Below are 57,005 nucleotides of genomic sequence, written 5' to 3' on the forward strand. Positions count from 1 at the left end.
GCCTTCTTCCTTTATTTACATTTTAACTTGTCGCCATCTGGACACTCGTTTGTCGGTAAGCTGGAAAATAATCAGAATCGGCTCCTGATCCGAATCGTACACATAACTGATCGTATATGGCTGGCTGAAGAATGGATTTTCCTTGATGATACTCAAATAGGCGATATCCAGTATAACGACATTTACTCTCAAAGAGACTATCCTGTTCTTGATATCCACCTCCGAGATGTTGTTCGACAAGACCACGCGCTTTTGCGTGAAGAATCGCTTCATACTCAAGCCGCTGATTTGGAAATATCTTTGCTTCGTCTCGCTTACAGCCAATCAAATGACCATGGGCATATTCGTTTCCAAGCAATACGAAATATCCACCAATCGGTTCGCCATCGAGTTCTGCAATCAATAGTAATGGCTCACAGAGTGGGTTCACCTCAAACAATTGTTCAAAATAACTTGCAGTAAAATAGTAATGAGCTGAAGCGTTCTTCCGGTCCATCGTTTCATGATACAACGCTAAAAAAGTAGGTAAATCTTCTTTTGTTCCTGTTCTAATTGTTAACGGTGAAGCGAGTGACTTCCGAATCATGCTTCTCGTTTTCTTATGGAACGTCTGCATGATTTCTTCTAGCGAGGGGCGTAAATCAATGCTCGTCGTATGACGGATGAAGGAAACTTTTGTCCAGTCCTGCATCAGTCTCTCATTGCCCGTCAACGGATTAAAGCGAATCATTTCCGAAACGATTGCCTCTTTTTCCGTCCACTTTTCAAACAATAAACGTGCTTGCTGAATCTCAGATGTAGTCAAGTGACCGACGACTTCAGGTCCACCGTAGCCATAAGGCGTAATGAGATCTGAATAGGCTGTATCAAAAATACGACGTTTTAAAAAGGGATAAAACAGTGTTCCTGCATAACCCTTATAAAGGAATAACACCGCTTGTTCAGACGGTCTAGCGTTGAGCGTGACGTATTGGTGACTGTAGAAGATATCAAGCGGCTGTTGCTGTACCTGTGTCGTCCAAGTTGCGGCATCTGTGATGAATTGACACCTTTCCATTCGTGCACCTCCAGTCAAAAAGAAGCAACGTTCACATGACCTTTCTTTTTCAGATCCTTGATTAAAAAGTACCCGTTTCCCTACCGAAATATTCCATATTAATAAATGTTTGTTTTATAATTTGCGAATGAATGATGTAACAAAATAGACAGCGGATATTGATCCGCTGTCTATTAAATGACCCTTATGATGTAATTTTAGGAATGGCACGAAGGAAGACCACACCTGCTAAGAGAATCAATCCAATCAACGTCAAGAAGACCGCTGACATACCGGATAAATCGTAGATTAATCCTCCAACGGTCGGACTGATCATCCGCCCCGCTGAAGCAGCGATATTGACGTATCCTTGGAACTCTCCTTCTTTTCCGATTGGTGCAAGTCGCGCAGCCATGGCTGGGACAGCTGGCCAGATGAACATTTCACCAATCGTCAGGATGATCATCGCGACGAGAAACATCTTGAATCCTCCGGCGAACGGAACAATCAGATACGATAACAGGAAAATCCCTGTACCAGTCATCAGTTGTCGTTTCAAATCGTCACCAAACCACCGCAAGATCGGGGTGAGAAGTGGCTGTGCAAAGACGATGAGTGCTCCATTGATCGTCCAAAGAATCGAATACTCGGAAATCGTGACACCGAGTGATTTCGTATGCACAGCAAATGTACCTTGCCATTGTACATACACGAACCAAAGTAAGGCATAACCAATCGAGACGAGCAACATCGTTCGCGCTGCACCGCGTGCGAGTGGTGTCCGTGTCGTTTCGGTCTCGTCAGGCGTTGTATGCATCCGTGCCGGTGCCTTAATCCAGGACAAGCCGATGAACAAAATGATTGCAAACGCGATGTACAGTACGAGATTAGCAATGAAGATGTATTGAATCGAGAAGGCAGCAATTTGACCACTGACAGCCGTCCCAAGGGCTACACCGACGTTTTGCGCGACATAGATCGCGTTAAAGGCACGGCGTCCACCTTCTGGCCAAATGACACCTGTCATCGCATAAATCGTCGGGAAGACCATCCCACCGACAAATCCGATTAGACCAAGCATCGCGACGTATCCGACATACGTCTGATGAAACAGCAATAAACCGACGGAAGACAAGACAAGTCCGATGACACTGATAACGAGCGTTTTTTTACCACCGAGGCGGTCAAACGCCTTTCCACCTAAGTAGTTTCCGACGATTGCGAGTGCCGAGTTGACGAACAACGCCATCCCTGCTTTTGTCATCGACTCCCCTAAATATTCATGAATATATAATGTATTAAACGGCCATAAAAAAGAGGATCCCGTCGTATTGATGGCCATCGCAAGGACGAGGATCCAGACCGCTTTTGGTAATTTTGGCATACCTGTGGTCCTCCTATTTCATTCTCAACCTTGCCACTTTACGCAATCCGTCCCCTCTCTGTCAAGCCACTTCACTTTTCGTCAATGATTCAAAAGATGGTATAATGCAAGAGGAATCATACACACGATAATCATTTATTAAAGAGAAAAACAGACCATAGGAACAGGAGTCTATGCCATGCCACTTGCCCGTGTACTACCTTATACCAAACAATTGCTTGAGTCCGTCATCGAACCCGGAGACTGTGTCGTCGACATGACTGCTGGAAATGGGCATGACACACAATTCTTAGCAGAATGCGTCGGTCCAGAAGGTCGAGTCCTTGCGTTCGATGTTCAAGCACAAGCCATCGAGGAATCGACACGTCGTCTCGACGAAGCTGGAATGTTAGAACGCGTCGATCTTTATCACGAGAGTCACATCCATGTCGGTGCCCGTTTATCAGACGAACAACGTCCGGTTCGTGCTGGTGTCTTCAATCTCGGATATCTTCCCGGAAGCGATAAGTCGATCACGACGACAGGTGAAGAGACGCTTGAAGCGCTCGATGCTCTCCTCCCGGTCCTTGCTCCTGGTGGTCTTGTCGTCCTCGTCGTCTATCATGGTCACCTTGAAGGAAAACGAGAGCGCGACGCTGTGCTTGATTACGTGACGGCTCTTGATCAGCAAGATTACGCTGTCCTTCAGTACCGCTTCTTGAATCAACAGAATCATCCACCGTTCATCATCGCGATTGAGAAAAAAATGCGCTGACAGTAGAAATGAAAAAAGTGATGGCTTCCACTATGGAAACCATCACTTTTTTCACTCTTCGACTAATTTAAAGAACAGCAACAATTTTTCTGCAAATCGTGTATTCAATCGTTCGAAGCTGAAATGCGGAAAACCATGTAGGCGCTGTAAGTAAATCTGATCGCCACCCATTTTCCGACATACTTCGAGCGTCAACTTGACGTCTGCGAACTGATCGTCCGGTGCATAAAAACATGCTAAGTTGACACGAGGTAATTTTTTTCGCTCCTCATCATGTACGACGATTTCCTCTTCGATTTCTCGATATTGTGCATACGTCAACTCACCAATCCGAACGGTATCTTCCGTACTTTGACCAAACGGCAATGTACCGAGTGGCGCATCAGGACGGAAACGATCAAATGCACTCGCGAAAACTTGTTTGACACCCCCAAGTTGTTTTGATGGATGCCAATCAAACAACGGTGAAATGAATGCAAGGCTTGCGACCGGTAATTCATATTCTTGTAGAAGACGATTGACGACGAGTGCGCCCATGCTACAAGCAACGATATGAATCGGTAGCTTTCGTTTCCCGGCTTCGCGTAATGCTTCTTTCAATAGTTGACCATGCTCTTCAAACGAGATGCGACGTGGTGCGTCGACGAGTAACACTTCATACTCTCGTTCGAGCACACGAATCAAGGCTTCACTCGGACGAGCACGTAATTGCAATGGATAGATTAATACGATGATTCCTGTTGGTTGTTCAACCACAAACTCACCTCTTCAATTCATACTTCCTTTTCACGATACCTTATTTCAGACGCACACGAAACCGTCCCAAGACGGATTTCACGACGCAATATGGCGAAGTCGAATGACAGACTCTGCTTGACCAAACACTTCTTCTGTCATCTCGCTCAATTCCTCAAAACCGAATGAGGTCAAGAACTGACGTGCTTTATAATTACGTGCCTCCACGTAAACTTCGAGTGGGACAGCTCCTTGTCGTTCGAGTTCACGAATCAGACGTCTTCCGATCCCGTTTTGCTGATATTTTGGCAAAACGTATAGACGAATGATTTCCCATGTTCCCTCGACATCAACAGCATGAATGAATCCGACGACTTCCTCATCGATGATTCCGACATAAAAATACTCTCCCCGTGCTTCTTCCGCCGTCCGGATCGCACGAACAACCTCCTCTTGCGGATACGCTTCCTGCACGAAATGAGCTTTCGAGCGTTCAGAATAGATTTCTTCATACGTATCCAACCAAGATGTGATGGCGATATCATGAATACGTCCTGCATCAGCTGGAATTGCTTCGCGTATTTCCATAATCGGAACCCCCCTTTTTATTCGTACGGATTGACTCATGTACTTTTACCCTCTTCTAGAAAAAACATTCGTCTCCTGCAAAGTTCCGTGGAAACAAAAAAGTCCGGAAACCCTTTAAGGATTTCCGGACGTATTGCTTATGCGAAGCGTTTTGCTTGTTCTTCAAGAACTGCCGCTTTATCTGTTTGCTCCCATGGAAGCTCAACATCTGTACGACCGAAGTGACCGTATGCAGCTGTTTGACGATAGATCGGACGACGGAGATCAAGCATGTTGATGATTCCAGCCGGACGAAGATCGAAGTTTTCAGCAATCAATTCGACGAGTTGTGCTTCAGGAAGTTTTCCTGTGCCGAATGTATCAACCGCGATTGATACTGGGTGTGCGACACCGATTGCGTATGCGAGTTGAACTTCTGCTTTGTCTGCAAGACCTGCAGCAACGAGGTTCTTCGCGACGTAACGTGCTGCGTATGCAGCTGAACGGTCGACTTTTGTTGGATCTTTACCAGAGAATGCTCCACCGCCGTGGCGTGCGTATCCACCATACGTATCAACGATGATCTTACGACCCGTTAATCCAGCATCTCCTTGTGGTCCGCCGATGACGAAACGACCAGTTGGGTTGATGAAGAATTTCGTTGCTGCGTCGATGTATTCAGCCGGGATGACTGGTGTGATGACGTGTTCTTTCAAGTCAGCTTGGATTTGCTCAAGCGTGACTTCTTCCGCGTGTTGTGTCGAGATGACGATCGTATCGACACGAACCGGCTCGTTGTTCTCGTTGTATTCGACCGTGACTTGTGTTTTTCCGTCCGGACGAAGGTAGTCGAGTTGACCGTTTTTACGCACTTCTGCCAAACGGCGTGCGAGACGGTGCGAAAGTGAGATTGGAAGTGGCATGAGTTCGGGTGTTTCTTTCGTTGCATAACCGAACATGAGACCTTGGTCTCCTGCACCGATTGCATCGATTTCTGCATCAGACATGCTACCTTCACGTGCTTCAAGCGCTTGGTCGACACCAAGAGCGATGTCTGCTGATTGCTCATCGATTGATGTCAATACAGCACACGTATCTGCGTCGAAACCATATTTCGCGCGTGTGTAGCCGATTTCACGAATCGTTTCACGAACGACTTTTGGAATGTCGACGTAAGTGGATGTCGTGATCTCACCTGCAACGAGAACGAGACCTGTTGTAACAGAAGTTTCTGCTGCAACACGTGCGTTTGGATCCGCTGCGAGGATTGCATCGAGAATTGAATCCGAAATTTGGTCACAGATTTTATCTGGATGACCTTCAGTGACTGACTCCGACGTGAATAGTCGGCGATTAAGGTTTGTCATGTATGACCCTCCCAAAAAAGAATTTGACGGTGTACTCATTTCCCCTAGTTGAGTGGGACGGTAAAATGAAAAAAACCTTTCCAAGTCCAAAAAATGGTCAGGGAAAGGTTGTGCGTTCTTCCTTTACCCTCTTATCGTTCGAAGTGTTTACTTCGCTTCAGGAGAGCACCTTTTCCCTCATTAATATATGAATTAATGTAGGACGGTTGCCGGGTTTCTTCGGGCCTTGTTCCCTCCACCTGCTCAGAATAAGAGTATCCGTTACGAATTACATGATATAAAGTTGTACCTACTCTGTCAAGCAAGGTTTCAAATTCTAGTCGAAACTTTTTGTAAGAGATGTTAAACTGTTAATGCTGAAAGCGTTTCCAGATAAATAGAAATCAGCATCAGAAAATGATTGCTCTCTCTTTAGTATGTCATATATAATGAATGTGTCATACTAAATGCAGTGAGCCAAAACCAACGTAGGGGAAAGGTGGGGTCAGGATGCCGATGACGGTCCTGAATATCGAAGAACTACTCAAGAAAGAGCATGTGTTCAAACAACTATCTGTTGCTGAACTTGTCGAACATGCGATTCGAAACGAAGAAGGTGTCCTTGCTGAGAACGGCGCATTATCTGTAGAAACGGGGAAATTTACAGGTCGTTCACCAAAAGATAAGTTCATCGTCCGTGATTCTTCCTGCGAGTCTCACATTGATTGGGGTCATGTTAACCAACCAATGGATGGAGACAAATTTGAACAATTGTTACAAAAGGTTCTTCGTTACATGAACGAAGCCGATCAGCTCTACTACACAGAAGCTGCTGCTGGTGCAGATACGCACTTCACCCTTCCGGTTCGTGTGCTCACACAATACGCTTGGCATAACCTCTTTGCCAAACAACTCTTTTTACGCGAATATCCTGAAGTGGCTGCCTTCGAACCTTTTACGGTCGTCTACGCACCACATTTCAAGGCAGATCCTGCCGTTGATGGAACGAACTCTGAGACGTTCATCGCGATGTCGTTCGAACACCGGATCGTCTTGATCGGTGGAACGGAGTATGCCGGCGAAATCAAAAAATCAATCTTTTCCGTCATGAACTACCTCTTACCACAAGAGAACGTTCTTTCGATGCACTGTTCGGCAAACGTTGGACACGAAGGAGACGTCGCTTTGTTCTTCGGTCTATCCGGTACTGGTAAGACCACCCTTTCCGCTGATGATAGCCGCCAATTGATTGGTGACGATGAGCATGGTTGGTCACACGATGGCGTCTTCAACATCGAAGGTGGGTGTTATGCGAAGACGGTTAACCTGTCGCGTGAAAAAGAACCACAAATCTTTGACGCGATCCGCTTCGGAACAGTCCTTGAAAACGTCGTGCTCGATGAAGCCCGTCATCCTGATTACGATGACACATCGTTGACGGAAAATACACGTGCCGCTTATCCGATCACGGCGATCGATAACATCGCTGTTCCATCACGCGCTGGTCATCCAAAGACAATCGTCTTCTTGACGGCTGATGCGTACGGTGTCTTGCCTCCGATCAGTAAATTGACGAAAGAACAAGCGATGTATCACTTCCTCTCAGGTTATACATCAAAACTCGCTGGGACAGAACGTGGTGTCACGGAGCCAGAAGCAACATTCTCGACGTGCTTCGGTTCACCGTTCCTTCCACTCATGCCTGAAAAATATGCAACGATGCTTGGGGAATTGATTGATCGTCACGGTGTTACCGTCTATCTCGTCAACACTGGCTGGACAGGTGGTGCTTATGGAACAGGCAGTCGAATGAAACTATCGTATACACGCACGATGGTCAATGCTGCTGTCAATGGCACGCTTGCAACGATTCCGACTGAAGAACACCCAATCTTCGGACTTCATATGCCTCTTGAAGTTCCAGGTGTTCCAAGTGAATTACTCAACCCTGTACGCGTCTGGTCAAACTCCGACGAGTACAACACACAAGCACGTTCGCTTGCTGAAAAATTCCAACATAACTTCCTTCGTTTCGAAAGTGCGACGGATGCGATTAAGTCAGCTGGTCCACGTCTATAAAATCGAGATTTCTGAGTTATACCAAAAAGTTAGATCCTGAATCATTTTGTTAGTAAATCTGAGTCCGAAAATATCGGGCTCAGATTTTTTAGTCATTTCTTGATCCTCAGAAATTCTTCCTATCAGACGCTACGAGACGAACAAAAACGTGTAATCCTACTCAATCAAGAGAATGATCACACGTTGTATTATGTTTAGAAAAGAGCCTTCAGGTTCTTTTTTTAGTTATATGATTGAATCCGATTCTTCTTGAATATGTTTTTCTCTTTGCATGAGCCACTCCTGACTTTCCGTCAATAGCGCATAGGCTCGTGGAAGCGATACATGTAAACGCTGACTAAGCAGTTCGAATTGATCAAAATCACCACGATCCGCACTAATCGCGAGCACTAAACAATCTCGAAATGGATGGTCTTTCCCTTGTAAAACGATTTTCAGAGAATCTTCAATTGGCAATTGATCGATGATGTCGTCGATATCAACAGACAATAACGCATCGATGTGTGACAACAAACCAATCATGTAAGCACTCTCTGGCTTTAGCGTTCGTGTTTCCCTTGCAAATAGTTCACAGAGCTTCGCACAGTGTAAAGAGGATCGTAATAACTCATTTGACCATTCATAGGGACTGGCAAGCTTCATCTCCCGTAAAACAATCAACGAAATCCAACTTTTGAGTTGCGAGAAGCCGAGTAGTGAGATAGCTTGACGAACGGAACTGACAGTATTACGTAAGCCCATTCCTGGAGAGTTAATTAGTTGAAGCACTTGAATACTAATATATGGATTAGCTTCAATCTCATCAACAACCTCATCGTACTTTTCATCCGTATCAAGCCATTTCAACATTTTTAACAAAACCGGTAGTTGTGGTGGGACGGCTTTTCCCTTCATCAGCATCGGTTTCGCATAAAAATAGCCCTGAAACCAGTCATATCCCATGTCGAGGCAACGTGTATGATCTTCGTGTGTTTCGACACGCTCGGCAAGCATTCGGATGTGAGGATAATTACGGCGGACGATATGCAGAATAGCGCTTTGCTCGCGAGGGGAAATTGCCTCGATGTCGATTTTGATTAAATCGATCAACGCAAACAATTCCGCTCCATGTTGTCGAAGTAAATCCGTCACAAAATCATCGAGTGCTAACGTAAAGCCTGCTTCCTTCCAATCGTGGAGAACAGATAAAATTTCCGTATCGATCTCAACAGTTTCCAAAATTTCAATTACGAATCGTTCCGGATCTAGGTAATGAATCAAATCACTTTTCAACAGGTCTGCCGTGAAATTGACAAATAGCTTCTTACCTTCTGCTACATGATCAACCCCCATATGAACGAGTGTATTCGTCAACACATCCATCGTCGCTAGATCACCATCGAACACGCTTATTTGTTCAATCGATCGATATAATAGTTCAAATGCATCAATCGAACCTACTCGATTAACGATGGGTTGACGTGCTAATAAGATATCCATCGTTCTCCTGCCCCCTCTATTATTCTCAGATGGTATCTATTATATCAAAGTTTACTTTTTAGGAGATTATTGTTTTTTACAACATATCAATGTTCTTTTTTTAATTCCTTTCTATTTTCCGTAGTACAAAAAAAAACAGCACGACGTCCGTCGTACTGCTTGAAATATCAGCTTTTATTGGGATTCCATATACCACTCTCAAACCACCTCAACACATTCTGCGTCACACGTAATTTTTCATGAATCGGGAATTGATGCGCATAAGCGTAGGTCTGAAGTGTTGTCTGCATGGGATGACGCGCAGCATAAGCCGTTGCGTGTCGTAAACGAACGTTCTCGTCATATGCACCGTGAATCAACAGTACCTCACCTTGCGGAGGGACACGGAGCGGTGAACGCACCTCGTATGCCTCAGGAACGGTGTCTGGTGTACCTCCCGTATAGCGGCGCAACATCTTTTGCATCGTCTTCTGCTCTTCATAGGTCCATGTCAACTCGGTTACTCCTGCCCACGATACCGTACGGGCAACCGGACGGTGATGCGCCAGTAGCAATGCCATCTGTCCACCACGAGAAAAACCGAATGCGTGCACATGCGAGACACGTTGCTGCAACCAATCAAAGGCGCTACATGCGTCCTCAACATCATGGTATCCGAAGTCTTCTTTGCCCGTCCCTCCTAAGTTCCCTCGATAGAAAGGTGCCATGACAAAAAAGCCGGCCTGTGCGAACGCGAGTAATCGTGTCGGTCGGACCATTCCGATCGAACGCGTGCCACCACGCAAGTAGAGAATCCCCTGTCCGTTTGCGACTTGTGGAAGTACGATATAGGCACCGACTCGTTCCCCGTCTGCCGTCGTATAGAACATCCGAAACGTCCGAAACGGACCTTGACGCGGAAGTTCAAACCAATCGGCGTTCGCTAAGTACACGGAGTGTCTCCGGAAGGACACGGTCCTTCATCATGAAGCTGTATTGTCGATTCGTATCGAGACGGTCAGGGAGTTCCTCGAACAGAAAAGCACCATCGGTTTCATCCACGGCAAGATGAGACGAAAGCGATCCAATTTGCGCGAAATAAATGTTTTTGATGATCGTATCGCCTTTTCCGGCAACACGATATTGTCCGACATATGATAGGGAATCAATTTTCCCACCGGTCTCTTCCATTACTTCACGACGTGCGGCTTCTTCCGCCGTCTCACCCGGTTCAACCTTCCCACCAGGAAATTCATAACCACGCTGCTTATGATGGGTCAGCAACCATTTTCCTTCGTACACGGCAATGACCCATACGTGCAAGGGACGATCCGAGAACGGATGGTCATCAAAACTTAACTCCACTTGATTTTGATAATAATCCAAGAATGTAATCACGTACGTGCACCTCATTTCTTCTTCTAACTTCACTTTACCTGTTTCACGAGTATTCTAAAAGTGAAAACGCCAGGAAAGCCTGTAAATCTGGAAAATGATAGCCTACGATCATCAAATGAACACAAAAAAAACAGTCGATGTTCCACTAGGGAACGATCGACTGTCGTTTTGTATTACTTCAAACGTGCTTCGAGTTCTGCTTTTTCTGCTTCGAATCCTGGTTTCCCAAGAAGAGCGAACATGTTTTTCTTATACGCTTCGACGCCTGGCTGATCGAATGGGTTCACTCCGAGGAGGTAACCACTCATGGCACATGCTTTTTCGAAGAAGTAGAACAGGAATCCGAGATGATACGGTGTCATCTCTGGAAGTTCGACTGTCAAGTTCGGTACTTGTCCGTCCGTGTGTGCAAGCAACGTACCTTCTGCTGCTTTATCGTTGACGAACTGAATCGACTTACCTGCAAGGAAGTTCAATCCATCGAGATCCTGAGCATCTTCTTCAACTGTCAATGCATGACGCGCTTGACCGACTTTGATGACTGTCTCAAATAGGTCACGACGACCTTCTTGGACGTATTGTCCCATCGAGTGGAGGTCTGTCGAGAAGTCCACTGCTGCTGGGAAGATCCCTTTGAAGTCTTTTCCTTCTGACTCGCCGTACAATTGTTTCCACCACTCCGATACATAATGAAGTGCTGGTTCGTAGTTAACGAGAAGCTCGATTGTCTTGCCTTTCGCATAGAGCGCATTTCGGACGACTGCGTATTGATACGCTTCGTTGTCAGCTAGGTTTTCGCTCGCGTAGCGCTCTTGCGCGTCACGTGCACCTTGCATCAACTCTTCGATTGAAATACCAGCTGCTGCGATTGGTAAGAGACCAACCGGTGTCAAAACAGAGAAACGACCACCGACATCATCCGGAATGACAAATGTTTCGTATCCTTCAGAGTCTGCGAGTGTTTTTAATGCACCACGTGCTTTGTCCGTAGTTGCATAAATCCGGTGTTTTGCTTCTGCTTTACCGTATTTTTCTTCCATGAACGATTTCAAGAGACGGAACGAAATTGCCGGTTCTGTCGTTGTACCCGATTTCGAGATGATGTTGACCGATACATCTTTTCCTTCGAGGACTTCGAACAAATCGTGCAGATACGTCGATGAGATATTGTGACCTGCATAGATGATTTGTGGTGCTTTCCGATTTTCTTTTGATAACAAGTTATGGAATGAGTGTCCGAGCATTTCGATTGCTGCACGCGCACCGAGATACGAACCGCCGATCCCGACGACTAACAACACATCAGAATCCGACTTGATTTTTTCTGCAGACGCTTGGATGCGTGCAAATTCCGCTTGATCGTAATTCGTCGGAAGATCAACCCATCCTAAGAAATCACTTCCTGCGCCTGTTCCTGCATGAATCGCATGGTGAAGCGTCTTTACCGTCTCCGCCATATGATCTACTTCATGTTGACCTACGAATTGTAGGGCTTTCGAATAATCAAAACGTACTGTTGACATGCCATCGTCCTCCTTATTCATTCGCAACGAAATGCGACCTTCCTTTTCATTAAAACGCAAGAAGGAAGGTCGTTCAAGTCTTTTGTGAAATGATTAGCAAATGTTACAGATTGTTATAGGGCAGCTGTCACGATTTGACGAACATCTTCGTTTCCAAGTGATTTGAAGTTTCCGAAGTCGCCGCGTGTCATCGCTGACTTGACGATTGAATCAACTGTATCCTCTTTGATGTCGTAATCAGCAAGACGGTTTGGTGCACCAAGTGATGTCCAGAAAGCGCTGATCGCGTCAATTGTCGCGTGTGCTGCTTCTATCTCTGATTTACCTTCCGTATCAACGTTAAAGACGTTTTCACCGAGTGTCACGAAGCGATGTGCATTTGATTCGTCAAGCACGTGGCGCATCCAGTTCGGGAAGAGGATTGCGAGTCCACCTGCGTGCGGGATATCGTGAACAGCTGAAACAGCGTGCTCGATGTTGTGTGATGCCCAGTCGCCGCGTGCCCCCATTTGAAGAACACCGTTGAGTGCCATCGTACCAGCAAAAAGAATCGTACCACGAAGTTCAACGTTCTCGAGATCGTTGACGAGTTTTGGTGCTGCTTCAACGACTGCTTTCATAACACCTTCTGTCATACGTTCTTGGACAGGTGCATGCGCAGGGTGGAAGTATTGCTCAAGGCAGTGACTCATCATATCGACGATACCGTAAATCGTTTGATCTTTTGGTACACTGACTGTGTATTTCGGATCAAGGATTGAGAATGTTGGGAACGTAAGCGGGCTACCCCATCCGTATTTCTCTTGTGTCTTCCAGTTCGTGATAACGGATCCTGAGTTCATCTCAGAACCTGTCGCTGCAAGCGTCAAGACTGTTCCAAATGGAATGACTGTTTCTGGTGTTGCTTTACCGATGACGAGATCCCATGCTTCGCCTTCATACGGGATACCAGCAGCAATCAATTTCGTGCAGTCGATGACAGAACCGCCACCGAGTGCAAGCAATGCGTCTACGCCTGCTTCACGTGCGATTTTGATACCGCGCTCTGCTGTTTCGATACGTGGGTTCGGTTCGACACCGTCGCATTCGACGTACTCGATTCCTGCCGCGTTGAGTTCACGTGTAACATCATCATAAACGCCGTTACGTTTGATACTACCGCCACCAAAGACGAGCATGACTTTCTTTGCACCAAGTGCTTCGAGTTGTGGTTTCAGTTGGCTGACTTGACCGTCACCAAAAATAAGTTTCGTTGGATTGCGATATTCAAAGTTTTCCATCTGTGTTGCCTCCTCAATAAGTAATGAACACCTTACATTATCCACACATTCCCCTTTCGCATCTAATTTAATGCTTATTCTATGTAAAAATTGCATAAAAAAAGAGAACCGACCGATGTCGATTCTCTCATGTGGCTTATTTTTGGAAGTTTGATTTTTCAATCCATTCTTCCAATTTACCTTTAAGAACGTTGAATCCAGGTGCTTCTTCTTGTTTGAAAGCAGGACCTGCATCGCGACGTCCAGCGTTTTTGCGTGGACCTTTCGCGCGTGCTTCACGTTTTGGAGCTTCCTGAGTTGCTTTGATCGAAAGCTTCATTTTTTTGTTAGCTTCGTCGATGTCGAGAACTTTAACAGTTACTTCATCGCCAACTTTTACGTAATCGTTGATATCTTTTACGTAATCGTGTGAGATTTCTGAGATGTGGACGAGACCTTGTGTTTGCTCGTCAAGTGCTACGAAAGCACCGAAGTTTTGAATACCAGTTACTTTACCAGTAACGACTTGGTCTTTTTCAAAGTTTGCCATAATGTATACACTCCCTAACTAAATTCATCAACTTATAATAACACACTTTTCTTGTATCGTAAAAAATATTTTTGGAATTTGTTTATTTTTTATTTCACAAGGGAACATTTTAGTAGCAAGACTTCAAGTATTCCCCCTGATTCTGCCGAACTTTCCGAGTTCGGCCCTTTTTTTGTTCTATTGCTGAATTGACCTAAGTGATAAAGAAAAGTGATGCTTGAAACGATAAAGACAAAAGACAGATAAGACTCTCAAAAAAACGGACAGTCTCGGTCTAATCGCTTTCCGCGGACAAGCGCTCATGCCGCTTCAGATACTTTGTATCTTCCAAGGTCATGATGACTTTTTTCCGCAGGAGTCGAGCAAGACCTCACCTGTCCTAGCGTAAAGGAAATATAGAGTAGAAGCAATCACCAATTGATCTATTTATTACTTACAGATCATCGAATCCATTTGCATCCGTTACTTTCGCATACGAACGTGATTTTTGTTCGAAGAAGTCCGATTTCGTCGCGTTCATCGAATCATCCGAATACGCACGAATCCACGGCATGACGTCTTCGTCGTGCCCTTCATAGAGATCCGACAAGCCAATGACGCGAAGACGTTTATTCGCGAGATACTTGACGTAGTCACGCATTTCACTGACGTCAAGACCGTCTAAATCACGCAATACATACTCGCTCCACTCAATTTCAAGATCAACGGCACGTTTGAACGTGTCATAGACGAATTGTGTGAACGATCCATCAGCATCGATTTCTGGATGCTCTGACAAAACAGCACGTAACAATTGACTGATGAAGTACGAGTGTTGGAGTTCATCACGTTGAATATAGCTGATCATCGTCGACGTCCCGACCATCTTTTGGTGACGGGCTAAGTTATAGAAGAAGGCAAAGCCTGAATAGAAGTTGATGCCTTCAAGAACGATTGACGCAACAAGTGATTTCGCAAAGTTTTCTGGAGTTCGGTCATTTTGGAAGTCTTCGTATAAATCAAGAATGAATGCGTTACGCTTCATGACCATATCATCGTCTTTTGCGATATCAAAAATCCGGTTTTGTTCAGCTAATGGAACCAAGCTGGATAAGACGTAGCTGTACGATTGATTATGAACGACTTCCTGTTGCGCGATGATAGCAAGAATCGCATGAACGGACGAATCCGATGTGAACATCGCTGATTCGAGGATGTAGCGTGTCTGAACCGAGTCGAGGATCGAGAGTAGACCAATGATTCGTTTAAAGGCGTCTTGTTCCCGTTCGCTTAATTGATTCCATTGTTGCATGTCTTTTGACATCGAAATCTCATCTGGAATCCAGAAGTTTGATAATAGTTGTTTATAGATTGAATAAAACTGTGGATACGCAATGTCGTTCCAGTTGACGATGGCACTTGTTTCGCCACCGATGATCGCTGTCGCGCGATTTGGATGACGTGCATCAAGCAGTTTGATTTTTTGTAGCTGTTCCATGTGCTTCGACTCCCTCTTGCTGTAATTGAAGAATGGTTCGTTTTGTCCATTCCTTGACGAGATGTGGACGATTACGCGGTGACTGTTCGATTTTCAACAATTCTCCGGCAAGCGGTACACCGAATTTCGAGAGATGATACGCCATCTCATCAACGGCGCGACAATATTTGACGAACATCTTATCTCCCGTTCCAAAAACAGCTGCCTGCGGAATCGCATGCGTGCTCTCTTTTAAAACCGTTCTAAGACAATCGCGCATATCGTCGGGTAACTGTCCATCTCCCCACGTATACGAACCAAAATAGACGATATCATAAGGCATTAACTGATACGTCGTCACTTCGTCCGCAAACAACATCGTCGGCTCGATTCCCATTTCAGAACACGTCTTTGCGACGAGTTCTGCCACCTCCTCCGTGTTTCCACTCAATGACGCGTATACGATTGCTGCCTTCATGATATCGTCCTCCTTATCTTATGATGAACACGACTCACATTCGTCGATCTCAACCGTCGTCGAACGCGTGTAGTAGATCGTCTTCATCCCGAGTTGCCATGCTTCCATGTGCATCTCGAGTAACTCTTTTGCTTTGACGTTATTTTTCACGTACAGATTGAAACTGATTGCTTGGTCGATGTGACGCTGACGCGAAGCATTTTGACGAATGCTCCACAACTGGTCAATCTCAAACGCTGATTTATAGAACCAGTTCGTTTCCGGTGTTAAATCCGGAACTGTAACTGGGATCTTGTAGTTTTTCTTCTCTTCCGAGTAGACTTTTTTGTAGATTGGATCAATCGATGCCGTACTACCAGCAATGATTGCTGTCGATGAGTTCGGTGCGACTGCCATCAAGTAGGCGTTACGCATTCCGTACGCCGTGATGTCCGCTTGGAGACGATCCCAATCGAGTTCCTCCGTCGTTTTGTAATGGCGACGTTTGATGTACTCACCTGTTTGCCATTCCGATCCTTCGAAGAGACGGTACGCTCCTTTTTCTTTCGCGAGTTGCATCGACGCATCGATCGTCAAGTAAGCGATTTTTTCGTAAAGGCGGTCAGCGTATTGCACCGCTTCAACCGATTCCCAACGAATGCCTTCGAGTGCGAGCAGATGGTGCCAACCGAACGTTCCAAGACCAACGGCACGGTATTTTTGGTTCGTTAATTGTGCTTGCGGGACATCAATCGTATTCAAATCGATGACGTTATCAAGCATCCGCATTTGAATCGGGATCAAGCGCTCTAAGACGTCAGAACGAACAGCTCGTGCAAGCGCAATCGATGATAAGTTACAGACGACGAAATCACCCGGTGTCTTCGTGACGATGATTTTACCATCTTCCGTATATTCTTCCGTTACGGTCGTCGGGCTCATATTCTGCATGATTTCCGAGCAGAGGTTTGACGAGTAGATCATCCCTGCATGTTTATTCGGGTTTGCACGGTTAACCGCGTCACGGAAGAACATGTATGGTGTCCCTGTCTCGAGTTGCGAACGCATGTAGCGTTTGACGAGATCGATCGCTGGAACTGTTTTTTTGCTGAGGCGTGGTTCGTTGACACATGCTTCGTAGCGTTCTGTGAAACTACCACCTTTCTCTGTCTCATCGAAGTAATCTTCAAGACTGAAGCCCATGACCGTCCGGATTTCATGTGGGTCAAACAAATGCCAGTCTTCTCGTGCTTCAACAGCACGCATGAAACGGTCCGGTAAGTTGACGCCTGTGAACAAGTCATGTGTCCGAAGTCGTTCATCACCGTTGTTGAGCTTCGCATCCAAGAACTCTAGGATATCCTTGTGCCAGATGTCGAGGTAAACAGCAATCGAACCTTGACGCATACCGAGCTGATCGACGCTGACTGCCGTGTTGTTCAATTGCTTCATCCACGGGATAACGCCGCTTGAAACACCTTTAAAGCCTTTGATGTCTGAACCACGTGAGCGGATTTTCCCCATATAGACGCCGATTCCGCCGCCGCCTTTAGAAAGCGTCGCTACGTCCGTATTTGAATCATAGATGCCGCGTAGTGAATCATCTACTGTGTCAATGAAACACGACGAGAGCTGACCGTAAGACTTACCAGCGTTCGAAAGCGTCGGTGTCGCAACTGTCATGTAAAGGTTAGACAACGCCCAGTAAGCTTCTTTGACGAGTTCTAAACGGCGTTCCTTCGGTTCATTCTGCATCAGTGTCATCGCGATGACCATGAATCGTTCTTGCGGAAGCTCGTACAAGTTTTTGACGTGATCACGTGCGAGGTACCGGTCTGCAAGTGTTCGAAGACCAATGTATGTGAACAAGTGGTCGCGGGATGGATCGATCGTTGCCGACAGTTCGTTGACGTCTTCCTTCGAATACGCATCCAGTAAATGTTTCGTGAAGATGCCGATTTCTGTCAGTTTTTCAATCAGCGTATACAGCGAGCCATACCGTTCTTCTGCTGCATATCCGCGATTTTCACCTGCTTCAAGGTATAACCGATTTAAGTAAGTCGCTGTCGCTACGAATGTCCAGTTCGGCTCTTCTGCCTTCAACATATCGAGTGCGTGCATCGTTAACAGTTCATAGACTTGATCTGCTTGTAAGGACTTCCCTTCAAGCGCTCGGATGGCACGTTCTGTATAGCGGTCGATATCGAGCTCCGGATACGTTTCCGTTGCCTGTCGAATCACGACATATACGTCTTCTATTGTCATTGCACCTTTAAAGATGCGTGCTGTATTCAGTGGAGATGCCACTATGAACCACTCCCATTCTCTATCGTTAAACAGGTTCGCATTACACAATGAAATACGCTAAACTAAAAAAAGACGTCCTACATATAGAAGAAACTCTACAAGTGTCACTCTATATATAGACGTTTTAGACGTTTTTAAACCTGTTAATGTACAAGATATAGGTTATCACTGAAATTCAAAAAAATAACCCCTTGCTTTGAAATTCAGGTCAAACAATTTGAAAAAGGCATCATGACGCCTTTTGAGATATATTGAGATAGCGAGCAAAATGTATTATAAGGTCAAATGACCACTTAAAATAAAGATGGTTCAATTCTCCTATCAGAAGAAAAATATTCTCTTTGAATTTTCTGATATACTGAACGTATCGATCTTCCGTCTATAAGGAAGAAGGACTCAATCCATCTATCACGAAAGACGGCATATACGTATGTACGTTGAAAGGAGCTTATCTCATGCAAGTCGATTACACACCAAATCCGAATTCCGTCAAAATTACGCTCGAAGAACAGCGCTTCGGTGCAAAAAGTACGAGTGTCAAAAAAGAAGATACGCCTGAAGATGCGTTGCTTGCATCGTTGATCGCCATCGATGGCATCGACAATCTGTTCGCTTACGGTGACTTCGTAACTGTCACGAAAGAACCAGAAGCGGAATGGAATGAATTGCTTCCACGCATCGAAGAGTACATGTAAAAAAACAAGAAGACACCTGTTCCTGGACAGGTGTCTTTGTTCAAGGAGCGATCACTGATGCCAACTGTATCCATCATCATTCCAACATACAATCGTCCTCGTGAACTAGCCGAAGCGCTAGAAGCGTTGACGCGTCAACACTATCAAGACTTCGAAGTCATCATCCTAAACAATAATGGCGACGATGTCTCAGCAGTGACCGCTGCCTATCAGGATCGTCTGCAACTGACATATGTCGATCTACCTGAAAACCATCATGTTCGCGCTCGAAACCATGGTGTCATGCTCTCTTCCGGTCGATATATCTTACTTCATGATGACGATGATCTCCTATTGCCAAGCCACCTCGAAGAAGCAGTCGGCGACATCGAAGCAGGTGCGGATTTGACGTATACAGATGCAGAACTCTTTACGTATCGCTGGGAAGGCGATCACCGAATCGCACTTGATTCCGAGCCGTTCGCGTATCCGTATGATTCGGAAACGATACGAGAAGATTCGACGTACATTCCGTCCGGGTCACTCTACCGTAAATCACTTCACGATCAACTCGGTCCGTTTGATGAAGAAGTCTTCAATTATTGGGACTGGGACTGGATTCTACGAGTCGGCAAGGATCATTTAGTACTACACCCGGCACGTGCAACCGTTTTGTACGCCTTCAACCCGTCCGGCAATCATGAATCGGCACGACAAGACGCAGCGCGACGTGTCTATTTTGACCGACTTGTCGACAAGCATCAGCTACCAACTCGTGAAATGAAGAACTTCCATATCGTCCAGGCGGAACGTCGCGCGCGCTTGCGCCAGACACGCCGTACCTTTAATGGTCAATTGACAGAAAGTGAGTGATTCCATGTACACCGAAAAACAACTCGAATTATTAGCATTATTAACACAAAATGGTCCGATGGATGTGAACTTACTCGCTCAGATGCTCGACTGGGAAGCGTCAGAAGTAGCAGCTTCAATCGAGACATTCAAACGTGACGGTGTTCTACTCGGCTACACCGCTGTCATCGACTGGCAAAAGATTCATGCCCATCATGGTGTGACAGCTTTCATTGACGTCAAAGTCACACCGAAACGTGGTCGTGGCTTTGACGAAGTCGCCGAACGGATCCATCGTTTCCCGGAAGTGACGTCGCTCTATTTGATGTCAGGTGCATACGATTTACAAGTCGTCCTAGATGGCAAGTCGTTGCAAGAGGTTTCCCAATTCGTCTCTGAAAAATTATCGACGCTCGATTCTGTCATCTCGACGACGACGCATTTCCGCTTGAAGACATACAAGCATGATGGCGTCCTATTCAGTCAGGATGATGATGACAAACGATTGAAGGTGTCTCCATGAAATCTTTATCTGAACGCGTCGAACAGTTAGCTCCGTCCGGCATTCGCCGTTTCTTTGATCTAGCAGGATCAATGGAAGACGTCATTTCCCTCGGTGTCGGTGAACCCGATTTCGTCACGCCTTGGAATGTACGGGAAGCAAGCTTTGCTGCGCTCGAACAAGGCTATACTGCATATAGTGCTAACGCCGGTTTACTTGAACTCCGACAAGAAATCGCCACTTACATGCAAGAAAAATTCGCGATCTCCTATTCAACGACGGAAGAGATCATCGTTACGACGGGTGCCTCGGAAGGACTCGATCTTGCCTTCCGTAGTTTAATCAATCCCGGTGATGAAGTCATCGTCGTCGAACCAGCATTCGTTTCGTATGCTCCCTTGATCGAACTCGCTGGAGGAATCCCTGTCGCTGCTGCCTGCCATGCCGAAGATGGTTTTGCGATTCAACCGGAAACGATCGAGCAACTGCTGACGGACAAAACGAAAGCGATCATTTTCTGTTTCCCATCGAATCCGACGGGTTCCACGATGACACGCGATCAACTCGCCGATCTTGCACTGCTCGTTCAAAAACATGATCTATATGTCATCAGTGACGAGATCTATGCGGAACTGTCTTACGAAACGGAAGCGATCTGTTTCGCAACCCTCCCCGGTATGCGGGAGCGCACGATCATCATCAATGGTTTCTCGAAAGCCTTCGCGATGACAGGCTGGCGGCTCGGTTTTACTTGCGCGCCATCCGCAATCACGCAATCGATGCTGAAGGTACATCAATATGGAATGATGTGTGCACCAACGCTCGTCCAGTTTGCAGGAATTGAAGCACTCCGTTCTCGTCATAAGACAGTCCCTGATATGGTGACGAGTTATCGTCAACGCCGGAACTATTTCGTCAAGGCGTTAAACGATGTGGGCCTCCCGACACACTTACCAGGAGGTGCCTTCTATGCCTTCCCGTACATCGGTCATACTGGACTAACGAGTGAAGAGTTCGCGGAGCAATTGTTACTTGCTGAACGTGTCGCTGTTGTCCCAGGATCCGTCTTCGGCGCAAGTGGTGAAGGATATGTTCGGGCAAGTTACGCGAGTTCGATCGAACAGCTACAAGAAGCGATCGCTCGCATCCAACGCTTCATGAAACAATGGCAAGACCAAGATGAGGCAGCATCATCTCGTTCACGATAAGTCAACGACAAATAAGCCGCTTGCTCACGAGAGCAGGCGGCTTATTTCATCTCAATCGATATACAAAACAAGGAACATCCGATGATCGTCTTCCGCATGATACGGTGAGACTGGACCTAGTTGTGGCGCAAAGACTTCTAATCGATACGGTGAGTCCTTGAAATCAAGTGGTGTCCGCTCTTTAATCAAGCGCCCCATCTCGTCCGCTAATTCTTTCACTTCGACCAAACTACGCGAACGTTCCATCGGTGCCTCAAAGACAAACGCCTCGATTCCCTCGATCGGCGCACAGCGGAGGAATCGTCGAAGCGACGGAAGTGCCGCCTCCATATTATCCGCTAATGTTCGATCATCCTCATAAATAGGTGCTCCCCAGAGGCGTGCCTCACTTCCTGTCGCACTCCGGAAATGATCGATTGTCTCTTCCGTAATGGGATCACGCGTCAACGCAAAGCGTGTTTTATCCCGCTTCAAATTCTTTTCATTCGTCCGGTCGATTTCTGTCAGTAAATCGAGTCGAAGCGGTCGCGCCAAACGAAACAGTTCACGTTGTAGACGTGCTAAGGAATGACCGATCGGCACGATCGCATCTTTCGATTTCGGCGGTTTATCGCCTTCATACCCGTTCATGACACGTGCAATTTGACCTGCTTCATGAACAAGTCGATAAAACGAACCGTCCTGTTCATCGTTTGCCGTACCGAGTATCTCATGCTGTTCTGCGAGATTCGTCACGTATTGATTGGCAAGACAAGTCGAGATCATCAAGACATCGACAAGTTCAAAGCGAAGGGCTTCTAAATCATTTTGTTCAAATGCTTCCCCGACCTCACCGATTTCCTCCGTCAGTCGTGCAAGACCAGATAGTGGTCGAAAATAACCACCGAGTGATCGAATCGTCGCATCAACCTTTTGTTGCAGTGTCTTCATCTGTTCCATCTGTCTGACCCTCCACGATAGCCTGGCGTACTTGCGCTTCTGTCTCCTGTTTGACGCGCTTTGCAAACGCCTGATTTTTCTTCCATTCTCGGATTCCAATGGATGACGCAGCAATCAACGCAGCAAATAGTCCGATTTCTCTTTTACGCATCGAGATCTCCTCCTTTTGAATGACTCGTAACCTACCTAAACATGATATGATGATATCAATTAATTCTACATAATCTAGTAAGAGGTGTTGCTTGTGTCGACTGAACGTCTTTGGCAAATGGCCCGGTTCTTGACGGTGATCTTCGCCTTCTTAGTTGGTGGATGGTTACTCCTCCGCCTCTCGTCCATCTTGTATCCGTTTGTCTTTGCGTTTCTGCTTGCCCTATTCAGCCGACCGCTTGTCGATTTCTTCCAAAAGCGGTTCCGAATCAATCGTGGATGGGGTGCGTTGTTATCGATTATTTTAATCAGTGGTCTATTAGTTGGTTCCCTCGCCTTGATCATCATGCAATTGATTCGCGGTCTTGTATTTGTCGCCAATCAATTACCAGCGCAAATTCAAGAGTTGAGCCTGTATTTTCAAAAGCTCTACAATGAAAAGCTGGCACCCATCTGGAACGATGCTTCTGAAGCCTTGCGTTCACTGGAACCATCGCAACAAAACACGGTCCAAAACAGTATCCAATCGCTCGGTAGTTCACTTGCGAGTGCGATTGGCGAAGGTTCAAAAAGTATCGCCATGATGTTACAGACGGTCCTTGCGACGTTGCCATCGATTGCCTTGATTTTCGTCATCGTCTTACTCGCTTGGTTCTTCATCGCAAAAGATTGGCATCAGTACGAGATGCGATTGAAACGCTATGAGATGCTCCCTTGGTTCGCTCGTTTCGAGTCCGTCTTCCTAAGCTTACGCTCTGCCTTGTTCGGCTATCTGAAGGCACAGCTCACCTTGATCACGATCACGTTTTTCATCGTCTTGATTGGTTTGTTCATCATTGGTGTAGAGCACCCATTTGCAGTCGCCTTTATCGCTGCCTTTTTCGATATCTTGCCGTACCTTGGTACCGGTTCCGTCTTCTTGCCTTGGATCGCCTACTCCTTGATTACCGGAGATACGACGCTTGCGATTGGCCTTGGTATTTTGTACGCCCTCGTCATTCTTCAACGCAACATCATGGAACCGAAGATCGTTGGTGACAGTATTGGCATTCAACCAATCACTGCACTGATTGCACTGTTTGTCGGTATTCAATTCTTCGGTGTGTTCGGACTAATTCTCGGACCATTGATTGCTGTCATCTTAAAAGCACTCTACAACGCACAGATTTTCCATTACATCTGGGACTTTGTCAAAGGATCACCCACACCATTTCGGTGAGGGTGATTTTTTGGTGCTGCTGCATATAAAGGATATCCTTCCGGATCCACCGGCTGACTTGCCGGTAGAAAATCGCACGGATAACGGGCACCGGTCGCAAGTAGACACGCATCCAGCCAATCATCGATTGCAACATGTGAGTGACGCTGTTCCCATAGCGGCGGACAATCAAAGCGCTCGAGCAATTCGATTCGTTCTGCGATGCCTTCTGTCATCTTTTTTGAGAAACGTGCCGGATGACCAGCGAGTCGCGCGAAGCAAACTTCCGGATGCGCTTCAATCATTTCGCTCCGATATGCATGACGGACTTCCCGAATTTTCGGTAAGAGATACCATGCTTGTTTTGAAAGCCCGATGCCAGCATGTTGTTTTGCCAAATCATTTGCTTCCATATAAGTTGAAGCAGTCAACGCACTGAGGAACGGTGCATTAAAGACACTACTCGTTCGCCCGGGGCGTAATTCCTGTCGCAACAGTTGATCCGTTTCCCGTCGTCCCTCGGTCAAGCCAATCGGCATGTCGATCCAAATCCGGTCAGCGATCGGAATCTGTGCAAGCGTCGGTTCGACGGATCCCGTATAACGACCATTTTTGTACATGACGACGACCCACCCCGCCTTCGCAGCGTCAATCCCGATGACGTTCATTCGTCTTCTCCCGGAAAGAACGTAGTAGCGACAACACCGTGAAGATACCGATGAACGTCGCGAGACCAAGCGATAGCTGGTCGCGCGCATCCATGTACCAGATGATGGTAAGAATCGTCAACAAAACGCCGAGTAGATTCCAGCGTCTCATTTTTCTTGCTCGACGAACCGGTACAGGCTACGGACCATGACACCAGTTGCGCCTTTTGGACCAATCTCGGACGCTTGATTTTGTTCTGATGTTCCAGCGATATCGAGGTGTAGCCAAGGTGTGTCCCCAACGAATTCGCCGACGAACGCACCACCGAAGATCATATGCCCCATTCGTCCTGGTGAGTTGTTCAAGTCTGCTACATCCGAACGACGGACTTGTTTGATGAACGCATCGACATACGGCATTTGCCAAACCATCTCATTCGTCTCTTTCGTCACCTGTTCAAAACGTTCGTAGAGCGACGCATCATTCGTCAAAGCACCTGTGATTTCTGTACCAAGAGCAACAAGTACACCACCTGTCAAAGTCGCGAGATCAATGATTGCTTTTGGCTGATACTCTTTAACGTACGTGACTGCGTCAGCGAGGACAAGCCGTCCTTCTGCGTCCGTGTTCAAGACTTCGATCGTTTTACCCGCCATCGATGTAATGACATCATCCGGTTTGAAGGCATCTCCTGAAATCATATTGTCCGTCGCTGGAATGACACCAATGACGTGAACATCTGGCTTGAGCTGACCGAGTGCTTCAAATAGACCGAGAACGGCTGCCGCTCCACCCATGTCGCCTTTCATTCCAACGATGCCGTCTTTCGGTTTGATTGAATAACCACCTGTGTCGAAGGTGACACCTTTCCCGACGACCGCGATCGGTGCTTCTGCTGACCCTTTATATTCAAGAACGATCAATTTCGGTGGAATGACGGATCCTTGGTTGACGGCAAGCAAGGCGCCCATGCCAAGTGCTTCCATCTCTTCCTTATCAATGATCCGGAGGTCATGTCCATGACGTTCCGCGATGAAACGCGCTTCGTCCGCAAGCGCCGGAGCTGTTAAGAGATTCCCTGGCATCGTTACGAGACGACGCGCTAAGTTCGTCGCTTCAGCCAAGACCGTTCCACGGCGTGTTGCTTCTTCCTCTGAAGGTAAGACCGTCAGATGTAACGTATATGCTTTGGAAGGAGACGTCTTATAATGCTTGACCTCATATGTAGCGAGGGTAAATGTCTCGGCAATCAGTTCGACAGGTTGTCCTGGGAATGTCGTTGCGTCGACCGTAACATGTTCTAAGCGACGTGTTTTGACATGTTGTGCTGCTTTTCCGAGTAAGCGCCGTAAATCATCTTGCGCGAGTTGATCGACTTTCCCGAGTCCAACGAACAAGACTCGCGCGACGTCTCCCGTTAATGTTGGCAACAAGCGCAGTTCTCCTCGTTTCGTTGAGATGTCGCCTTGACGGACCCACTCCTCTAATTTGTCACCATATAATGCTTGTAACCGTTCATCGAGTGGTTGATTTCCTGAAATCCCGACAACGAGTACGTCTACGGATTGATTCGTTTGCATATAAAACTCCCCCTTTGACTAGTATCTATTAGTATGAAGTGTTTTCAGACATTTTCCAACTGATAGCCTCTCGACTTATCGTAAACGCTTTCACTACTTCTGTTCGACAATTTGTCGAAATGCTTGGTTTCAAACAATTGTTGCTCGTTTCACAATATGATAGGATTAAACGGGTGAAATGTTGAGACACTTCAAGAAACGATGCGTTTGCTGTTCCGGGAAATGTCTACGTTTTCATTCAAGGAAGAGTACGCAGAAGGCTCGTTAAGAGAGAGGCGTTTATGGGTATCTATAGATAGCTAAGAAACGAAGTCGTCGCGTTAAAAAAACTTACTGAAAAGAGGGTAATGCACATGGCACAACATATCAAGGGAATTGGCGCTTCTGCAGGGATCGCGATTGCAAAGGCATTCGTGATGGAAACACCGGTCTTTGAAATTCCATCGCACAAAATCGAGGATGCAGCTGCGGAAAAAGAACGTTTCCAAGCAGCGATTGCAAAATCGAAGACGGAACTCGAAGTCATTCGTGAAAATACCTTACAAGAATTAGGTCCAGATAAAGCAGAGATTTTCTCAGCTCACCTTCTTATTTTAGAAGATCCGGAAATCGTTAGTCAGGTGAACGCAAAAATCGAGGACGAACAAGCAAATGCTGCGAAAGCACTCGATGAAGTCGCGAACATGATGGTCATGATTTTCGAATCAATGGATAACGAATACATGCGCGAACGTGCAGCAGACGTCCGTGACGTTACAAAACGGACGATGGCTCACCTTCTTGGTATCACGTTCGTTACTCCAGCTCAAATCAACGAAGAAGTCATCATCATCGCGGAAGACTTGACGCCTTCAGATACAGCTCAATTGAACCGTAAATATGCAAAAGGTTTCGCAACGAACATTGGTGGCCGGACATCGCACTCTGCCATCATGTCACGTTCACTCGAAATCCCAGCAGTCGTCGGAACAAAAGTTGTTTTAACGGACGTTAAGCACGGCGATCTTCTCATCCTTGATGGTGCGGAAGGTGACGTCATCGTCAACCCAAGCGAAGAGCAAGTGGCTGAGTATGAAGCAAAACGTGCAGCATACATCGCACAAAAAGAAGAGTGGAAAAAACTCAAGAATGAAAAAACAATGACAGCTGACGGTCATCACGTCGAGCTCGCTGCAAACATCGGTACACCAAACGATGTCAAAGGCGTTCTTGAGAACGGTGCAGAAGCAGTCGGTCTCTACCGTACGGAATTCCTCTACATGGATGCAGAGACGTTCCCAACGGAAGACGAGCAGTTCACAGCATACAAAACGGTTCTCGAATCAATGGGCGATAAAAAAGTCGTCATCCGGACACTCGATATCGGTGGCGACAAAGAATTGTCGTACCTTGATCTCCCACACGAGATGAACCCGTTCCTCGGTTACCGTGCGATCCGTCTCTGTCTCGATCAAACAGACTTGTTCCGTACGCAATTGCGCGCACTTCTTCGTGCAAGTGCATACGGCAAACTCGCTGTCATGTTCCCGATGATCGCAACGATTGAAGAGTTCCGTGCTGCAAAAGCACTTCTCCTTGAAGAGAAAGCAAATCTCCAAGCTGAAGGCGTTACAGTATCAGAAGACATCGAAGTCGGTATGATGGTCGAGATCCCAGCAACTGCGGTCATGGCTCGTCAGTTCGCAAAAGAAGTCGATTTCTTCTCAGTCGGAACGAACGATTTGATTCAATATACGATGGCAGCAGACCGGATGAACGAAAAAGTATCATACCTTTACCAACCGTTCAACCCAGCGATCTTGAACCTCTTGAACAACGTCATCACTGAAGCACACAAAGCAGGCAAATGGGTCGGCATGTGTGGTGAGATGGCCGGAGAAGAATTGGCACTTCCGATCCTTCTTGGTCTTGGTCTTGATGAGTTCTCGATGTCAGCATCATCTGTCCTTCGCGCACGTAGCTTGATGACACGCCTCAACAAGTCAGAATGTGAAGCAATCGTTGAGCAAGTTCTCGATATGGATACAGCAGAAGAAGTCGTCGACTTCCTCAGCACGACATTCGATATCAAAAAATAATTCCTGTAGACGAATCTGGAGAAATCCAGGTTCGTCTTTTTTTGTCTTATTAAAACAAAAAAACAACGCCCCTTTCTAATAAGAAAGAAGACGTTGTTTAAACATGATTATTGAGCTTGTTTTTTCTTTTCCGGAGCCGCTTGTTCCGATAAAATCGGACGCTCGTTCCCCATCAAGAAGATAAAGATGACACCAAGCACTGCTGGAATCAATGCCCAGAAATAGACGGTTGAGATCGATTCTGCAAGAGACGTCTTAATCGCTGTCGCAACTTCTGGTGGCATCTTCGCAAACGCATCAGCCGTTGGGAATTGTCCACCCGACGGCGCTCCACCTTGCGGCAACCGATCGGAGACAGCTGACGTAAACGTTCGTGACTGAATGATTCCAAGAACCGTGACACCAAGCGTCATCCCGATTGTTCGGAATGTTGACCCCATCGAGGTCGCTGCGCCACGACGTTGCATCTCGATTCCATTGATACTCGCTAAATTCAGCAAGGAGAAGCTAAATCCAACCCCAAAGCCGAGAATGATCATATAGATCGTGACTGCAGTTCGGGATGTATCAAGCGTCATCGTACTGAGGAGATAGACACCGAGTAAGAAAAAGACAGCCGAGACAATCATGACGTTTCGGAATCCAAACTTGTTCGGCAACTGTCCACCAAGTTGCGCCGAGATGACTGAGGCAATCAACATCGGCATCAGGATCAGACCGGAGTTCGTCGCACTGCCACCAAAGACACCTTGCACGAAGATTGGAATGAATACACTCGCCGAGATGAAGACGAATCCATAAAAGAACGCAACGCCCTGTGTTGCCGCAAATAAGCGACGAGGGAATAGACTGAACGTAATGACGGGATCCGCAGCACGTCGTTCAGCAAATGCGAAGGCAACGAACGCGACTAGCGCTGCTCCGAACAGACCAAGAATTTGTGGCGAAGACCATGCATACTCTTTGCCACCCATTTCGAGCGCGAGTAAGAATAAAACTAATCCGGCGACAAGCGTAAAGGCACCGACGTAGTCGATTTTCTGTGTCCGGTGCACCGGTGATTCCTGATAGAAAACTGTCACGAGACCAAGAGCAATCAATCCGAGTGGGATATTGATATAAAACACCCAGCGCCAGTCGAGGGAATCCGTCAATACGGCACCAAGCAACGGTCCGAAGATACTCGAGATACCGAAGACCGCTCCAAACAACCCACTGACTTTTCCCCGTTTTTCCGGTGGGAAGATATCAAAGATGATTGTAAAGGCAATTGGCATCAACGCCCCACCACCGAGCCCTTGCAAGGCACGATAGGCAGACAATTCAATGATCGAGTCTGCCATTCCACACAAGATACTCCCTACCATGAAGAGGAGCATTCCAAAGAGGAAGAAGCGTTTTCTTCCATACATGTCACTCAGTTTACCGAAGATCGGCATCCCAGCAACGGTTGCGATCATGTAAGCCGACGTGACCCATGCATACTGATCAAACCCATTCAGTTCACTGACGATCGTCGGCATCGCTGTCGCAACGATCGTGTTATCCATCGCCGCGACTAAAATCCCAATCAATAATCCGATGACGACAGGTGTCGTATTCGTTTTTGTTGTAGTCGAAGACATCGACGCACCTCATTTCTCAAAAAAATTAGCTAACTCTTATAATAGCTAACTCATTGTATCATCATATGTGCAAAATCTCATTATCAAATGTGCTCTACGATCGTTTCACACAAAAAAAGACGGATCGCTCAGGGCGATCCGTCGCTTTTCTTCTTTATTCTACTCGATACGAAATCGCTTCTCCGGCTTCGACCGTCCGTCCGACATCAACGTCGACTTTTCGATCGCCACTGTTTGTGACGATGATTGGTGTCAGTAATGATGGTACGAGTGGTCGTACTTGTTCAAGATCGACATTGAGAAGTGGTGTCCCCGGTTCGACACGATCGCCGGCTTTCGCCAACGCCTCGAATCCTTTTCCTTCGAGTGACACCGTATCAATACCGATGTGGATTAAGATTTCATCTCCATTATCCGCAAGAATTCCGATTGCATGTTTCGTAGGGAAGAACGTCGTGATCTCACCAGAAACCGGAGAGACGACATATCCTTCCGTTGGTTCGATTGCATATCCGTCACCCATCATGCGACCGGAAAAGACTTGGTCCGGTACATCATCGAGAGAACGAATGATACCGCTTAGCGGTGCGACATATCCATCTTCAGGCACGTAAGCCCCACCACGATCTCCAGCGAGTGGACCGGTATCTACTGCACCATTTCCAGATGTCCGTGCCTCATCCCCTGTTGGTACTTGTGGAATTGGATCAGCTTCCGGTGTTTCTTTTGGTTTATAGTTTGGATCTTTCATGATGTCTGCCATCTCTGTCTTGATACCATCGGATTTCGGTCCAAAGATCGCCTGGACGTTATCTCCGACTTCAAGAACACCGGCAGCACCAAGTTCTTTCAAGCGCTCTTTGTTGACGCCTGATTTATCATTGACCGTAATCCGAAGTCGTGTGATACAAGCATCTAAATGTTTAATGTTTGATGGACCACCGAATGCTTGTAGAATTTCATACGGTAGATCGCCTGCTTGTGCCGTTGAGGTAGCGGCACCTTCTTTAATCGCTTCGCGTCCCGGAATCTTTAGATCAAACTTCGTGATGACGAAACGGAATCCGAAGTAATAGATGACGGCGAAGACAAGACCGACTGGAATGACGAGCCACCACGAGGTTCGGTTCGGTAGAATTCCGAATAACGTATAGTCAATCAATCCACCCGAGAACGTCATCCCGATCTTGACGTTCAATAAATCCATGATCATGAATGAAAGTCCAGCAAAGACTGCGTGAACAGCAAACAAGAGTGGTGCAACGAATACGAATGAAAACTCAACTGGCTCAGTGATACCAGTTAGGAAAGAAGTCAAGGCAGCCGAGAAATACAAACCTTCGACGGCTTTACGACGATCCTTCGCAACAGTATGGTACATCGCAAGACAGGCTGCCGGCAGACCAAACATCATGAATGGATATTTCCCGGTCATATATGTTCCTGCCGTGAATGGTACACCATCCTTTAATTGTGCGAAGAAGATCCGCTGATCCCCGTTGATAATCGTTCCGGCTTTATCCGTATATTCACCAAACTGGAACCAAAAACTTGAATACCAAATATGGTGAAGTCCAAACGGAATCAACGAACGTTCGACGAGTCCAAAGATGAAGGCAGACAGCGGTTCATTTGCTTCAATGATTGTTTTTGAGAACGTATTGATGCCTGTCCCGATTGGTGGCCAAATATACGAGAGCGCAAAACCTGCGACAAGACTGAATAAAGCAGTGGCAATCGGAACAAAACGTTTTCCTGCAAAGAATCCGAGGAAATCAGGTAGTTTGATTTTAAAGAATTTATTATAACTGTACGCTGCTATCAAACCGGCAATGATCCCTCCGAATACCCCCATCTGCAAGGTCGGTATCCCAAGGACCGTCGCATACGACAAGTCACTCGCCTTTTGTGCTTCCGTGATTTTTTCGGGTGTAATCTGTAAGAATGAACTGATGACCTTGTTCATGATCAAGAAACCGACGATGGCTGCTAAGCCGGCGACCCCTTCTCCGTTCGCAAGACCAATCGCGACCCCGACGGCAAACAGTAATCCGAGGTTTGCAAAGATGATATCACCTGCATCCTGCATGACTCGCCAGATGACGACTAGCGAATCATTTTCGAGGAATGGCAAGTATTGCGTTAAGTTCGGGTTTTGAAACGCTGTCCCGAACGCAAGCAATAACCCCGCTGCCGGTAAGATCGCTACCGGTAACATCAGGGCCTTACCAATCCGCTGTAAGACACCAAACACGTTTTTCCACATGCGTATATTCCCTCCTTTATTTAAACAAACTACTTAGTTCATACCCTAAAATATTCTAGCGCAAAACGATTCTAAAAGATTTTTCCAAAAAAAATGAGCCCTTCCACAGAAGGACTCATTCCTAAAAACATTAGACTGTTTTTTCTTGTTTGCGTGATGCGATGACGGCTTGGATCTCAGACTTGATGTTGTCTGATTTCGGTCCGTAGATTGCTTGAACGTTGTTACCAACTTCAAGGACACCAGCAGCACCTAATTTTTTCAACTCATCTTTGTTAACTTTTGATTTGTCGAGAACTTCGACACGAAGACGTGTGATACAAGCATCTAAGTGTTTGATGTTCGATTCAGAACCGAGTGCATCAAGGATACCTTCAGCAAGTTCAGAACCTTGAACAGATGATGTTTCTTGAACTTCATCTTCACGACCTGGTGTTTTCAAGTTGAACTGACGGATTGCGAAACGGAATCCGAAGTAGTAGATGACAGAAAGTGCAAGACCGACGACGATAACGAGCCACCACTGCGTGCGTCCTGGAAGAACACCGAAGAGAAGGAAGTCGATCAAACCACCAGAGAATGTCATACCGATCTTAACGTTCAACAATTGCATTGTCATGAACGAAAGACCTGCGAAGACTGCGTGAACTGCGAACAAGATTGGAGCTACGAACAAGAATGCGAATTCGATTGGCTCTGTGATACCTGTCAAGAAAGCTGTAAGTGCTGCTGATCCAAGAAGACCACCAACGACTGCACGACGCTCAGGGCGAGCTTCGTGGTACATCGCAAGTGCTGCTGCTGGAAGACCGAACATCATGAACGGGAATTTACCAGTCATGAACGTACCAGCTGTTAATGTTGCGTTGTCTTTCAATTGTGCGAAGAAGATCGCTTGGTCACCATGAACGACTGTTCCTGCTGCATTCTTGTACGAACCGAATTCGAACCAGAATGGTGCATAGAAGATATGGTGAAGACCGAATGGAATCAACGAACGTTCGATGAGACCAAAGACGAATGCTGCGAGTGTTGGGTTTTTCTCCATCATGAAGTGCGAGAACGAGTTCAAGCCATCTTGCGCGAACGGCCAGACGAATACGAGAACAAGACCTGCAACCAATGAAACAACTGCTGTGACGATTGGAACGAAACGTTTACCAGCAAAGAATCCAAGGAACTGTGGCAATTCGAGATTATGATACTTCCCGTACGCCCAAGCTGCGATCAGACCGATGATGATACCACCGAATACCCCAGTTTGAAGTGTTGGGATACCGAGTACGTTTGCATATCCTTGACCGTTAGCGACCATTTCAGGTGTAACGCCGAGCCATACGCTCATCGTTTTGTTCATGATCAAGAATCCGACGATTGCTGCAAGTCCGGCTGCGCCGTCCCCTGCAAGACCAATTGCGACACCGACCGCGAATAAGAGTGCTAAGTTACCGAAGATGATATCCCCAGCTGCTTCCATCAATTTTGCAACCTTGATGATTGCATCATTTTTTAAGAACTCGAGTTTTGATGTCAAGTTCGGATTTTGCATCGCGTTACCGAATCCGAGTAGGATACCGGCAGCTGGCAAAATCGCTACAGGAAGCATCAACGCTTTACCGACACGTTGAAGAACAGCAAAAATCTGTTTGAACATGTGTGTTTCCTCCTTTTCCTGTTAAGAGCGAAGTATGATGAATAATGCCAATGATTGAGACGAAAAAAGTCAGACATCTGACCGTTTTTTTACAGAAAAAAATCAGGCACGAGCGGATTGTAGACAATAGACTTATCCCGTTGAATAACGGAAATAAAGCTTCTTGCCCGACATCCCACTCATGCCTGATCGTATCAGTAACACGTAGTCCGTGCGGTCATTTACCTGAATCGTACTGCACTAAGCGTTGCAGATGCATCGTAAGATACGTCGCCTCACCGCGCGGTACCGCTTTCTTCAACTGACGTTCCATGATGGACATCAGCTCCCAAGCAGTATCATAGCATAGCGGATATTCTTCACGCAATAGCTTTTCTACTTTTTCTGGAGCCTCTAGATACTCCCCATTGGAAACCCTTTCAATCGCTGAACGAAGATGCCGAATCAGACGCTTGTAATCAAGCGATTTTCGGTCGATTTTAATCCCCAGTCGCTGTTCGATATGACTAGCAATTAAACCGACGAGCTGATGATGGCGGTTGACTTCGAGTACGTCTTTGAAGTTCGTCGCTGAATGAATATGAAGTGCAATGAACCCTGTCTCGGCTGGAGGCAAGTAAAAATTCATCTCAGCACTTATGAATTCGACGATTTCTTCAGCAAGTGCATACTCTTCCGGATACAAAGCTTCCGTTTCGGCAAGAAATGGATTCGTGACTTCCATTCCCTGTTCTAGTCGCTTGAACGTAAACGTCAAGTGATCCGTCAATCCAATATGGATATGCTCATCGACTCGTTTACCAAAACGGGTCTCAATCATCGAAACGATCTCGTTCATCAGTGCAATGAAGTTCTCATCCAGATGACCGACGAGCGCCTTATATTGATCCTGTTCTTCTTTATCCTTCAACGTGTAGACTTTTTCCAACTTGTCGAGATCTGTCAGTTGATCGCCTGGCTTCCGACCGAAGCCAATCCCTTTCGCGAGGATAATGACTTCCTGATTCGCACCAGTCGAACAAATGACGACATTATTATTCAATACCTTGATAACGTGGTACATTTGTTTATCCATTCGCTCTCAACCCAATCTGCTCTTACACATTTATTTAAAGACATTGTTTTTATTATAACGGTTTTTCAGACACGAAAAAAGCCTACTTACTCAAGTAGACTTTAAAACATTTGGTAACCGCTCTTACGCAAGAAACGAATAGATAGACCGGCGATGATGATTCCAGCAAAACCAGCTGCGAACATCGTGATATCCGCTGCCTGTAGACCAGCAATCCGGTCTCCGAGATTCGGAATCGCTTCACGTGCATTCGTGAAGTATTCGAGCGTTGATTGGTTGTCGATCATCATGATGATGATGATCGGATAGAGTACGAGCATCACCCATGTACTCCGCAACAACATGTTTAAAATGAATCCGATACTAAAGAACATGACGAGATAAAGAACACTCCCGATCACGGCTTGAATGATATGCATACTGTTCCCCCTTTGAATCTCTTCTAGTATAACCGACAAAAAAGGCAAATGCACGAGTGTACATTTGCCTAAAACGTGAACTTAGAACTTCCCTTTTTTGATCGCAAGACCAAGCTTTTTCAGTTCGAAGAAGTGTTTGTTATCGATGACTTTTTTCATGAACGATGCGTTGCGACCGTAGATCTTCTTACCGAAGACCATGCCGATGCCGTCTTTGTGACCAAGTGAAGCGACTGTTCCTTTGTTCTCATACGTGAACGACGATGTTTGACGTCCTGTGATGAGTGCTGCAATGTTCTCAGCGACTTTGTGTGCTTGTTGTGTCGCGATTTGTGCAGTTGGAGGGTACGGACGGTTCGAACTTGGATCCATGACTGCTGAACAGTCACCGATCATGAAGACATTGTCGTGTCCTGGAACACGAAGATCTTCTTCGACGACGACACGGTTACGCATCGCTTCAAATCCAGATGCTGCAACGACTGGGTTACCACTGACGCCACCCGTCCAGATGATCGTGCTTGCTTCGATCGTTTCAGTAGTGTCGCCTTGAAGCGGACCGAATGTGACACTTCCTGGTCCACATTCCTTGATGCCGTTACCGAGTTTGAACTCGACGCCTTGGCGCTCAAGCCATTTGTGTGCGTAGTTGACGAGATCAGCGTCGAATCCTGGAAGGACTGTTGGTGCTGCCTCGATGTTGACGACGCGAACGAGTTCGCGTGGGATATCATATTGTTTGCACAGTTCTGGAATACGGTTGACGAGTTCACCCATGAACTCGATTCCTGTAAATCCAGCACCACCAACGACGATCGTCAAGAGTGAACGATCTTGTGATCCTGTTGTTTTGTACTGTGCGAATGAGTAATCGATATGTTCCTTGATTTTACGGACGCTGTTCAACGAGCTGATCGTCAGCGCGTGTTCCTTCAATCCTTTGATACCGAATGTTTCAGGAACACCACCGAGAGCAACGACGACGTAATCGTAAGGAACTGTTCCGCCATCTTGTAAAAGAACTGTTTTTGCAGCCGTGTCGACTTTCTCGACGATCCCTTTGACAAGCTTGACGCGAGACGGGTTGATGACATCATTAATGTAGATGCGCGCTTGCTCCGCAGACATCGTACCTGCAGCTGGTTCGTGCAACCAAGTTGTTTGGTAATGATAGTCGTGTTTGTTAATCAACGTGATGTTCGCTTGATCGACGCCGAGTTTCTTTTGAAGGTTGACTGCTGTGATCAATCCACCGTAGCCTGCTCCAAGAATAACAATGTTAGGTGTGTTCATGTTCTGATACTCCTTACGAATCGTAGTTTTGTTGTGATTTTCTTCACATTCAATTACAGACGAATGCTCAAAAATTTTGTTCAAATAATGTTCACATGTCTATAAGCCTATTGAAACACTTTTTAGGAATGATTGCAAAAGAAAAATGTAAATTCCCTTAAAAAAATGTGAGATGTCCCGCACTTGCACCTGAACCCCCTATTTCCTATATAATAGACCTATCCAACGCTAGGAGGGAATCAGATGCACCAACCATATGATGTCACGATCATCGGCGGCGGTCCAGTCGGACTGTTCACCGCGTTTTATTCAGGAATGCGCCAGATGAAGACGAAGGTCATCGAGAGTCTACCTCAATTAGGTGGTCAACTCGCTACGCTTTATCCTGAAAAATATATATACGATATCGCCGGTTTTCCGAAAGTAAAAGCGCAGGAACTGGTCGATCGTCTACTTGAACAAGCGAATGAATTTGATCCGACATACGTGCTCGGAGAAACGGTCATCGCTTACGAACGTATGGATGATGGAATCATCCGCCTCGTCACGAACAAAGGCGAGCATTATACGAAGACTGTCATTCTGACGGCAGGAAACGGTTCGTTTGCTGCGCGTCCACTCGGCGTCGCTGACGCGGAGCGCTTCGAAGAAACGAACTTGCACTACTTCGTCAACGACATGGAACGTTTTAAGGATCGCCAAGTCGTTTTACTTGGTGGCGGCGATTCCGCAGTCGACTGGTCCTTGATGCTTGAACCGATTGCAAAATCCGTCACGCTCGTCCACCGTCGCGATAAGTTCCGTGCCCATGAACATTCGGTCGAACTGTTACACGATTCGTCCGTCAACGTCATGACGCCATATACGCTTGAATCGGTCACAGGTGAGACGCACATCGAAACGATGACGTTCAAGCATGCTGAAAGTGGAGAAGTCGTCGTCGTCGCTGCTGATGATGTCGTCTGTAACTTCGGTTTCGTCTCGTCACTCGGACCATTGAAAGAATGGGAAGTCGAATTCGAACGGAACTCGATTCGCGTCAACTCGAAGATGGAGACAGCGATTCCCGGCGTCTTCGCTTGTGGTGATATCGCGACTTACGAAGGACGCGTCAAACTGATTGCAACTGGCTTCGGTGAAGCTCCGATTGCTGTCAATCAGGCGAAACTTCTCGTCGACCCATCTGCTCGTCACCCGCAACACTCAACTAGCTTGTTCGAAAAAGTAACGAATCATTCTTAAGATACATGTAATTGACTATAAGTGATAAGAGGTCGGATTCCGGAATACATACCGGAGCCCGACCTCTTATTTTCATAGAATTACGCTAGGGCGTGCCCCCATATCTTCGACTCCTACAGGAAGAAAAAGCACGATTCATACGTACGATCTTTCAATCCATTTGAACTGGAATCCGGTAAACCCGTTGCACGATCTCCACTCCACCGCGCTCAATCATCGATTCCTCAATGACCTGACCACCGAATCGCTCGTAAAATCGACATGCTGGATTATCCTGCAAAACAGCGACCTGCATAGTTCCATACTCTACTAAGTCAGAAGCAATACGTTGAAACAACGCTTTTCCAAGTCCCAGTCCTTGAGATCTCCGTAATACATAAATCGCGTACAACTCCCCTTCACGCGCATCACTTCGACTCGGTCCACCTTGCGCAAAGCCAACGACTTCCTCTTCTGACATAGCGATATAGACACGTTGGTCGACTAACGTCTGCTCCCATTGTTTCGTCCGTTTCTCGTAAGATAACTGTGCTAAATAAGAATCAGGGATGATTCCTTGATACGTCTCCCGCCAAGCGTTGATATGAACGCGAGCAATGGCCGACGCCTCTTCAAGACGTGCTTCACGAATCTTCATAACGCAATGACGAAGCGACGTGTCTCGCGTCCATTGCGAACAGTCGGTTCGATTTCCTGTCCGTCGTTCGCTAAGATGACACGACGTGATGCGAGATTATCAACACCACACGTCAATAGCACTTGATCCAGTCCTCGTTTACTCGCTTCTTCAAGCGCAAGTTGAAGACCTGTCGTCGCATACCCCTTCTGACGCTCGGATGGTCGGATGCCATATCCGATATGTCCGCCGTACAACTTCAAGTTCTCCGTCAAATCATGCCGAAAGTTCAACGCTCCGACAATCCGTTCCCCGTCGACCATCCAATACGTCGAATGCGTGACAAGACCCGGTCTGACTGTCGTTTCCATTTCTTTAAGCTCCGCGAAATAGGTAGCAAGCGGCTCATACGTATCCCCGACTGCTTCCGGTACGATTGTTTCACCTGACTTTCGCCAGTCTTCCAAAAAGGCACGGTACTCTGTTTCCCATGCGAGGGTTGGCTTCATCAACTGCATCATTGGTGATTACGCACCTCCTCTTCAATCAAACGATCGAGCCAGTCATCAATATGTTGGAACAGATAGCCTGCTTGTTTCGCAGCTGTCGTGTCCATATAGAAATCGCGTTCTGGCGCTAGGGGCGACTCGTCCTCCCCTTTGCTAACGAGTTGGCTTGTCGTTCCTGCGACACGGTCAATCTTATCCATCAGGTCTTCAATTGATAAGACCCCGTCACTCGCAGCGTTGATCGGACCTGTCATCTCTGAACGACCACACCACTCAAGAAAGGCTGCTGCTTCATAACTTGAGATATAGCCCATCTTCGCATACGTGTTTTCGGCAACGATCGGACGACCGTCAAGCGCCCGTTTGATATGGAAGACAAGTCGTTCCGTATAATCATCTGGTCCGAGGACAACCGGGAAACGAACAGCAACCACAGGGAATGTCGCGCGTTGGAAGAAATAACTCTCCGCTTGGCGCTTTCCTTCCCCATAACCATGTTCCTTCTCAAGATCATATTTTCCGGGAAACGGATTGTAGGCGCGTTCCGTAATATTCGCTCCACCGTCTTCATAAACAGACATCGTTGACGTCAATACATACCGTCCGACTTTTCCTTCAAATTCGTCGATTGCGAGCTTGGCTTGATACGGCGTGAAGCAGATGTTGTCATAAATGACATCCCAGTGCTGTTGACTCAAGTCCTTCATCGTACTGCTTGATGTCCGGTCTCCTTTAAAGAATGTCAAGCCCTTCGCGACTGGTGGAGTATGCTCGCCGCGTGTGACGATCGTCACATCATCTCCCGAATCGGCTAAGCGAATCGCTAAGCGCCGTCCGAAATAACGTGTTCCCCCGAAGATCAATACTTTTCTCATCCTGAAGCCCTCCCTATTCGTAGTAGCATTCACTCTCTGTAATATTTCGAGTCAACGGAACAGGTCTCCTGTATGTAGACAATAAAAAAATCGTGGACGATGTCCACGATTGTATCAATCAACAACCACCCGGTGTACCGGCATTCGTTGCCGTACGGAATGAAGTTCCGCAACCACATGTTGCGATGGCATTCGGATTCGTGATCGTGAATCCACCGCCAAGCATTGACTGTTTATAATCGACTTCCAGTCCTTTGACGACCGGATAATCTTTTTCGTCCACGATGACGGTCACGCCGTGCTGTTCGAAAACGAGATCCGTTTCTTTTTGTTGATCGAATCCCATTCCGTACGACAGACCACTACATCCACCACCTTGGACGAGCATCCGAAGATTTCGTTCATCTGCTGGTGCCTGCGCCATCATGTCCTGGACTTGTAACGCTGCTGCCTCCGTTAAATGGATCATGTCATCACCTTCCTTTTCTTTAGTATACGCAACTTTTGAGCGAATCGAAACCTAGTTGCTTGAAACCATCTTGAATTCGTTGTATAAATGGTATGTACAATAAAATAATCGTTCCATCTTCAGGGCAGGGTGAAATTCCCGACCGGCGGTAAACAACTCATATGAGTTGAAGCCCGCGAGCGAATAGGGCGCTATTTGCTGATTCTGTGTAATTCAGGAGCCGACAGTATAGTCTGGATGGGAGAAGATGGCGGCATGAGTTTGAATTTGATCGATTTTGCAATAATCGATTAGGTTTATTTAATGCGGACTTCTCCCCTGTTGATTTCATCAATGGGGGTTTCTTTATGGTCGCAGTCATGCCAATACTTCATCGAGAGGAACGAGCAAAAGGAGACAATACTCGTATGAAACGCACACAAAAAATGGTCACTCTGTCAATGTTAGGTTCAATCTCGTTTGTTCTTATGCTTATCAATTTTCCACTACCGTTCTTACCGAACTATCTGAAGATCGACTTCAGTGATGTTCCTGCTCTCGTCGCAGCGATCATGTTCTCACCGGTCGCAGGTGTCATCGTCGAAGCATTGAAGAACGTGTTGTACTATATCTTCCGCGGAAGTGGTGTTCCGGTCGGAGAATTCGCTAACTTCGCTGCAGGCGTTGCATTCGTACTACCTGTCAGCTGGTTCTACCACAAAAAGAAATCAACACAAGGTCTCGCAACAGGTCTCGTCGCTGGTACGATCACGATGGCACTTGGTCTTGCGATCCTCAACTATATCTTGATCCTTCCAGCGTATGCATGGTTCCTAGGTATGGACTATATGGCGGATCCAGCTGTCAAATGGACAGCGATCACAGCCGGTATCTTACCGTTTAACGTCATCAAGGCACTGTTTATCTCGGCACTCTTCATTCCATTGTTCTTGAAACTACGACCATGGATGATGCGCCGTCAACAATCTGCTTAATCCGAAAAGCTGCGCCCGCTGACGGACACGAATCCCCTCGTTCAAACGAACGAGGGGATTTTTTAGCTATGCTCACAGCTCATTCTCTTCGATTTTCAGGTAAATCTTCTCGAGCAACTCTTCCGGTGTTTCGCCTACGACGGTCTCACCATCAACGAGACAAAAATGATCGAGCGAACAAATACCACAATAGCCGAGACAACCGTATTCGACGACGTCAACATTCGGGTCACGTTCGAGTTGTTCCATGACGACCTGTGTACCAGCCGCTAAGTTACTAATACAAAATTCAATAATCGGATTCACTTTTTTTCCTCCTTCAAGCAGGAAACGACCTGCCTCATGTCGTATTATACAAGGTCAGACTGATTTAGGGGAACTAAGGGGGATTTTACGTTATGAAGCAATTGGTCGTACTTGGCGGAGGATATGGTGGAATGCGGATTTGTGAGCGATTCAAGGACGAGGAAGTTGCCGTCACGCTCGTTGACCGTCTACCGTACCACGCACTCAAAACGGAATATTATGCACTCGCAGCAGGTACATTATCAGATCGGGATGTCCGGATTGAATTTCCGGAGGGGAAACATCTTACCTATAAATATGGACATGTCATCAAAATCTCACCCGAGACGAACACGGTCCATCTGCAGGACGGATCAGAATTATTTTATGATGACTTGATCATCGCTCTCGGTTGCGAGGATAAATACCATAACATTCCGGGTGCTCAAGAATTTACATATAGCATCCAGACACTTGAAGAATCACGAAAGACACAGCAAGCCATTTGCGGACTCTCACCAGGGTCTGTCGTCTCAATCGTCGGCGCTGGTCTATCCGGTGTCGAACTTGCCAGTGAACTGCACGAGAGCCGGAAAGATTTAACGATCCGGTTGTTCGACCGCGGACCATCCGTCTTGTCGTTCTTATCGGACAAAGTCTCTTCTTACGTTCAAGAATGGTTCGAGGAGCATGACGTTGAAGTCATCAACAATTCGAACGTCACGCTCGTCACGGCAGACGACGTGCGTAACGGCGACGATACGTACCCATCCGACTTAACGATTTGGACGGCGGGTACACAACCGGTCAAAGTCGTTCGCGATCTCGGTTTTGCTGCGGACAGTGGTGGTCGAATCAAATTAACAGACCACCATCATGTACCGGAATACGATAATCTATTCGTCATCGGTGATTGCGCAAGTCTACCGTATGCACCAAGTGGTCAACTCGCAGAACATCAGGCAGAACAAGTCGTTGATGTCTTGCAAGCCAAGTGGCAAGGTAAAAAATTACCGAAGTTGCCAGAAATCAAACTGCGCGGAATGCTCGGATCACTCGGAAAATCAGACGGGTTCGGAATCGTCATGGGTAAACAGGCGCTGACAGGAAAAGTCCCACGTCTCTTGAAGTCCGGTGTCTTATGGAAACATAAAAAGATTAAATGAGTAAAAGAGGTATCCGACTCGGGATACCTCTTTTTTCGTTCACCCCGCCTGACTTAACTTCGCATCAATCGCCGCCGTGATCGTCTTTAATTTAACGTACCCCTCGTCAATCATCTCGTCATCTAGAACAATCAACGGGTAAAAATAGACATCTTCTTTCAGCGCTTCCGTCCATTGATCCGCTGCTGCTGTCTCGAAATCGATATAACGTAACGTCATCGCTTGCTCATATTTCCGCCCGAGTACGGCTTGTAACCAGCTGAACGTCTCTTCCGAGCTGGGTGCCCCGACACAACTCGGACAAGTGACTGCTGTTCCGTAAACCGTGATTTCCATCTTGAAGTCCCCCTTTTCAATTCACTCCTCTTTAGTATACAAGTTTTCCAGATTGAGAACATTTTTCAACCCTGTTACAATGAAACTATACGAAAGGATGTGTTTACGCATGGAAATGTTTGATCAAGTGAATGAAGTTCTTGAAAAATTGCGTCCGTTCCTTCTTCGTGATGGAGGAGACGTTGAACTCGTAGATGTAGAAGACGGAATCGTAAAACTCCGTTTGATGGGAGCTTGTGGTAGCTGCCCAAGTTCAACAATCACATTGAAGGCCGGTATCGAACGTGCCCTTCTTGAAGAAGTCGCTGGCGTCGTTGAAGTCGAACAAGTCTTCTAATACATGAAATCCCGAACGAATTCTCGTTCGGGATTTTTTGATTCACAGAATCCATTCAGCTAACGTATCGACCATATATGTCGGTTGACGATCCTGCCCTTGAATGAAGACTGGTGTATGGACGCCAGAATTAACGTGCATCGTCCGGATGCCTCCATTGATTCCGAAGAGAATGTCCGTATGGTAGTTATCGCCGACCATGATGACGTCTTCTTTTGACAGACCAATCATCTCCGTTGCGATATCAACCATGACCGGTTCCGGTTTACCGATGAAGAACGGTTCCTTCTCCGTCGTCACGCGTAGGACCGCTGTCAAGGCACCGTTCCCTGGTAAGAAACCACGCTCTGTCGGAATCGCGATATCACCATTCGTCGAGATGAATCGCGCACCGGCACGAATCGCCAGAGCACCAACAGCGAGTTTTTCATACGTGATTTGACGATCGAGTCCAATAACGACGTAATCTGCTGCTTCGGTTGCGACGACATCTAACCCTTCTCGTTCAAGCGCATCGATTAGTCCTGTTTCTCCGATCGCATAGACGCGCGCTTTCGGTGACAAATCAGCGATATAGCGACCTGTCGCCATCGCGCTCGTCAAGACGTGCTTCGCATCAGAATGAACACCCATCCCGCGTAACTTCTCCGCCACGGCTTCTGCCGTCATTGACGCATTGTTCGTCACGAACAAATACGGAATCCCTTCTGCTTGCAGACGATTGACGAAATCGACCGCTTCTTTCACCGGTTCCGTTCCATTATACATCGTTCCATCTAAATCAAATAAATAGCCTTTTGCCTTCATTCTGACTCACTCCTCGTTTGGTAAAAATGCAGACACCGGTCCGAGTTCTGTCTCGATATACCGACGAATCGCTTCCGGGAAACGACGTAGTTCTGCTTCCTCTGTCTCTAGTACCGCCCGAATCTCCGCCATACTTGACTCTGTGAATGACCGGACGATCAACGTACGTAACGCAACGAGCTTCTTGAGACTCGTCGCAAGCGGTCCATCGATGACCTTCTCATCTTCTAAGATGAGGATGATATCTTCATAACTTCCCGGATCCCGCATGATGAATCCATCAATCATACTGTTTCCGATGTCGATGACACTCTCGATGACTAAAAAACCAATCCGTTCCATAGCCAGTGCCGTCGTCACCGGATCCCCCGTAACTTCTTTACTTTGTCGAAGTGCCGTCTCATAACAGACGACCGTCTCTTCGATTTTTTGACGATTGACGAAATACATCTTCATTCCCCCTCACATCCTCCATTTTATCGCTATCCGGCAATCCTGAAAAGCAGAAAGGTCATTTGCATCACATTCCCCAATGTGTTATCCTCAATTTAGATTTTTACTGAAAATAGTATGTCACATTGGTGACGTGGAGGTTATATACATGGAACGGGAACTCGCACTGGAAATCGTACGCGCTACGGAAGCAGCAGCACTAGCTTCTGCTCAATGGATTGGTCGCGGTAAGAAAAATGAAGCGGATGATGCAGCAACGACTGCGATGCGTGAAGTCTTGAACACGGTCAACATGAACGGAACAGTCGTCATCGGTGAAGGCGAGCTCGACGAAGCACCGATGCTCTTCATCGGCGAACGTGTCGGAACAGCGAACGGTCCAATCGTTGATATCGCGGTCGATCCGCTCGAAGGAACGAATATCGTCGCTAAAGGACTTGGCAATGCGATGGTCGTCATCGCCGTCGCCGATCAAGGCGCCCTGCTCCACGCACCGGATATGTATATGGATAAATTGACGGTCGGTCCGAACTTGAAGGGACATGTTTCGCTCGATGATCCACTTGAAGTCATTATTGAAAAAGCAGCACAATATAACAATAAACGGATTGAGGACGTCACGGTCATCATGCAAGACCGCCCACGTCATGATCACTTCCGCGAAGCCGCGATGCGGATGGGCGCTCGCGTTCGTCTGTTTGAAGATGGTGATGTCTCAGCTGGAATCGCGCCACTCTCTCCCGCGACAGGAATTGATATCTTTATCGGCACAGGCGGTGCTCCTGAAGGTGTCATCACGGCTGCCGCTGTCAAAGCGATGGGTGGCGACATGCAAGCACGCTTACACCCGATGAACGAAGAAGAAACAGCTCGCGTCATCCGAATGGGTCTAGCGGATCCACTTCAGCTCTTAACGCTCGACGACCTGATCAAAAGCGACGACTGCATCTTCGCAGCAACAGGCGTCACGACAGGCGAAATGCTCGATGGCGTGAAGTTCTTGACGGATGATATCGTTGAAACGACATCCCTCGTCATGCGTTCGAAAACACGGACAATCCGAAAAGTGATCGCCGAGCATAGCTTGTCACGCAAACCGTACTTGCAAAAAGTCCCCCAAACCCTTTAATCTGAAACAGACGTTAGGGAAATGAGGGAAGCTGGATGATGGAAGAACGTGATTTTTTATATGATGATGTCGAACAAACGAAGACACGCTTCGTCAGTTGGATTGGCGAAGCAAGTCGTTTTGATCTCGCCATCACGCATTCGGAACATTTTTACGGTAAGGTTCTTGTTTTGAATCTCTTATCGAATCGTTATGCAATCATCGGCGCTGATGATTTCGATGAACCCGGCTATATCGCAACGGCGTTTGACGTCGAAGACGATGCGGCAACGGAACTCGAGATGTATCTGCGCGCTTATATCGGTCTATGAGAAAAGCCTTCGTCGCGGGACGAAGGCTTTTTTGTCTTATAAGAGACGATCGTTTCGTTCATTTAGTGTGTTTGGTCCGCTGAAGACATTCGTATTGTCTGACTCGTCATGGGCACGGCGTTCCGAATGCTGATCCGCTTCATCACCGACGAGTAACACGAACTGACCACTTTCGACCGCATGGTTCGCGCGATCGACGTCTTCTTTCGTTAAGCCACTTCCTCGAATGACGTCTCCATGAGAGGTCGCATCATCCTTTTTGAAGATGCTCTTAATTTCCTGCCACAAATTACGATGATCTTCCTGCGACAGACGCGTTGATGTCTGTTGATTGTTTAGATCCGCTAATTCCTCGATTTGTTCGAGATCGTATTTGTCGTGCGCTAATACTTTTAAATCAGTCGATACGACCCCGGCAACACGGAGATCGTGCACGGCACTGACGACTTCTGGTACGGATGAGTAAATTCCAACGATTCGCATGGATAGTTCCCCCTATAGGTACGTGATACTTATAGTAATAGCCGAATTCTCTCCACTAGAAACGCTTTTCTGTATGACAGTTTGATTACTCGCCTTCCACCTTGTCTGGTGCAGGTGCGAACTTCCGTTTCAACTTCAACGTATTGGATGAAGAACCGTCGAAGCGAGGTGGTGCTTCTTCTCCTTCTACCAATCCGACCTTCTTGACGATGAAATAGGCACATCCGAAGTTACAGTATTCGTAGAGATAATCGGCCACATGCGAAATCTTCGTATCGAATGTCGCTTTCTCGTGTTGATCCTCATAGAAGCCACGTAGTCGTAATTGACCGTGCCCCCAGTCGCCCACGATATAATCATATTTCTCAAGGACATCGCTGAAACGACCGATGAAGGCTTCCTCATTAAAGCCTTCCCGTTTCTCTTCGACGACCTCATAACGTTCCCGATTGACTTGTATCATTATTCCCACCTCCTGCTGTTCTTATCATAGCATATTCCATTTCTCCTGACAGACGAAAACCGTCCGAGTCAGCTGCTCGAACGGTTGTTGATCGTTAGTCGATCGGAAGTGCTGTTTTATTCTTTTTCGCTGCGTTGACTTGCTCATCTGCATGATACGATGAACGAACGAGTGGACCAGCTTCACAGTGTGAGAAACCTTTACCAAGCGCGATCTGTTTCAATTCAGCGAACTCTTGTGGCGTATAGTACTTGATGACGTCGAGGTGCTTTTTCGTCGGTTGGAGATACTGACCGATCGTCATGATATCGACGTTGTTTGCGCGAAGATCATCCATCGTTTCGAGAATCTCTTCCCATGTCTCACCAAGACCAAGCATCAAGCTCGACTTCGTTGGAATTTCAGGTGCGAGCTCCTTCGAACGACGAAGGAATTCAAGTGTCCGGTCGTATGTGGCTTTTGCACGGACGGTCGGTGTCAGACGGCGGACCGTCTCGATGTTATGGTTCATGATGTCTGGTTGTGCGTCAATCAAGGTTTTCAGAGCTTCGAAGTTCCCACCCATGTCTGAAGGTAAGACTTCGATTGAAGTCTCCGGGTTCATCCGACGAACTTCACGAACCGTCTCAGCATAAACGCCTGCTCCGAAATCATTTAGATCATCGCGAGCAACCGCTGTGATGACCGCATGCTTCAAATTCATCAAACGAACGGATTCTGCAACCCGTTTTGGTTCTTCGAGATCGAGTTCGTTCGGACGTCCTGTCGTCACGGCGCAAAAACGGCACGCACGTGTACAGATACTTCCAAGAATCATGAACGTCGCCGTCCGGCGTACTGCCCAACACTCGTGGATATTCGGACACTTTGCTTCCTCACAGACAGTATGTAGCTTTTTCTCGCGCATCATACTCTTTAATTCTGTGTAGGTCTCATTCGTATTCAGCTTGATTTTTAACCATTCCGGTTTACGTTGGATTTCTCCGCGTCCCATGGTTTCGCTTCCCCCTTCATCCCCAAAAAGTCAATTCATGTCTGCTTTAGTATAACAAACAATCAGGGTTTGCGAACATGCAATTCATTATATTCCGACTTCTCCGATAAGCGTTCAAATAACAAATCACGCAACAATTCAGGCATGAAATATTCTTTTGGCATCTCTTTGATTGCTGGGAATAATGGACCGAACGTAAACATATCCGGCAAGGCGACAGAATAATCGCGAGTTGGCTCAAGCGGTTGATGATCTGCCAAACCAGCATAGTGCATCCGCCCCATCAACTTTCCTCGGAAACCAAGACCACGAACCTTTAAGTGCTCGAACTGATCTGTGTTGACTTCATCGAGGAATGTTTGTACTTCCACTCCCGTCATCGTCACTTTACAAGGATTGATCGGGTGTGGACAGAGTCGATGTAAATCAAAGGCAGAGACGGGACCTGGTGGAAGCGACCCGAGAAGAATACCGGCTGGTACACAAGCGATATCTGCCTCACACCAGTCGCGCATCGTCTCGACGAGCAACTGCGAAAACGGCGACTCACTGAACCAATCATTGGCTAGACCCGCTGTCTCGCCAATCGGTTCCTTCATCTGTTGTTCTGCCAGATATTGTTCTCGATCGAGTAATTTCGCTGTTGCCTCATCCTCGACGTAATCGTGTAGGGAATGAAGCACTGCTTCTTTCTCACCCGTATCTGTGTTCATATAAATCTCACCCGCATATTGACCGTGTTTTCCGGCTTGCGTGATTAAGACACCGTTCTTGACGACACCGTCATCGAGGACATGATGTGTATGCGCTCCGATGATTAAATCAAGCTCTGGAAAACGCATCGCGAGTTCTTCGTCTTGATAGAAACCAAGGTGACTTAAGCAAATCAAGACGTCGACCTCTTGACGCAACCGCTCGATTTCGCGTGCTGCAACCTCAAACGGTTCTTCGATCGTCCAACCAAGCAAACCATATAGCTCGATATAAGGCGCCGTCAGACCAAAGACACCAACTTTTCCGGTCGGTAATTCGTGAATAACACCTTGCTTCGCAAACGATGCCTCTAAATTCGAGACGAGGACCGGAAAGTCTGCTTCCGTATAGAGATCCGCTAACCAGTCGTGCGGAAACGTAATACCTTCATTGTTCCCAATCGTCACTGCAGTTGGCATCAACGCATTCAACAGATGCGTATTGATTTTTCCTTTTGTCGCTTCCGTCGCTGGATCCACACGGTCCGCATGATCGCCGAGATCAAAAACGAGCGAATCATACGTCCGGTGTTCCTTGACGAAGGACATGTAGCGAGGCCACATGTCGAAGTGTGAGTGCAAATCATTATAGTGAATGATGTGTAACTTCATGCAGAAGCCCCCCTTGATGATTTAAAACAAAGAGATTTGTCGCGGTGCGAGTTCATAGTCGAGATCAAGTATCTCGATTAGTCGTTTCGCATTCGGGGCAGCATCTCCTGCTGAGTTGTTATTGAAAAAGACATAGACATCCTTTGCTTGCGCTGCAACGTCGCGGACGTGACTTGCAAGTTCTTGTAGCTCTTCTTCTGAGTAACGATAGAGACAGCGGACTTTTCGCCAATCGTCACTACTTTGACTCGGTTTCTTTAACCAACCGGCCTTGTTTCGTCCATGTAATCGTATGAATGCCGTCTCTTGCGTCACGACTGGTACGAATGGGACGGAACCATCTTCGGTCTGCGGTTCGTCACAAATCGTATGAATGAACTGATGTTCCTTCAGAAAACGGAGCGTCCGCTCACGGTATATTTCCGAGTACCACGATGGATTTCGGAATTCGATCGCGACCGGCAGTCCGGCAAGTGATTTTCGGATCGTTTGCAAGTATTCCAAGTGCAATTTACTGACATCGAACCATGGTGGAAGTTGGACAAGGATTGCCGCAATTTTTCCACTCTTTCGCATCGGTTCGATTGACGCGATATATTGTTCAAAAATCGGTCCGAGCGGATCTTTGTTTTCTCGGTCGTGCCCACTCATCGCCCGGTGAACCTTGACGATGAAGCGGAACCCGTCCGGTGTCTCAGATACCCATTTCTCGTAGTTTCGTTCTGGTTGAATCGCATAGAACGTCGAGTCGACCTCGACTGCTGGAAAATGCCCGGCATAGGCCGCTAATTTTTCCTTTCGGTCCTGCGGGGTCAAGTAGAGACTATCATGATCTCCCCAGCCTGTGACACCGATATATATCATGCTCTCTTCCCCCCTCACGTGTACTTTTCTACCTATTCATCATAGCATAGCAGAATCTACGATTTCTTCTTCAATGCTTCAATTTAAACGTTCATATTCAAGTATGATACATCCTGATTCGAAGCGCTCTGTTTTGATTATTCTTAATTGTTGAGGCTGATCAAAAACAGAAAACATTTTTCGACCGTTACCGAGGAGCACGGGATAAATCACGACATGATAGCGATCGACGAGTCCTAACTTAACTGCTTCAGCAGCAAGTGTCGCTCCTCCAATCGCAATCTGTTTACCAGGTAAGGCTTTTAGAGCTTGGAGTTCCTCTACAAGCGACTGAGTCGCAAGACGCGCATTTCCTGAAACGGATTCAAGCGTACGCGAGAAGACAATCTTATCGAGTTTTTGCCACGTTTTTGCATACTCAACAATGATCGGCTCGTCTTCTTGATCCGCCGTCTCCCAGTACTGCATCATTTCATACAAACGCCGTCCATAGACATGGGTATCGAACGTTTTCTCATAATCGTTGAAATACTGGTGTAACGCTTCATCCGGCGAGGCAAAAGCGATACTGCCTGAGGCGTCCTCGATATAACCGTCAAGTGAGACTTGAAAGGAATAGACGATGTCACGCATAATAATCCCTCCTCTTTCCCTCCTTTACCCGTTTTCCTCAAGTCATGAAAAAAACTCTCTCATCCGCAGATGAGAGAGTAAGACGAATTATCCGATTGAACCTTCCATCTCGAACTTGATGAGACGGTTCATTTCGACCGCATATTCCATTGGAAGTTCTTTTGTGAATGGCTCGATGAAGCCCATGACGATCATTTCCGTTGCTTCCTCTTGTGAAATCCCGCGGCTCATGAGGTAGAACAATTGCTCTTCCGAGACCTTCGAGACTTTCGCTTCGTGCTCGAGCGAAATGTTATCGTTGAGGATTTCGTTGTACGGAATCGTATCCGACGTCGATTGGTTATCCATGATGAGCGTGTCACATTCGATGTTCGAACGTGCACCTGTCGCTTTACGTCCAAAGTGAACGATACCACGGTACGTGACTTTACCACCGTGTTTTGAGATCGACTTCGAGACGATCGTCGACGACGTGTTCGGTGCTAAGTGAATCATTTTCGCACCTGCATCTTGGTGTTGACCTTTACCAGCGATTGCAATCGACAATGTCATACCACGTGAACCTTCACCTTTGAGGATGACGGCTGGGTATTTCATCGTCAGTTTCGAACCGATGTTACCATCGACCCATTCCATCGTTGCGCCAGCTTCACAGATCGCACGCTTCGTAACGAGGTTGTAGACGTTGTTCGCCCAGTTTTGGATCGTCGTGTAACGGCAGTAGGCATTTTTGTTGATGAAGATCTCAACGACCGCTGAGTGAAGCGAGTTCGTCGTGTAGACCGGTGCTGTACATCCTTCGACGTAGTGAACAGATGCTTCTTCGTCAACGATGATCAATGTCCGCTCGAATTGACCCATGTTTTCCGAGTTGATTCGGAAGTAGGCTTGAAGCGGCGTGTCGACTTTAACACCTTTTGGTACGTAGATGAACGATCCACCTGACCAGACCGCTGTGTTCAATGCTGCGAACTTGTTGTCTGTTGGCGGAATCAATTTTCCGAAGTATTCACGGAAAATATCTTCGTTTTCTTTTAACGCTGTATCTGTATCTTTGAAGACGACACCGATATCTTCGAGGTCTTCCTTCATGTTGTGGTAGACGACCTCTGACTCGTACTGAGCCGAGACACCTGCCAAGTATTTTTGCTCTGCTTCAGGGATACCGAGCTTATCAAACGTACGTTTGATTTCTTCTGGTACTTCATCCCACGATTTCTCTGCACGTTCAGACGGCTTGACATAGTACGTGATGTCGTCGAAGTTCAATTCTGAGAGATCGCCACCCCACGCCGGCATCGCTTGTTCGTTGAAAATCTTGAGTGATTTCAAACGGAAATCAAGCATCCATTGTGGTTCTTCCTTCATTTTCGAGATCGTTTCGACGACTTCAGTCGTCAAGCCGCGTCCAGAACGGAAGATCGAGATGTCGCGATCGTGGAAACCATATTTATAATCGCCAATTTCCGGCATGTTCTTTGCCATGTTCATTTCCTCCTCTTACTTGCTTGTGACCGAAGTTTACTTCCCTTCTTCTACGCCGCGTTCGAGCGCCTTCCAGGCAAGTGTCGCACATTTGATCCGTGCCGGGAATTTCGTGACACCCGAGAGTGCCTCGACGTCCCCGAGGTCGAACGATTCGTCGTCATAGTCTTTTCCTTGGACCATGTCCGAAAAGATATCCGCGAGTCGTAAGGCTTCTTCGATAGTTTTCCCTTTGACGAGTTGCGTCATCATTGAAGCAGACGCCATGCTGATAGAACAGCCCTCCCCGTCAAATTTTGCATCACGGACGACATCGTCTTCAATCGCGAGCTGGAGACGAATCGTATCGCCGCACGTCGGATTGTTCATGTCGATCGTGACGCCCCCCTCGATCGCACCGCGATTTCGGGGAGTTTTATAGTGATCCATGATCACTTGACGATACAAGTGATCGAGATTGTTAAAATCCATGACTGAAATACTCCTTCGTTTGGCGAAGTCCTGTCACGAGTGCGTCAACCTCTTCTTTCGTGTTATACAGATAGAAGCTAGCGCGAGCCGTCGAGCTCGCCCCGAGCCAACGCATCAATGGCTGTGCACAATGGTGACCGGCACGAACCGCGATTCCTTGCATATCAAGGACGGTTGCGACGTCATGTGCATGGACATCACCGAGATTGAACGTGACGAGCCCAACGCGTTCTTCCGGACCGTAAATCGTTAGTCCGTCGATGTCACGCATTTGTGCCATCGCGTACTGCGCGAGTTCACGTTCGTGTGCTTCGACGTTTTCAAGACCAATCTCTTCTAAGAAATCGATTGCTGCTGATAAACCAACAGCACCCGCGATGATTGGTGTACCCGCTTCGAAACGGTATGGCGATGGTTTGAACGTCGATTCTTCAAGACCGACGTAATCAATCATCTCGCCACCGAACTCAACCGGTTCCATCGCATTGAGTAATGCCTTTTTCCCGTAAAGGACACCAACGCCTGTTGGACCACACATCTTGTGTGCAGAGAAGGCGAGGAAATCACAATCGAGATCCGTGACATTAATTCGTTGATGCGGTGCACTTTGCGCGGCATCGACGACCATGACGGCACCTCGAGCATGCGCAAGACGCGCGACTTCTTTGATCGGATTGATCGTACCGAGGACGTTCGAAACATGTGCCATCGCGACGATCTTCGTCCGGTCGGACAGTTGTGCTTCGACCGCTTCGACCGTCACGCGACCATCCGTTGTCAAATCAACGTATTTCAACTTCGCTTTTTTGCGTTTAGCGACTTGTTGCCACGGAATGAGATTTGCATGGTGTTCGAGGTACGTGACGACGATTTCGTCGCCTTCTTCGACATGCTCCATCCCGTAGCTTGACGCGACGATATTAATCGCTGTCGTCGTGCCGCGGGTAAAGATAATTTCTTCATGGTGTTGCGCCTGGATGAAACGACGAACGTTCTCACGCGCACCTTCGTACGCATCCGTCGCTCGTGTTCCGAGCGTATGGACGCCACGGTGCACATTCGAATGAATCGTCTTATAGTAGTCGTCAATCGCATTGATGACGACGAGCGGCTTCTGCGACGAGGCCGCACTATCGAGATAGACGAGTTTCCGGTCGTTGACCTGTTGGTCGAGGATCGGAAACTGATTGCGGATGGATGCATCGATTCCCATATTAGTTTACTTTCCCTTCGATGACTTGAACGAGACGTTCTTTCACCGAGTCAATCGCAAGTTCCGAGACGACTGGCTGGAGGAAACCGTGAACGACGAGGCGTTCTGCTTCCTTCCGTGAAAGGCCACGGCTCATCAAGTAGTAGAGTTGTAATTCATCGACACGACCGACAGATGCCGCGTGTCCTGCCATAACATCATCCTCATCGATCAAGAGGATTGGGTTTGCATCACCACGTGCCTTTTCAGACAACATGAGGACACGTTCCGTTTGAACGCCGTTTGATTTTGAAGCGCCGTGATGGATCATCGACGTTCCGTTGAAGATCGATGTTGCTGCGTCTTTTTGGACACCGTGGATCAAGATGAAACCTTCTGATCCTTTACCGAAATGGTCCGTACGGACGTTGAAGTTTTGTTTTTGCTCTCCACGACCGACCGTAACGGCTTTCGTATCTGAGAACGAATCGTTTCCGACGAGGTGTGTTTTTGTTTCTGTGACCGTGTGACCGTCATTCATGTGACCGAGTGCCCATTCGAGCTTCGCGCCTTGTTTGACGACACCACGACGGTTCATATACGTGATGGCACCCTTAGATAGTGTATCTACACCACCGAAGAGAACTTTTGCGTTGTCTTCGACGAATACTTCTGTGACGACGTTGACGTTGTGCGCTTCGTCACCGTAAGAGACGAAGTTTTCGATATACGTCAATTCGCTATCAGCGTCTGCAACGATGATTGCATGGTGGTAAAGTGCAGCGCCTGATTGCTCAAGCGTGTAGATTGCTTGCATCGGTACAGAAAGCTTGACGCCTTTTGGTACATAAAGGAACGTACCGCCGTTACGAAGTGCTGCGTTTAATGCCGCAAGACGATCTTCGTTGACTTGAACGCCTTCCGTCATGAAGTACTTCTCGACGAGTTCCGGGTGTTGTTTTAATGCGTCTTCGAGCGTCGTGAAGATGACGCCGTTCGCCGCTTCACTGTTTTGCGCGTGGACGAGTTGTCCGTTACGCGTGACGAGCATGTGATCACGGTTTTCGCCGATCAATGCTTCGATATCTGAAGAAAGACCAGTGACGGTTTCAAGTTCCGTCGTACCTTCTGTGAAGTTCCAGCCTTCGATCTTGATTTTTTCTACTTTTGGCAATGCGAGCGTTGGGGCAAGATCAAGCGCGTCTTGACGCTTTGCGACCATCCAAGATGGTTCCCCTAAGCGAGTCGCACGTTCTGCCACTGCCTCGCGATTTACTGCAAGATTCAGTTCTACAGTCATCATGCTTCCTCCCTCGTCTTACGCTTTTGTTTCGATTTCGACGTCTTCGATGCCGAGTTCTTTTTTAACCCAGTCATAACCTTCTGCTTCGAGACGGTGTGCGAGTTCTTTACCACCAGACATGACGATTTTTCCGCCCATCATGATGTGGATGAAGTCTGGCTCGATATAGTTCAAGAGACGTTGGTAGTGCGTGATGATCAAGCAGCCGAATTCAGGTGAACGCATTTCGTTGACACCTTTTGCAACGACTTTAAGTGCATCGATATCAAGACCTGAATCGATTTCATCAAGAATTGCGATCGCTGGTTTGAGCATCATCATTTGAAGAATTTCGTTACGTTTCTTTTCTCCACCAGAGAAACCTTCGTTGAGGTAACGGTGTGCCATTTCTGAAGGCATCTCGAGAAGACCCATTTGTGAATCAAGCTCACGGATGAACTTCATGAGTGAGATTTCATCGCCTTCTTCACGACGCGAGTTGATCGCTGAACGAAGGAAGTCTGAGTTCGTAACACCACTGATTTCGCTTGGGTACTGCATTGCGAGGAACATACCTGCTTGTGCGCGCTCATCGACTTCCATGTCGAGGACGTCTTCGCCGTCGAGTGTGACTGAACCAGATGTTACTTCGTACGATGGGTGACCCATCAATGCTGATGCGAGTGTTGATTTACCTGTCCCGTTTGGTCCCATGACCGCGTGGATTTCCCCGCCTTTGATTTCCAAGTTGACGCCTTTCAAGATTTCCTTGCCGTCGATCGCGACGTGTAGATCTTCAATCTTCAAGTGTGAAGCCTTCATGTTAGAATCCCTCCATCTATTCATTTCGTGACTGACGATTCAGAACACGAGCGTTACTAATTTAGTATCATTCTAATCTTAAAGAAACATGGCGTATTATTCAAGCGTCATCGCTCGTTGTTTTTTCTCAAAATCATGCGTTTTGTTGAGAATCATTCGAAAGTGTGACCGGTTCCTCTAGTTCCTTGATCGTCGAACCCCGATGAATCCGTTGTGACAGTAAGAGCAGTGGTATTCCGAACAATGTCAAGCCCGCTAAAATCCCGAAAATCGGTAATGGACGGTCCGCTCCATATAAACTTAATAAATGACCACCGGCAATTGGACCGATCGATTGACCAATCGATGTTAACCCCATCGCTCCGAAATAACTACCTCGTAATTCTGGCTTCGCAAAGCGATCGGTCAAGATGTCAGTCATCGTAAACATCATGACTTCGCCGCACGTGAAGATGACCATCGCGACGACCATCAACCAAATCGAACTCGCATTACCGATGATGAACAAACCGACAGCAACGGTCGCAATCCCGGTCGTAATCGAGACGAGTGGTGACGTCTTAACACCAAACTTCATGATTGGATATTGCACGATTAAGACGGTAATCGCATTGATCGTAATCAAGATCGCATAGAGCGTCTTCCCACCTTCAAGCAGTGACGTCTCCGTCAAAAACTGTGGCAAGGTCGAGTTGAACTGGCTGTAACCGAAGACACCGAAGATGATACCCGCGAGTGCGAGCGTAAAGGCAATGTCGGTCCGCAACAGACGAATCGTCGCTCCAAACGACACCTTCTTGCCACCGTGCGTCTCAGTGATTGGATGGCGTTTGAACAAGATACCGATCATCACCCCGTACGCGATATAGACGAACGCTGTGATGTAAAACGTCGCTGACGTGTTCCCCGCACTCAGCAGTAAGGCGATTCCCGGACCGATCGCTGCTGCGATGTTGATCATCGCGTAACGGAT

General features: G+C 47.1%; 59 protein-coding genes and 2 riboswitches (1 of these 61 cut by a window edge). Of the genes, 14 read left to right on the forward strand and 45 right to left on the reverse strand.

Annotation, left to right across the window (positions count from 1 at the left end):
* Positions 1-22: 22 nt before the first annotated feature.
* Positions 23-1,057 carry a GNAT family N-acetyltransferase gene (locus ADM98_RS14360; RefSeq protein ID WP_053454090.1) on the reverse strand — a complete coding sequence of 345 codons (1,035 nt, stop codon included), beginning with the start codon at positions 1,055-1,057 and terminating at the stop codon, positions 23-25.
* A gap of 184 nt (positions 1,058-1,241) precedes the next feature.
* Positions 1,242-2,420: an MDR family MFS transporter gene (locus tag ADM98_RS14365; protein WP_053454091.1), complete on the reverse strand. Its 1,179-nt coding sequence runs from the start codon at positions 2,418-2,420 to the stop codon at positions 1,242-1,244.
* 178 nt (positions 2,421-2,598) lie between these two features.
* Between ADM98_RS14365 and ADM98_RS14370 the strand changes: the two genes are divergently transcribed.
* Entirely contained in the window at positions 2,599-3,174 is a 576-nt protein-coding gene (locus ADM98_RS14370) for a class I SAM-dependent methyltransferase (protein ID WP_053454092.1), read from the forward strand.
* Positions 3,175-3,225: 51 nt separating this feature from the next.
* On the opposite strand, the gene ADM98_RS14375 is transcribed toward ADM98_RS14370, so the two are convergent.
* The 3 genes from ADM98_RS14375 to metK all read right to left on the reverse strand — a co-directional run bounded on the left by ADM98_RS14375 (position 3,226) and on the right by metK (position 5,843).
* On the reverse strand, positions 3,226-3,930 hold the full coding sequence (locus ADM98_RS14375) for a serine aminopeptidase domain-containing protein (protein WP_053454093.1): 705 nt from the start codon (positions 3,928-3,930) through the stop codon (positions 3,226-3,228).
* 78 nt (positions 3,931-4,008) lie between these two features.
* Positions 4,009-4,497: a GNAT family N-acetyltransferase gene (locus ADM98_RS14380; RefSeq protein WP_053454094.1), complete on the reverse strand. Its 489-nt coding sequence runs from the start codon at positions 4,495-4,497 to the stop codon at positions 4,009-4,011.
* A 137-nt stretch (positions 4,498-4,634) separates the two neighbouring features.
* Positions 4,635-5,843: a methionine adenosyltransferase gene (gene metK / locus ADM98_RS14385; RefSeq protein WP_053454095.1), complete on the reverse strand. Its 1,209-nt coding sequence runs from the start codon at positions 5,841-5,843 to the stop codon at positions 4,635-4,637.
* 128 nt (positions 5,844-5,971) lie between these two features.
* Positions 5,972-6,098: riboswitch (SAM riboswitch) on the reverse strand.
* 234 nt (positions 6,099-6,332) lie between these two features.
* On the opposite strand from metK, the gene pckA reads away from it, so the two are divergent.
* Entirely contained in the window at positions 6,333-7,901 is a 1,569-nt protein-coding gene (pckA, locus tag ADM98_RS14390) for a phosphoenolpyruvate carboxykinase (ATP) (protein ID WP_200904901.1), read from the forward strand.
* A 225-nt stretch (positions 7,902-8,126) separates the two neighbouring features.
* Here the strand turns inward: pckA and ADM98_RS14395 are convergent, their stop codons facing one another.
* The 9 genes from ADM98_RS14395 to ADM98_RS14435 all read right to left on the reverse strand — a co-directional run bounded on the left by ADM98_RS14395 (position 8,127) and on the right by ADM98_RS14435 (position 18,309).
* On the reverse strand, positions 8,127-9,380 hold the full coding sequence (locus ADM98_RS14395) for an EAL and HDOD domain-containing protein (RefSeq protein ID WP_053454096.1): 1,254 nt from the start codon (positions 9,378-9,380) through the stop codon (positions 8,127-8,129).
* Between the two features lie 167 nt (positions 9,381-9,547).
* Entirely contained in the window at positions 9,548-10,312 is a 765-nt protein-coding gene (locus ADM98_RS14400; RefSeq protein ID WP_053454097.1) for an alpha/beta hydrolase family protein, read from the reverse strand.
* A complete protein-coding gene (ytkD, locus tag ADM98_RS14405) occupies positions 10,284-10,757 on the reverse strand; it encodes an RNA deprotection pyrophosphohydrolase (protein ID WP_047393467.1) in 474 nt (157 codons plus the stop codon). Before ytkD ends, ADM98_RS14400 begins: the two co-directional genes overlap by 29 nt.
* 173 nt (positions 10,758-10,930) lie before the next feature.
* Complete coding sequence (locus ADM98_RS14410; RefSeq protein WP_053454098.1) at positions 10,931-12,280, reverse strand: glucose-6-phosphate isomerase; 1,350 nt, start codon at positions 12,278-12,280, stop codon at positions 10,931-10,933.
* Between the two features lie 113 nt (positions 12,281-12,393).
* A complete protein-coding gene (locus tag ADM98_RS14415; protein ID WP_053454099.1) occupies positions 12,394-13,560 on the reverse strand; it encodes an iron-containing alcohol dehydrogenase in 1,167 nt (388 codons plus the stop codon).
* Positions 13,561-13,696: 136 nt separating this feature from the next.
* Positions 13,697-14,089 (reverse strand): S1 domain-containing post-transcriptional regulator GSP13, encoded by a 393-nt coding sequence (yugI, locus tag ADM98_RS14420; protein WP_012371159.1) that lies wholly within the window; start codon positions 14,087-14,089, stop codon positions 13,697-13,699.
* 433 nt (positions 14,090-14,522) lie between these two features.
* A complete protein-coding gene (locus ADM98_RS14425; protein WP_035406099.1) occupies positions 14,523-15,566 on the reverse strand; it encodes a ribonucleotide-diphosphate reductase subunit beta in 1,044 nt (347 codons plus the stop codon).
* Positions 15,535-16,023: a flavodoxin domain-containing protein gene (locus tag ADM98_RS14430; protein ID WP_053454100.1), complete on the reverse strand. Its 489-nt coding sequence runs from the start codon at positions 16,021-16,023 to the stop codon at positions 15,535-15,537. Before ADM98_RS14430 ends, ADM98_RS14425 begins: the two co-directional genes overlap by 32 nt.
* A gap of 18 nt (positions 16,024-16,041) precedes the next feature.
* Entirely contained in the window at positions 16,042-18,309 is a 2,268-nt protein-coding gene (locus ADM98_RS14435; RefSeq protein WP_053454101.1) for a ribonucleoside-diphosphate reductase subunit alpha, read from the reverse strand.
* 455 nt (positions 18,310-18,764) lie between these two features.
* Here ADM98_RS14435 and ADM98_RS14440 point away from each other — a divergent pair, with 455 nt between their 5' ends.
* From ADM98_RS14440 to ADM98_RS14455, 4 genes are read left to right on the forward strand one after another with little or no spacing between them, the layout of a single operon-like run.
* The gene (locus tag ADM98_RS14440) at positions 18,765-19,004 is read left to right on the forward strand and encodes a NifU N-terminal domain-containing protein (RefSeq protein ID WP_053454102.1); all 240 of its coding nucleotides are present in this window, start codon (positions 18,765-18,767) and stop codon (positions 19,002-19,004) included.
* 57 nt (positions 19,005-19,061) lie between these two features.
* A complete protein-coding gene (locus tag ADM98_RS14445; protein WP_053454103.1) occupies positions 19,062-19,856 on the forward strand; it encodes a glycosyltransferase family 2 protein in 795 nt (264 codons plus the stop codon).
* 4 nt (positions 19,857-19,860) lie between these two features.
* Positions 19,861-20,358, forward strand: a complete 498-nt coding sequence (locus tag ADM98_RS14450) for an Lrp/AsnC family transcriptional regulator (RefSeq protein WP_035406085.1) — start codon at positions 19,861-19,863, stop codon at positions 20,356-20,358.
* Entirely contained in the window at positions 20,355-21,545 is a 1,191-nt protein-coding gene (locus tag ADM98_RS14455; RefSeq protein WP_053454104.1) for an aminotransferase, read from the forward strand. Before ADM98_RS14450 ends, ADM98_RS14455 begins: the two co-directional genes overlap by 4 nt.
* A gap of 51 nt (positions 21,546-21,596) precedes the next feature.
* Here ADM98_RS14455 and ADM98_RS14460 read toward each other — a convergent pair whose 3' ends face one another.
* Together ADM98_RS14460 and ADM98_RS14465 are read right to left on the reverse strand one after the other, a co-directional pair.
* Positions 21,597-22,484 carry a MazG nucleotide pyrophosphohydrolase domain-containing protein gene (locus ADM98_RS14460; RefSeq protein WP_235504906.1) on the reverse strand — a complete coding sequence of 296 codons (888 nt, stop codon included), beginning with the start codon at positions 22,482-22,484 and terminating at the stop codon, positions 21,597-21,599.
* Positions 22,450-22,635, reverse strand: coding sequence for a hypothetical protein (locus tag ADM98_RS14465; protein ID WP_053454105.1), 186 nt, complete (start codon positions 22,633-22,635; stop codon positions 22,450-22,452). Before ADM98_RS14465 ends, ADM98_RS14460 begins: the two co-directional genes overlap by 35 nt.
* A 93-nt stretch (positions 22,636-22,728) precedes the next feature.
* Between ADM98_RS14465 and ytvI the strand changes: the two genes are divergently transcribed.
* On the forward strand, positions 22,729-23,853 hold the full coding sequence (ytvI, locus tag ADM98_RS14470; protein WP_053454106.1) for a sporulation integral membrane protein YtvI: 1,125 nt from the start codon (positions 22,729-22,731) through the stop codon (positions 23,851-23,853).
* Here the strand turns inward: ytvI and ADM98_RS14475 are convergent.
* The 3 genes from ADM98_RS14475 to ADM98_RS14480 are packed head-to-tail and all read right to left on the reverse strand — an operon-like array spanning position 23,808 to position 26,060.
* A complete protein-coding gene (locus ADM98_RS14475; protein ID WP_053454107.1) occupies positions 23,808-24,500 on the reverse strand; it encodes a DUF429 domain-containing protein in 693 nt (230 codons plus the stop codon). The genes ytvI and ADM98_RS14475 overlap by 46 nt on opposite strands.
* Positions 24,481-24,651, reverse strand: a complete 171-nt coding sequence (locus ADM98_RS17405) for a hypothetical protein (RefSeq protein WP_160315949.1) — start codon at positions 24,649-24,651, stop codon at positions 24,481-24,483. Before ADM98_RS17405 ends, ADM98_RS14475 begins: the two co-directional genes overlap by 20 nt.
* Complete coding sequence (locus ADM98_RS14480) at positions 24,648-26,060, reverse strand: leucyl aminopeptidase (RefSeq protein ID WP_053454108.1); 1,413 nt, start codon at positions 26,058-26,060, stop codon at positions 24,648-24,650. The genes ADM98_RS17405 and ADM98_RS14480 overlap by 4 nt, the downstream gene beginning before the upstream one ends.
* 353 nt (positions 26,061-26,413) lie before the next feature.
* Between ADM98_RS14480 and ptsP the strand changes: the two genes are divergently transcribed.
* The gene (ptsP, locus tag ADM98_RS14485) at positions 26,414-28,138 is read left to right on the forward strand and encodes a phosphoenolpyruvate--protein phosphotransferase (RefSeq protein WP_047393452.1); all 1,725 of its coding nucleotides are present in this window, start codon (positions 26,414-26,416) and stop codon (positions 28,136-28,138) included.
* Between the two features lie 107 nt (positions 28,139-28,245).
* Here ptsP and ADM98_RS14490 read toward each other — a convergent pair whose 3' ends face one another.
* From ADM98_RS14490 to ADM98_RS14515, 6 genes are all read right to left on the reverse strand, one after another.
* Positions 28,246-29,763 carry an MDR family MFS transporter gene (locus ADM98_RS14490; RefSeq protein ID WP_053454109.1) on the reverse strand — a complete coding sequence of 506 codons (1,518 nt, stop codon included), beginning with the start codon at positions 29,761-29,763 and terminating at the stop codon, positions 28,246-28,248.
* A 154-nt stretch (positions 29,764-29,917) separates the two neighbouring features.
* Positions 29,918-32,029 carry a glucose-specific PTS transporter subunit IIBC gene (gene ptsG / locus ADM98_RS14495; protein WP_053454110.1) on the reverse strand — a complete coding sequence of 704 codons (2,112 nt, stop codon included), beginning with the start codon at positions 32,027-32,029 and terminating at the stop codon, positions 29,918-29,920.
* 130 nt (positions 32,030-32,159) lie between these two features.
* Positions 32,160-33,683: a glucose-specific PTS transporter subunit IIBC gene (gene ptsG, locus ADM98_RS14500; protein WP_023469131.1), complete on the reverse strand. Its 1,524-nt coding sequence runs from the start codon at positions 33,681-33,683 to the stop codon at positions 32,160-32,162.
* 217 nt (positions 33,684-33,900) lie between these two features.
* Positions 33,901-34,758, reverse strand: a complete 858-nt coding sequence (glcT, locus tag ADM98_RS14505) for a glucose PTS transporter transcription antiterminator GlcT (RefSeq protein ID WP_053454111.1) — start codon at positions 34,756-34,758, stop codon at positions 33,901-33,903.
* Positions 34,759-34,859: 101 nt separating this feature from the next.
* A complete protein-coding gene (locus ADM98_RS14510) occupies positions 34,860-35,177 on the reverse strand; it encodes a YuiB family protein (protein ID WP_053454112.1) in 318 nt (105 codons plus the stop codon).
* A gap of 81 nt (positions 35,178-35,258) precedes the next feature.
* Positions 35,259-36,470, reverse strand: coding sequence for an NAD(P)/FAD-dependent oxidoreductase (locus tag ADM98_RS14515; protein WP_053454113.1), 1,212 nt, complete (start codon positions 36,468-36,470; stop codon positions 35,259-35,261).
* Positions 36,471-36,713: 243 nt separating this feature from the next.
* On the opposite strand from ADM98_RS14515, the gene ADM98_RS14520 reads away from it, so the two are divergent.
* Positions 36,714-37,712 carry an NAD(P)/FAD-dependent oxidoreductase gene (locus ADM98_RS14520; RefSeq protein WP_053454114.1) on the forward strand — a complete coding sequence of 333 codons (999 nt, stop codon included), beginning with the start codon at positions 36,714-36,716 and terminating at the stop codon, positions 37,710-37,712.
* 151 nt (positions 37,713-37,863) lie between these two features.
* Here ADM98_RS14520 and ADM98_RS14525 read toward each other — a convergent pair whose 3' ends face one another.
* The 4 genes from ADM98_RS14525 to ADM98_RS14540 form a co-directional block, all read right to left on the reverse strand.
* Entirely contained in the window at positions 37,864-38,349 is a 486-nt protein-coding gene (locus ADM98_RS14525; protein WP_053454115.1) for a GNAT family N-acetyltransferase, read from the reverse strand.
* The gene (locus tag ADM98_RS14530) at positions 38,346-38,849 is read right to left on the reverse strand and encodes a GNAT family N-acetyltransferase (protein ID WP_053454116.1); all 504 of its coding nucleotides are present in this window, start codon (positions 38,847-38,849) and stop codon (positions 38,346-38,348) included. The genes ADM98_RS14525 and ADM98_RS14530 overlap by 4 nt, the downstream gene beginning before the upstream one ends.
* Complete coding sequence (locus ADM98_RS14535; RefSeq protein ID WP_053454117.1) at positions 38,846-39,712, reverse strand: NAD-dependent epimerase/dehydratase family protein; 867 nt, start codon at positions 39,710-39,712, stop codon at positions 38,846-38,848. The genes ADM98_RS14530 and ADM98_RS14535 overlap by 4 nt, the downstream gene beginning before the upstream one ends.
* 118 nt (positions 39,713-39,830) lie before the next feature.
* Complete coding sequence (locus ADM98_RS14540; RefSeq protein ID WP_053454118.1) at positions 39,831-40,181, reverse strand: HesB/IscA family protein; 351 nt, start codon at positions 40,179-40,181, stop codon at positions 39,831-39,833.
* A 111-nt stretch (positions 40,182-40,292) separates the two neighbouring features.
* Positions 40,293-40,434, forward strand: a riboswitch (FMN riboswitch).
* A gap of 154 nt (positions 40,435-40,588) precedes the next feature.
* Between ADM98_RS14540 and ADM98_RS14545 the strand changes: the two genes are divergently transcribed.
* Positions 40,589-41,155, forward strand: a complete 567-nt coding sequence (locus ADM98_RS14545) for an ECF transporter S component (RefSeq protein ID WP_029342415.1) — start codon at positions 40,589-40,591, stop codon at positions 41,153-41,155.
* Positions 41,156-41,227: 72 nt separating this feature from the next.
* Here ADM98_RS14545 and ADM98_RS14550 read toward each other — a convergent pair whose 3' ends face one another.
* Positions 41,228-41,461, reverse strand: coding sequence for a YuzB family protein (locus ADM98_RS14550; RefSeq protein WP_023469141.1), 234 nt, complete (start codon positions 41,459-41,461; stop codon positions 41,228-41,230).
* Between the two features lie 92 nt (positions 41,462-41,553).
* On the opposite strand from ADM98_RS14550, the gene ADM98_RS14555 reads away from it, so the two are divergent.
* On the forward strand, positions 41,554-42,606 hold the full coding sequence (locus ADM98_RS14555) for an NAD(P)/FAD-dependent oxidoreductase (RefSeq protein ID WP_053454119.1): 1,053 nt from the start codon (positions 41,554-41,556) through the stop codon (positions 42,604-42,606).
* A 39-nt stretch (positions 42,607-42,645) separates the two neighbouring features.
* Here ADM98_RS14555 and ADM98_RS14560 read toward each other — a convergent pair whose 3' ends face one another.
* Positions 42,646-42,942 (reverse strand): DUF1462 family protein, encoded by a 297-nt coding sequence (locus tag ADM98_RS14560; RefSeq protein WP_053454120.1) that lies wholly within the window; start codon positions 42,940-42,942, stop codon positions 42,646-42,648.
* A gap of 109 nt (positions 42,943-43,051) precedes the next feature.
* Between ADM98_RS14560 and ADM98_RS14565 the strand changes: the two genes are divergently transcribed.
* Positions 43,052-43,279, forward strand: coding sequence for a NifU family protein (locus tag ADM98_RS14565; RefSeq protein ID WP_012371190.1), 228 nt, complete (start codon positions 43,052-43,054; stop codon positions 43,277-43,279).
* Positions 43,280-43,321: 42 nt separating this feature from the next.
* Here the strand turns inward: ADM98_RS14565 and ADM98_RS14570 are convergent, their stop codons facing one another.
* Together ADM98_RS14570 and ADM98_RS14575 are read right to left on the reverse strand one after the other, a co-directional pair.
* Positions 43,322-44,086, reverse strand: a complete 765-nt coding sequence (locus ADM98_RS14570; RefSeq protein ID WP_053454121.1) for a TIGR01457 family HAD-type hydrolase — start codon at positions 44,084-44,086, stop codon at positions 43,322-43,324.
* 6 nt (positions 44,087-44,092) lie between these two features.
* On the reverse strand, positions 44,093-44,536 hold the full coding sequence (locus ADM98_RS14575; RefSeq protein WP_029342419.1) for a DUF86 domain-containing protein: 444 nt from the start codon (positions 44,534-44,536) through the stop codon (positions 44,093-44,095).
* A 151-nt stretch (positions 44,537-44,687) separates the two neighbouring features.
* On the opposite strand from ADM98_RS14575, the gene glpX reads away from it, so the two are divergent.
* Together glpX and ADM98_RS14585 are read left to right on the forward strand one after the other, a co-directional pair.
* Positions 44,688-45,668 (forward strand): class II fructose-bisphosphatase, encoded by a 981-nt coding sequence (glpX, locus tag ADM98_RS14580; protein ID WP_053454122.1) that lies wholly within the window; start codon positions 44,688-44,690, stop codon positions 45,666-45,668.
* Between the two features lie 35 nt (positions 45,669-45,703).
* Entirely contained in the window at positions 45,704-45,979 is a 276-nt protein-coding gene (locus ADM98_RS14585; RefSeq protein ID WP_053454123.1) for a DUF3055 domain-containing protein, read from the forward strand.
* Positions 45,980-46,015: 36 nt separating this feature from the next.
* On the opposite strand, the gene ADM98_RS14590 is transcribed toward ADM98_RS14585, so the two are convergent.
* From ADM98_RS14590 to ADM98_RS14645, 12 genes are all read right to left on the reverse strand, one after another.
* Positions 46,016-46,462 (reverse strand): general stress protein, encoded by a 447-nt coding sequence (locus tag ADM98_RS14590; protein ID WP_053454124.1) that lies wholly within the window; start codon positions 46,460-46,462, stop codon positions 46,016-46,018.
* Between the two features lie 85 nt (positions 46,463-46,547).
* A complete protein-coding gene (locus ADM98_RS14595) occupies positions 46,548-46,925 on the reverse strand; it encodes a YutD family protein (protein WP_053454125.1) in 378 nt (125 codons plus the stop codon).
* 94 nt (positions 46,926-47,019) lie between these two features.
* On the reverse strand, positions 47,020-47,919 hold the full coding sequence (gene lipA, locus ADM98_RS14600; RefSeq protein WP_035406024.1) for a lipoyl synthase: 900 nt from the start codon (positions 47,917-47,919) through the stop codon (positions 47,020-47,022).
* A gap of 62 nt (positions 47,920-47,981) precedes the next feature.
* Positions 47,982-49,283 (reverse strand): bifunctional metallophosphatase/5'-nucleotidase, encoded by a 1,302-nt coding sequence (locus ADM98_RS14605; protein ID WP_053454126.1) that lies wholly within the window; start codon positions 49,281-49,283, stop codon positions 47,982-47,984.
* A 21-nt stretch (positions 49,284-49,304) separates the two neighbouring features.
* Positions 49,305-50,147: a DUF72 domain-containing protein gene (locus ADM98_RS14610; RefSeq protein ID WP_053454127.1), complete on the reverse strand. Its 843-nt coding sequence runs from the start codon at positions 50,145-50,147 to the stop codon at positions 49,305-49,307.
* 78 nt (positions 50,148-50,225) lie between these two features.
* The gene (locus tag ADM98_RS14615; RefSeq protein WP_053454128.1) at positions 50,226-50,780 is read right to left on the reverse strand and encodes a dihydrofolate reductase family protein; all 555 of its coding nucleotides are present in this window, start codon (positions 50,778-50,780) and stop codon (positions 50,226-50,228) included.
* 87 nt (positions 50,781-50,867) lie between these two features.
* Positions 50,868-52,265, reverse strand: coding sequence for a Fe-S cluster assembly protein SufB (gene sufB, locus ADM98_RS14620; RefSeq protein WP_053454129.1), 1,398 nt, complete (start codon positions 52,263-52,265; stop codon positions 50,868-50,870).
* Positions 52,266-52,301: 36 nt separating this feature from the next.
* Entirely contained in the window at positions 52,302-52,736 is a 435-nt protein-coding gene (gene sufU, locus ADM98_RS14625) for a Fe-S cluster assembly sulfur transfer protein SufU (RefSeq protein ID WP_023469155.1), read from the reverse strand.
* Positions 52,726-53,949: a cysteine desulfurase gene (locus tag ADM98_RS14630; RefSeq protein ID WP_053454130.1), complete on the reverse strand. Its 1,224-nt coding sequence runs from the start codon at positions 53,947-53,949 to the stop codon at positions 52,726-52,728. The genes sufU and ADM98_RS14630 overlap by 11 nt, the downstream gene beginning before the upstream one ends.
* Position 53,950: 1 nt before the next feature.
* Entirely contained in the window at positions 53,951-55,228 is a 1,278-nt protein-coding gene (gene sufD / locus ADM98_RS14635; protein ID WP_023469157.1) for a Fe-S cluster assembly protein SufD, read from the reverse strand.
* An 18-nt stretch (positions 55,229-55,246) separates the two neighbouring features.
* Positions 55,247-56,032: a Fe-S cluster assembly ATPase SufC gene (gene sufC / locus ADM98_RS14640; RefSeq protein ID WP_023469158.1), complete on the reverse strand. Its 786-nt coding sequence runs from the start codon at positions 56,030-56,032 to the stop codon at positions 55,247-55,249.
* A 133-nt stretch (positions 56,033-56,165) separates the two neighbouring features.
* On the reverse strand, positions 56,166-57,005 hold the 3' portion of the coding sequence (locus ADM98_RS14645; RefSeq protein WP_053454131.1) for an MDR family MFS transporter. The gene runs 411 nt beyond the window's last position; only the last 840 of its 1,251 coding nucleotides appear in the window; its start codon lies beyond the right edge, outside the window; it ends in the stop codon at positions 56,166-56,168.

The sequence above is a fragment of the Exiguobacterium sp. BMC-KP genome, from assembly GCF_001275385.1.
In the GTDB taxonomy this organism is placed as follows: Bacteria; Bacillota; Bacilli; order Exiguobacteriales; family Exiguobacteriaceae; genus Exiguobacterium_A.

What these genes read in the sequence shown, in the direction of transcription:
- metK (WP_053454095.1), bottom strand. Translation starts at nt 5,843, where the DNA reads ATGACAAACCTTAATCGCCGACTATTCACGTCGGAGTCAGTCACTGAA.
- ADM98_RS14525 (WP_053454115.1), bottom strand. Translation starts at nt 38,349, where the DNA reads ATGAAGATTCGTGAAGCACGTCTTGAAGAGGCGTCGGCCATTGCTCGC.
- ADM98_RS14490 (WP_053454109.1), bottom strand. Translation starts at nt 29,763, where the DNA reads ATGTCTTCGACTACAACAAAAACGAATACGACACCTGTCGTCATCGGA.
- ADM98_RS14585 (WP_053454123.1), top strand. Translation starts at nt 45,704, where the DNA reads ATGATGGAAGAACGTGATTTTTTATATGATGATGTCGAACAAACGAAG.
- ADM98_RS17405 (WP_160315949.1), bottom strand. Translation starts at nt 24,651, where the DNA reads ATGAGACGCTGGAATCTACTCGGCGTTTTGTTGACGATTCTTACCATC.
- ADM98_RS14605 (WP_053454126.1), bottom strand. Translation starts at nt 49,283, where the DNA reads ATGAAGTTACACATCATTCACTATAATGATTTGCACTCACACTTCGAC.
- ADM98_RS14615 (WP_053454128.1), bottom strand. Translation starts at nt 50,780, where the DNA reads ATGCGTGACATCGTCTATTCCTTTCAAGTCTCACTTGACGGTTATATC.
- ptsP (WP_047393452.1), top strand. Translation starts at nt 26,414, where the DNA reads ATGGCACAACATATCAAGGGAATTGGCGCTTCTGCAGGGATCGCGATT.
- ADM98_RS14415 (WP_053454099.1), bottom strand. Translation starts at nt 13,560, where the DNA reads ATGGAAAACTTTGAATATCGCAATCCAACGAAACTTATTTTTGGTGAC.
- ADM98_RS14575 (WP_029342419.1), bottom strand. Translation starts at nt 44,536, where the DNA reads ATGTATTTCGTCAATCGTCAAAAAATCGAAGAGACGGTCGTCTGTTAT.
- ptsG (WP_023469131.1), bottom strand. Translation starts at nt 33,683, where the DNA reads ATGTTCAAACAGATTTTTGCTGTTCTTCAACGTGTCGGTAAAGCGTTG.
- glpX (WP_053454122.1), top strand. Translation starts at nt 44,688, where the DNA reads ATGGAACGGGAACTCGCACTGGAAATCGTACGCGCTACGGAAGCAGCA.
- ADM98_RS14515 (WP_053454113.1), bottom strand. Translation starts at nt 36,470, where the DNA reads ATGAACACACCTAACATTGTTATTCTTGGAGCAGGCTACGGTGGATTG.
- ADM98_RS14370 (WP_053454092.1), top strand. Translation starts at nt 2,599, where the DNA reads ATGCCACTTGCCCGTGTACTACCTTATACCAAACAATTGCTTGAGTCC.
- ADM98_RS14380 (WP_053454094.1), bottom strand. Translation starts at nt 4,497, where the DNA reads ATGGAAATACGCGAAGCAATTCCAGCTGATGCAGGACGTATTCATGAT.
- sufB (WP_053454129.1), bottom strand. Translation starts at nt 52,265, where the DNA reads ATGGCAAAGAACATGCCGGAAATTGGCGATTATAAATATGGTTTCCAC.
- sufD (WP_023469157.1), bottom strand. Translation starts at nt 55,228, where the DNA reads ATGACTGTAGAACTGAATCTTGCAGTAAATCGCGAGGCAGTGGCAGAA.
- sufU (WP_023469155.1), bottom strand. Translation starts at nt 52,736, where the DNA reads ATGGATTTTAACAATCTCGATCACTTGTATCGTCAAGTGATCATGGAT.
- ADM98_RS14410 (WP_053454098.1), bottom strand. Translation starts at nt 12,280, where the DNA reads ATGTCAACAGTACGTTTTGATTATTCGAAAGCCCTACAATTCGTAGGT.
- ADM98_RS14510 (WP_053454112.1), bottom strand. Translation starts at nt 35,177, where the DNA reads ATGCATATCATTCAAGCCGTGATCGGGAGTGTTCTTTATCTCGTCATG.
- ADM98_RS14540 (WP_053454118.1), bottom strand. Translation starts at nt 40,181, where the DNA reads ATGATCCATTTAACGGAGGCAGCAGCGTTACAAGTCCAGGACATGATG.
- ADM98_RS14430 (WP_053454100.1), bottom strand. Translation starts at nt 16,023, where the DNA reads ATGAAGGCAGCAATCGTATACGCGTCATTGAGTGGAAACACGGAGGAG.
- ADM98_RS14530 (WP_053454116.1), bottom strand. Translation starts at nt 38,849, where the DNA reads ATGATGCAGTTGATGAAGCCAACCCTCGCATGGGAAACAGAGTACCGT.
- ADM98_RS14480 (WP_053454108.1), bottom strand. Translation starts at nt 26,060, where the DNA reads ATGCAAACGAATCAATCCGTAGACGTACTCGTTGTCGGGATTTCAGGA.
- ADM98_RS14455 (WP_053454104.1), top strand. Translation starts at nt 20,355, where the DNA reads ATGAAATCTTTATCTGAACGCGTCGAACAGTTAGCTCCGTCCGGCATT.
- ADM98_RS14595 (WP_053454125.1), bottom strand. Translation starts at nt 46,925, where the DNA reads ATGATACAAGTCAATCGGGAACGTTATGAGGTCGTCGAAGAGAAACGG.
- ADM98_RS14465 (WP_053454105.1), bottom strand. Translation starts at nt 22,635, where the DNA reads ATGCGTAAAAGAGAAATCGGACTATTTGCTGCGTTGATTGCTGCGTCA.
- ADM98_RS14545 (WP_029342415.1), top strand. Translation starts at nt 40,589, where the DNA reads ATGAAACGCACACAAAAAATGGTCACTCTGTCAATGTTAGGTTCAATC.
- ADM98_RS14360 (WP_053454090.1), bottom strand. Translation starts at nt 1,057, where the DNA reads ATGGAAAGGTGTCAATTCATCACAGATGCCGCAACTTGGACGACACAG.
- ADM98_RS14365 (WP_053454091.1), bottom strand. Translation starts at nt 2,420, where the DNA reads ATGCCAAAATTACCAAAAGCGGTCTGGATCCTCGTCCTTGCGATGGCC.
- ADM98_RS14445 (WP_053454103.1), top strand. Translation starts at nt 19,062, where the DNA reads ATGCCAACTGTATCCATCATCATTCCAACATACAATCGTCCTCGTGAA.
- ADM98_RS14460 (WP_235504906.1), bottom strand. Translation starts at nt 22,484, where the DNA reads ATGGAACAGATGAAGACACTGCAACAAAAGGTTGATGCGACGATTCGA.
- ADM98_RS14610 (WP_053454127.1), bottom strand. Translation starts at nt 50,147, where the DNA reads ATGATATATATCGGTGTCACAGGCTGGGGAGATCATGATAGTCTCTAC.
- ADM98_RS14555 (WP_053454119.1), top strand. Translation starts at nt 41,554, where the DNA reads ATGAAGCAATTGGTCGTACTTGGCGGAGGATATGGTGGAATGCGGATT.
- ADM98_RS14450 (WP_035406085.1), top strand. Translation starts at nt 19,861, where the DNA reads ATGTACACCGAAAAACAACTCGAATTATTAGCATTATTAACACAAAAT.
- ADM98_RS14395 (WP_053454096.1), bottom strand. Translation starts at nt 9,380, where the DNA reads ATGGATATCTTATTAGCACGTCAACCCATCGTTAATCGAGTAGGTTCG.
- ADM98_RS14590 (WP_053454124.1), bottom strand. Translation starts at nt 46,462, where the DNA reads ATGCGAATCGTTGGAATTTACTCATCCGTACCAGAAGTCGTCAGTGCC.
- ADM98_RS14560 (WP_053454120.1), bottom strand. Translation starts at nt 42,942, where the DNA reads ATGGAAATCACGGTTTACGGAACAGCAGTCACTTGTCCGAGTTGTGTC.
- ADM98_RS14440 (WP_053454102.1), top strand. Translation starts at nt 18,765, where the DNA reads ATGCAAGTCGATTACACACCAAATCCGAATTCCGTCAAAATTACGCTC.
- glcT (WP_053454111.1), bottom strand. Translation starts at nt 34,758, where the DNA reads ATGGATAAACAAATGTACCACGTTATCAAGGTATTGAATAATAATGTC.
- yugI (WP_012371159.1), bottom strand. Translation starts at nt 14,089, where the DNA reads ATGGCAAACTTTGAAAAAGACCAAGTCGTTACTGGTAAAGTAACTGGT.
- sufC (WP_023469158.1), bottom strand. Translation starts at nt 56,032, where the DNA reads ATGAAGGCTTCACACTTGAAGATTGAAGATCTACACGTCGCGATCGAC.
- ADM98_RS14520 (WP_053454114.1), top strand. Translation starts at nt 36,714, where the DNA reads ATGCACCAACCATATGATGTCACGATCATCGGCGGCGGTCCAGTCGGA.
- ADM98_RS14535 (WP_053454117.1), bottom strand. Translation starts at nt 39,712, where the DNA reads ATGAGAAAAGTATTGATCTTCGGGGGAACACGTTATTTCGGACGGCGC.
- ADM98_RS14565 (WP_012371190.1), top strand. Translation starts at nt 43,052, where the DNA reads ATGGAAATGTTTGATCAAGTGAATGAAGTTCTTGAAAAATTGCGTCCG.
- ADM98_RS14425 (WP_035406099.1), bottom strand. Translation starts at nt 15,566, where the DNA reads ATGGAACAGCTACAAAAAATCAAACTGCTTGATGCACGTCATCCAAAT.
- pckA (WP_200904901.1), top strand. Translation starts at nt 6,333, where the DNA reads ATGCCGATGACGGTCCTGAATATCGAAGAACTACTCAAGAAAGAGCAT.
- lipA (WP_035406024.1), bottom strand. Translation starts at nt 47,919, where the DNA reads ATGGGACGCGGAGAAATCCAACGTAAACCGGAATGGTTAAAAATCAAG.
- ADM98_RS14630 (WP_053454130.1), bottom strand. Translation starts at nt 53,949, where the DNA reads ATGGGAATCGATGCATCCATCCGCAATCAGTTTCCGATCCTCGACCAA.
- ptsG (WP_053454110.1), bottom strand. Translation starts at nt 32,029, where the DNA reads ATGTGGAAAAACGTGTTTGGTGTCTTACAGCGGATTGGTAAGGCCCTG.
- ADM98_RS14475 (WP_053454107.1), bottom strand. Translation starts at nt 24,500, where the DNA reads ATGAACGTCATCGGGATTGACGCTGCGAAGGCGGGGTGGGTCGTCGTC.
- ADM98_RS14570 (WP_053454121.1), bottom strand. Translation starts at nt 44,086, where the DNA reads ATGAAGGCAAAAGGCTATTTATTTGATTTAGATGGAACGATGTATAAT.